Source organism: Nonomuraea diastatica (assembly GCF_004349015.1).
Classification (GTDB): Bacteria; Actinomycetota; Actinomycetes; order Streptosporangiales; family Streptosporangiaceae; genus Nonomuraea; species Nonomuraea diastatica.
Map to the genome: position 1 here is coordinate 55,889 of NZ_SMKP01000004.1, position 55,993 is coordinate 111,881.

Annotated in this window: 56 protein-coding genes and 1 pseudogene (2 of these 57 cut by a window edge); 37 read left to right on the plus strand and 20 right to left on the minus strand. The window is 71.2% G+C overall.

Annotation, left to right across the window (positions count from 1 at the left end; translation table 11 throughout):
* Window positions 1-66 carry the 5' portion of a hypothetical protein gene (locus E1294_RS02100; RefSeq protein WP_132503913.1) on the minus strand. It extends 1,053 nt beyond the left edge of the window, so the window shows 66 of its 1,119 coding nt (coding positions 1-66); it begins with the start codon at window positions 64-66; its stop codon lies beyond the left edge, outside the window.
* A complete protein-coding gene (locus E1294_RS02105; protein ID WP_165977034.1) occupies window positions 63-1,217 on the minus strand; it encodes a sensor histidine kinase in 1,155 nt (384 codons plus the stop codon). The genes E1294_RS02100 and E1294_RS02105 overlap by 4 nt, the downstream gene beginning before the upstream one ends.
* A gap of 189 nt (window positions 1,218-1,406) precedes the next feature.
* Here E1294_RS02105 and E1294_RS02110 point away from each other — a divergent pair, with 189 nt between their 5' ends.
* Together E1294_RS02110 and E1294_RS02115 are read left to right on the plus strand one after the other, a co-directional pair.
* Window positions 1,407-2,162: a PP2C family serine/threonine-protein phosphatase gene (locus E1294_RS02110; RefSeq protein WP_132503915.1), complete on the plus strand. Its 756-nt coding sequence runs from the start codon at window positions 1,407-1,409 to the stop codon at window positions 2,160-2,162.
* Between the two features lie 115 nt (window positions 2,163-2,277).
* Window positions 2,278-3,270: an endonuclease/exonuclease/phosphatase family protein gene (locus E1294_RS02115; RefSeq protein ID WP_132503916.1), complete on the plus strand. Its 993-nt coding sequence runs from the start codon at window positions 2,278-2,280 to the stop codon at window positions 3,268-3,270.
* A 93-nt stretch (window positions 3,271-3,363) separates the two neighbouring features.
* Here the strand turns inward: E1294_RS02115 and E1294_RS02120 are convergent, their stop codons facing one another.
* A complete protein-coding gene (locus E1294_RS02120) occupies window positions 3,364-3,552 on the minus strand; it encodes a hypothetical protein (protein ID WP_132503917.1) in 189 nt (62 codons plus the stop codon).
* A gap of 276 nt (window positions 3,553-3,828) precedes the next feature.
* On the opposite strand from E1294_RS02120, the gene E1294_RS02125 reads away from it, so the two are divergent.
* The 4 genes from E1294_RS02125 (at window position 3,829) to E1294_RS02140 (ending at window position 7,469) form a co-directional block, all read left to right on the plus strand.
* Window positions 3,829-4,761, plus strand: coding sequence for a helix-turn-helix domain-containing protein (locus E1294_RS02125; RefSeq protein ID WP_132503918.1), 933 nt, complete (start codon window positions 3,829-3,831; stop codon window positions 4,759-4,761).
* 321 nt (window positions 4,762-5,082) lie between these two features.
* On the plus strand, window positions 5,083-6,084 hold the full coding sequence (locus tag E1294_RS02130; RefSeq protein ID WP_132503919.1) for an ArsR/SmtB family transcription factor: 1,002 nt from the start codon (window positions 5,083-5,085) through the stop codon (window positions 6,082-6,084).
* An 18-nt stretch (window positions 6,085-6,102) separates the two neighbouring features.
* A complete protein-coding gene (locus E1294_RS02135; RefSeq protein WP_132503920.1) occupies window positions 6,103-6,381 on the plus strand; it encodes a hypothetical protein in 279 nt (92 codons plus the stop codon).
* Window positions 6,378-7,469, plus strand: a complete 1,092-nt coding sequence (locus tag E1294_RS02140) for a transglycosylase SLT domain-containing protein (RefSeq protein ID WP_132503921.1) — start codon at window positions 6,378-6,380, stop codon at window positions 7,467-7,469. The genes E1294_RS02135 and E1294_RS02140 overlap by 4 nt, the downstream gene beginning before the upstream one ends.
* Here the strand turns inward: E1294_RS02140 and eccB are convergent.
* Entirely contained in the window at window positions 7,463-8,863 is a 1,401-nt protein-coding gene (gene eccB, locus E1294_RS02145) for a type VII secretion protein EccB (protein WP_132503922.1), read from the minus strand. The two genes, E1294_RS02140 and eccB, sit on opposite strands and share 7 nt — an antisense overlap.
* A 148-nt stretch (window positions 8,864-9,011) precedes the next feature.
* On the opposite strand from eccB, the gene E1294_RS02150 reads away from it, so the two are divergent.
* From E1294_RS02150 to E1294_RS02160, 3 genes are all read left to right on the plus strand, one after another.
* Complete coding sequence (locus tag E1294_RS02150; protein ID WP_132503923.1) at window positions 9,012-9,329, plus strand: hypothetical protein; 318 nt, start codon at window positions 9,012-9,014, stop codon at window positions 9,327-9,329.
* Entirely contained in the window at window positions 9,326-9,649 is a 324-nt protein-coding gene (locus E1294_RS02155; RefSeq protein ID WP_132503924.1) for a hypothetical protein, read from the plus strand. Before E1294_RS02150 ends, E1294_RS02155 begins: the two co-directional genes overlap by 4 nt.
* Window positions 9,650-9,820: 171 nt before the next feature.
* Complete coding sequence (locus E1294_RS02160; RefSeq protein WP_132503925.1) at window positions 9,821-10,558, plus strand: hypothetical protein; 738 nt, start codon at window positions 9,821-9,823, stop codon at window positions 10,556-10,558.
* A gap of 123 nt (window positions 10,559-10,681) precedes the next feature.
* Here the strand turns inward: E1294_RS02160 and E1294_RS02165 are convergent, their stop codons facing one another.
* Complete coding sequence (locus E1294_RS02165) at window positions 10,682-11,524, minus strand: class I SAM-dependent methyltransferase (RefSeq protein WP_181958443.1); 843 nt, start codon at window positions 11,522-11,524, stop codon at window positions 10,682-10,684.
* 22 nt (window positions 11,525-11,546) lie between these two features.
* Here E1294_RS02165 and E1294_RS02170 point away from each other — a divergent pair, with 22 nt between their 5' ends.
* From E1294_RS02170 to E1294_RS02190, 5 genes are all read left to right on the plus strand, one after another.
* Entirely contained in the window at window positions 11,547-13,208 is a 1,662-nt protein-coding gene (locus E1294_RS02170; RefSeq protein ID WP_165977035.1) for a carboxylesterase/lipase family protein, read from the plus strand.
* The gene (locus E1294_RS02175; RefSeq protein WP_132503927.1) at window positions 13,205-14,437 is read left to right on the plus strand and encodes a sensor histidine kinase; all 1,233 of its coding nucleotides are present in this window, start codon (window positions 13,205-13,207) and stop codon (window positions 14,435-14,437) included. The genes E1294_RS02170 and E1294_RS02175 overlap by 4 nt, the downstream gene beginning before the upstream one ends.
* The gene (locus tag E1294_RS02180; RefSeq protein ID WP_132503928.1) at window positions 14,434-15,075 is read left to right on the plus strand and encodes a response regulator transcription factor; all 642 of its coding nucleotides are present in this window, start codon (window positions 14,434-14,436) and stop codon (window positions 15,073-15,075) included. The genes E1294_RS02175 and E1294_RS02180 overlap by 4 nt, the downstream gene beginning before the upstream one ends.
* A 100-nt stretch (window positions 15,076-15,175) precedes the next feature.
* A complete protein-coding gene (locus E1294_RS02185) occupies window positions 15,176-16,447 on the plus strand; it encodes a serine hydrolase domain-containing protein (RefSeq protein WP_246082759.1) in 1,272 nt (423 codons plus the stop codon).
* A 204-nt stretch (window positions 16,448-16,651) separates the two neighbouring features.
* Entirely contained in the window at window positions 16,652-17,071 is a 420-nt protein-coding gene (locus tag E1294_RS02190; RefSeq protein ID WP_132503929.1) for a hypothetical protein, read from the plus strand.
* A gap of 71 nt (window positions 17,072-17,142) precedes the next feature.
* Here the strand turns inward: E1294_RS02190 and E1294_RS02195 are convergent, their stop codons facing one another.
* The 3 genes from E1294_RS02195 to E1294_RS02205 are packed head-to-tail and all read right to left on the minus strand — an operon-like array spanning window position 17,143 to window position 19,525.
* Complete coding sequence (locus E1294_RS02195; protein WP_132503930.1) at window positions 17,143-17,913, minus strand: alpha/beta fold hydrolase; 771 nt, start codon at window positions 17,911-17,913, stop codon at window positions 17,143-17,145.
* Entirely contained in the window at window positions 17,910-19,196 is a 1,287-nt protein-coding gene (locus tag E1294_RS02200) for an RNA polymerase sigma factor (RefSeq protein ID WP_132503931.1), read from the minus strand. Before E1294_RS02200 ends, E1294_RS02195 begins: the two co-directional genes overlap by 4 nt.
* Window positions 19,193-19,525, minus strand: coding sequence for a YciI family protein (locus E1294_RS02205; RefSeq protein WP_132503932.1), 333 nt, complete (start codon window positions 19,523-19,525; stop codon window positions 19,193-19,195). Before E1294_RS02205 ends, E1294_RS02200 begins: the two co-directional genes overlap by 4 nt.
* 252 nt (window positions 19,526-19,777) lie before the next feature.
* Between E1294_RS02205 and E1294_RS02210 the strand changes: the two genes are divergently transcribed.
* Window positions 19,778-20,110 (plus strand): putative quinol monooxygenase, encoded by a 333-nt coding sequence (locus E1294_RS02210; protein WP_132503933.1) that lies wholly within the window; start codon window positions 19,778-19,780, stop codon window positions 20,108-20,110.
* Window position 20,111: 1 nt separating this feature from the next.
* On the opposite strand, the gene E1294_RS02215 is transcribed toward E1294_RS02210, so the two are convergent.
* The 6 genes from E1294_RS02215 to E1294_RS02240 all read right to left on the minus strand — a co-directional run bounded on the left by E1294_RS02215 (window position 20,112) and on the right by E1294_RS02240 (window position 25,787).
* Window positions 20,112-20,975, minus strand: coding sequence for an amidohydrolase family protein (locus E1294_RS02215; protein ID WP_132503934.1), 864 nt, complete (start codon window positions 20,973-20,975; stop codon window positions 20,112-20,114).
* Window positions 20,976-21,143: 168 nt separating this feature from the next.
* Entirely contained in the window at window positions 21,144-22,463 is a 1,320-nt protein-coding gene (locus E1294_RS02220; protein ID WP_132503935.1) for an MFS transporter, read from the minus strand.
* Between the two features lie 428 nt (window positions 22,464-22,891).
* Window positions 22,892-23,731 carry an SDR family NAD(P)-dependent oxidoreductase gene (locus tag E1294_RS02225; protein WP_220447508.1) on the minus strand — a complete coding sequence of 280 codons (840 nt, stop codon included), beginning with the start codon at window positions 23,729-23,731 and terminating at the stop codon, window positions 22,892-22,894.
* A gap of 126 nt (window positions 23,732-23,857) precedes the next feature.
* The gene (locus E1294_RS02230; RefSeq protein WP_132503936.1) at window positions 23,858-24,949 is read right to left on the minus strand and encodes a hypothetical protein; all 1,092 of its coding nucleotides are present in this window, start codon (window positions 24,947-24,949) and stop codon (window positions 23,858-23,860) included.
* Window positions 24,946-25,485, minus strand: a complete 540-nt coding sequence (locus E1294_RS02235) for a UGSC family (seleno)protein (RefSeq protein WP_132503937.1) — start codon at window positions 25,483-25,485, stop codon at window positions 24,946-24,948. The genes E1294_RS02230 and E1294_RS02235 overlap by 4 nt, the downstream gene beginning before the upstream one ends.
* A gap of 59 nt (window positions 25,486-25,544) precedes the next feature.
* Complete coding sequence (locus E1294_RS02240) at window positions 25,545-25,787, minus strand: hypothetical protein (protein ID WP_132503938.1); 243 nt, start codon at window positions 25,785-25,787, stop codon at window positions 25,545-25,547.
* A 302-nt stretch (window positions 25,788-26,089) separates the two neighbouring features.
* Here E1294_RS02240 and E1294_RS02245 point away from each other — a divergent pair, with 302 nt between their 5' ends.
* Window positions 26,090-26,944, plus strand: coding sequence for an IclR family transcriptional regulator (locus E1294_RS02245; protein ID WP_220447509.1), 855 nt, complete (start codon window positions 26,090-26,092; stop codon window positions 26,942-26,944).
* A gap of 79 nt (window positions 26,945-27,023) precedes the next feature.
* Here E1294_RS02245 and E1294_RS02250 read toward each other — a convergent pair whose 3' ends face one another.
* Together E1294_RS02250 and E1294_RS02255 are read right to left on the minus strand one after the other, a co-directional pair.
* Window positions 27,024-27,863, minus strand: coding sequence for an SDR family NAD(P)-dependent oxidoreductase (locus E1294_RS02250; RefSeq protein WP_220447510.1), 840 nt, complete (start codon window positions 27,861-27,863; stop codon window positions 27,024-27,026).
* An 82-nt stretch (window positions 27,864-27,945) separates the two neighbouring features.
* Window positions 27,946-29,235, minus strand: coding sequence for a phenylacetate--CoA ligase family protein (locus E1294_RS02255; RefSeq protein WP_132503939.1), 1,290 nt, complete (start codon window positions 29,233-29,235; stop codon window positions 27,946-27,948).
* 325 nt (window positions 29,236-29,560) lie between these two features.
* Here E1294_RS02255 and E1294_RS02260 point away from each other — a divergent pair, with 325 nt between their 5' ends.
* The 11 genes from E1294_RS02260 (at window position 29,561) to E1294_RS02305 (ending at window position 41,956) form a co-directional block, all read left to right on the plus strand.
* Window positions 29,561-30,676 (plus strand): zinc-dependent alcohol dehydrogenase, encoded by a 1,116-nt coding sequence (locus E1294_RS02260; RefSeq protein WP_132503940.1) that lies wholly within the window; start codon window positions 29,561-29,563, stop codon window positions 30,674-30,676.
* A gap of 128 nt (window positions 30,677-30,804) precedes the next feature.
* A complete protein-coding gene (locus tag E1294_RS02265; protein ID WP_132503941.1) occupies window positions 30,805-31,809 on the plus strand; it encodes an amidohydrolase family protein in 1,005 nt (334 codons plus the stop codon).
* 230 nt (window positions 31,810-32,039) lie between these two features.
* On the plus strand, window positions 32,040-33,062 hold the full coding sequence (locus tag E1294_RS52325) for an ABC transporter ATP-binding protein (protein ID WP_165977036.1): 1,023 nt from the start codon (window positions 32,040-32,042) through the stop codon (window positions 33,060-33,062).
* On the plus strand, window positions 33,052-34,077 hold the full coding sequence (locus tag E1294_RS52330; protein WP_165977037.1) for an ABC transporter ATP-binding protein: 1,026 nt from the start codon (window positions 33,052-33,054) through the stop codon (window positions 34,075-34,077). The genes E1294_RS52325 and E1294_RS52330 overlap by 11 nt, the downstream gene beginning before the upstream one ends.
* Window positions 34,074-35,033: an ABC transporter permease gene (locus tag E1294_RS02275; protein ID WP_132503942.1), complete on the plus strand. Its 960-nt coding sequence runs from the start codon at window positions 34,074-34,076 to the stop codon at window positions 35,031-35,033. Before E1294_RS52330 ends, E1294_RS02275 begins: the two co-directional genes overlap by 4 nt.
* Window positions 35,030-36,088 carry an ABC transporter permease gene (locus tag E1294_RS02280; protein WP_220447511.1) on the plus strand — a complete coding sequence of 353 codons (1,059 nt, stop codon included), beginning with the start codon at window positions 35,030-35,032 and terminating at the stop codon, window positions 36,086-36,088. The genes E1294_RS02275 and E1294_RS02280 overlap by 4 nt, the downstream gene beginning before the upstream one ends.
* A 135-nt stretch (window positions 36,089-36,223) precedes the next feature.
* Window positions 36,224-37,819, plus strand: a complete 1,596-nt coding sequence (locus E1294_RS02285; RefSeq protein WP_132503943.1) for an ABC transporter substrate-binding protein — start codon at window positions 36,224-36,226, stop codon at window positions 37,817-37,819.
* A gap of 219 nt (window positions 37,820-38,038) precedes the next feature.
* Window positions 38,039-39,301 carry an ROK family transcriptional regulator gene (locus tag E1294_RS02290; protein ID WP_132503944.1) on the plus strand — a complete coding sequence of 421 codons (1,263 nt, stop codon included), beginning with the start codon at window positions 38,039-38,041 and terminating at the stop codon, window positions 39,299-39,301.
* Window positions 39,302-39,335: 34 nt separating this feature from the next.
* The gene (locus E1294_RS02295; RefSeq protein WP_132503945.1) at window positions 39,336-40,145 is read left to right on the plus strand and encodes an ABC transporter permease; all 810 of its coding nucleotides are present in this window, start codon (window positions 39,336-39,338) and stop codon (window positions 40,143-40,145) included.
* Window positions 40,142-40,915, plus strand: a complete 774-nt coding sequence (locus tag E1294_RS02300) for an ABC transporter ATP-binding protein (RefSeq protein WP_132503946.1) — start codon at window positions 40,142-40,144, stop codon at window positions 40,913-40,915. The genes E1294_RS02295 and E1294_RS02300 overlap by 4 nt, the downstream gene beginning before the upstream one ends.
* Window positions 40,916-40,987: 72 nt before the next feature.
* A complete protein-coding gene (locus E1294_RS02305; RefSeq protein ID WP_132503947.1) occupies window positions 40,988-41,956 on the plus strand; it encodes an aliphatic sulfonate ABC transporter substrate-binding protein in 969 nt (322 codons plus the stop codon).
* A gap of 21 nt (window positions 41,957-41,977) precedes the next feature.
* On the opposite strand, the gene E1294_RS02310 is transcribed toward E1294_RS02305, so the two are convergent.
* Both E1294_RS02310 and E1294_RS02315 read right to left on the minus strand, forming a co-directional pair.
* A complete protein-coding gene (locus E1294_RS02310; protein WP_165977040.1) occupies window positions 41,978-42,277 on the minus strand; it encodes a zinc ribbon domain-containing protein in 300 nt (99 codons plus the stop codon).
* Window positions 42,163-42,493 (minus strand): annotated as a pseudogene (locus tag E1294_RS02315) (helix-turn-helix domain-containing protein); the annotation flags it as partial. The gene E1294_RS02310 and the pseudogene E1294_RS02315, both read right to left, overlap by 115 nt.
* Window positions 42,494-42,597: 104 nt before the next feature.
* Between E1294_RS02315 and E1294_RS02320 the strand changes: the two are divergent.
* Window positions 42,598-44,067: a sulfatase family protein gene (locus tag E1294_RS02320; RefSeq protein ID WP_132503949.1), complete on the plus strand. Its 1,470-nt coding sequence runs from the start codon at window positions 42,598-42,600 to the stop codon at window positions 44,065-44,067.
* Between the two features lie 90 nt (window positions 44,068-44,157).
* On the opposite strand, the gene E1294_RS02325 is transcribed toward E1294_RS02320, so the two are convergent.
* Complete coding sequence (locus tag E1294_RS02325) at window positions 44,158-45,024, minus strand: fumarylacetoacetate hydrolase family protein (RefSeq protein WP_132503950.1); 867 nt, start codon at window positions 45,022-45,024, stop codon at window positions 44,158-44,160.
* A 202-nt stretch (window positions 45,025-45,226) separates the two neighbouring features.
* Here E1294_RS02325 and E1294_RS02330 point away from each other — a divergent pair, with 202 nt between their 5' ends.
* Entirely contained in the window at window positions 45,227-45,901 is a 675-nt protein-coding gene (locus E1294_RS02330; RefSeq protein WP_132503951.1) for a hypothetical protein, read from the plus strand.
* Here E1294_RS02330 and E1294_RS02335 read toward each other — a convergent pair.
* The gene (locus E1294_RS02335) at window positions 45,891-47,066 is read right to left on the minus strand and encodes a L,D-transpeptidase (RefSeq protein WP_132503952.1); all 1,176 of its coding nucleotides are present in this window, start codon (window positions 47,064-47,066) and stop codon (window positions 45,891-45,893) included. The two genes, E1294_RS02330 and E1294_RS02335, sit on opposite strands and share 11 nt — an antisense overlap.
* 465 nt (window positions 47,067-47,531) lie before the next feature.
* Between E1294_RS02335 and E1294_RS02340 the strand changes: the two genes are divergently transcribed.
* The 8 genes from E1294_RS02340 to E1294_RS02375 all read left to right on the plus strand — a co-directional run.
* Complete coding sequence (locus tag E1294_RS02340; RefSeq protein ID WP_132503953.1) at window positions 47,532-47,750, plus strand: hypothetical protein; 219 nt, start codon at window positions 47,532-47,534, stop codon at window positions 47,748-47,750.
* Window positions 47,751-47,838: 88 nt separating this feature from the next.
* The gene (gene qcrB / locus E1294_RS02345) at window positions 47,839-49,410 is read left to right on the plus strand and encodes a cytochrome bc1 complex cytochrome b subunit (RefSeq protein ID WP_132503954.1); all 1,572 of its coding nucleotides are present in this window, start codon (window positions 47,839-47,841) and stop codon (window positions 49,408-49,410) included.
* 78 nt (window positions 49,411-49,488) lie between these two features.
* Window positions 49,489-50,076: a hypothetical protein gene (locus tag E1294_RS02350; protein WP_132503955.1), complete on the plus strand. Its 588-nt coding sequence runs from the start codon at window positions 49,489-49,491 to the stop codon at window positions 50,074-50,076.
* 271 nt (window positions 50,077-50,347) lie between these two features.
* Complete coding sequence (locus tag E1294_RS02355) at window positions 50,348-51,796, plus strand: PepSY-associated TM helix domain-containing protein (RefSeq protein WP_165977038.1); 1,449 nt, start codon at window positions 50,348-50,350, stop codon at window positions 51,794-51,796.
* A gap of 103 nt (window positions 51,797-51,899) precedes the next feature.
* Window positions 51,900-52,484 (plus strand): hypothetical protein, encoded by a 585-nt coding sequence (locus E1294_RS02360; RefSeq protein WP_132503957.1) that lies wholly within the window; start codon window positions 51,900-51,902, stop codon window positions 52,482-52,484.
* On the plus strand, window positions 52,481-54,376 hold the full coding sequence (locus tag E1294_RS02365) for a vWA domain-containing protein (RefSeq protein WP_132503958.1): 1,896 nt from the start codon (window positions 52,481-52,483) through the stop codon (window positions 54,374-54,376). Before E1294_RS02360 ends, E1294_RS02365 begins: the two co-directional genes overlap by 4 nt.
* A complete protein-coding gene (locus E1294_RS02370; protein ID WP_165977039.1) occupies window positions 54,373-55,668 on the plus strand; it encodes an extracellular solute-binding protein in 1,296 nt (431 codons plus the stop codon). The genes E1294_RS02365 and E1294_RS02370 overlap by 4 nt, the downstream gene beginning before the upstream one ends.
* A 77-nt stretch (window positions 55,669-55,745) precedes the next feature.
* Window positions 55,746-55,993, plus strand: the beginning of a protein-coding gene (locus E1294_RS02375; RefSeq protein ID WP_132503960.1) for an alpha/beta hydrolase. Its footprint extends 1,180 nt past the window's final position; the window shows 248 of its 1,428 coding nt (coding positions 1-248); the start codon lies at window positions 55,746-55,748; the stop codon falls past the right edge of the window.

Consider the following 55,993-nt stretch of genomic DNA (forward strand, 5'->3'; position numbering starts at 1 on the left):
CACGACGGCGCCGATCGCGGAATAGAGCGTGTAGCGGTGCGCCACCTCCTCGATGTCGCCGGTCATGGCCGCCACCACAGGCTCACCCGGGTACCGCCGGTCCCCGAGCTGATGTCGGCGCCGGCGTTCGGGAGGGAGCGCATCGTGCCGAGGATCGAGCCGCGCACGCCGAACCGGTCGGGCGGCACTTGTTCGACGTCGAAGCCGGCGCCCGCGTCGGCGACCTCCACCCTGATCTCGCCGTCGCGGCTGCTGGAGAGCAGCTCGGCCTCGCGTACGCCGGCGTGCCGGGCGATGTTCGCCAGCGCCTCGTTGACGGCGCGGGCGAACCGCTCGGCGACGTCTCCCGGCACCGTCTCCGGCGTCAGGCTCCTGCGTACCTCCAGGCTCGTGGCCTGGCCGGCCACCTCGTCGAGCAGGGCGTCGAGGGCGATGGCCGCGGTGCCCGCATCCGGCCTGTCGCGCAGCCGTTCCAGCGCCGCCAGGTCGGTCGCAGCCTGGCGGCGCAGCGTTTCCGACGGCCGGTCGTAGGTGCCCAGGCCGACCATGGTCAGCGTGTGCAGCGACGTCTCGTGGACGCTGCCGACCTGGCGGAGTTCGTCCTCGCGGCGCAGCCGCTCGACCATGAGCGTGACCTCGGCGCGCGCGCTGTCGCGCAGGAATGCGTCGGCCGAGGCGGCGCAGCGGCGCAGCAGCGTCATCAGCAGCGCGATGGCCAGGATCTGCATGAGGTGGATCGCCAGCGTGCTCACAACGCCCTGATGCGGCACCGCGAACCGGGCCCCCACCAGGTACGCCGCCGCCACGGCCAGCCCGGCGGGCACGGCGATCGCAGGCCGCCAGGCGATGCCGGCGACGATCACGCTCATGGTGACCAGCCCGGAGATCCAGCTCGCGTTCGCGGCGAGCGCGTCCACCGCCACGAGGTGGCGCTGCGCGAGGCAGAGCGTGACGGTGACGGCCACATCACCGGCCGCCAGCCAGGAAGGCAGCGGATTCCTGCGCCAGGCCACCCGCAGGAAGAGAACGGTCCAGAGCAGGTGGATCGCCAGCGCGGGCGCCAGCCACGACACCGAGACGGGCGGCACGGCGCCGAGGACCGCCGCGACGACCGCCACCAGGCCGATCACGGCCCGGGAACCGGCCCCGATGCGCGCGGCGGCCTGCTCCAGTTGCCTGGCCGCCGAGTCGTACCTCGTGGAACCGCGGTGAGACATGCGCCGCCCGCTCGCAGTGAGAGCACAAGACGGGTCTCAGATTAACGCACGCCGCAGGGGTGAGCGGGTAGATCGCGCCAGCCGTGGCGGCGAATGGGGAGATGGGTCGCATGGTCGCTTCCTCGGGTCGGCTCTGCTGCGGTCGATCACCGTCCTCCCCCGACCCTGATCCGCCGCTCCCCCTGCGGCATGACGGCTGTTCGGCCGTCATTCCCCACGGCGGCGCACTGCGCGGGCGGCGCGGAACACGCCCACACCGCGGCGGCCCTCACCCTGGCAGCGGTGGTGGCCGCCGGGCCGCAGCACGCGGGGACGCGGGAGAAGGACCTCGGCGAGTGCGCCCACGCGGCCCACCGCACGCTACGCGCCGCCGCCCTGCACCATGCCGCCGGACCCGCCACCGCCGCATCCGAGTCCACCCTGCCCGCCGGACCCGACCCTTCCGGATCCGAGGCCACCCTGCCCGCCGGACCCGCCACTGTCGCATCCGACTCTGCCGGACCCGGCTCCGGCGGCTCCGCTCTGCCCGCCTCTGGCGGGACCGGTCTGGTCAGCTCGCTGGATCTGGTCGTCCTCGACCAGGATCGGCAACCGCGCCTGCGCTACGCCCACGTCGGCGACGGCGCCATCTGGCACTGTGCGAAGGGTGAGGAGCCGCGGCCGCTCACGACGGCGAACACCTTCGGCGGCGGCCCGATGACGCGCGGGCCCGGCCTGCTGTCGACGCTCACCCCGGAGACCGGGACGCTGCCCCTGCGCTCAGGCGACCGCGTGGCCATCGTCACGGCGGGCTTGACCCGCGCCCTCGGCGCCGCCCGGCTGAAGGCGCTGCTCGCGAGCGGCTCGTCACCTGCCGCGTGCCTGGACCGCCTGTACGACGAGATGGCCGCCCTGGAACCGGAGGGCGACGCCACGGTGATCGTCGCCGACGTGGTCACCGCGTGAACCGCACGCGTCGCCATGAGAGCCGCGCGCCGTGAAAGCCGCGCGCGTCGCGCAGTATCGTTCCACAGCCGTTTAGGGTTCAACCTGTGAAGCGGTTCGGGGACAGGATGGCGAAGTGAGCGCGGCAGTCGGCGTCGAGCGGGCCACGACGGATGATGCGCCGCCGCCCAGGAAGAGACGTCGCAGGCGGTGGCTGTCCTGGACGGTCGTCACGCTGCTGGCCGTCTGGGCCGTCATCCGCGCCGGCGGCCTGGAGCAGGGCTCTTTCCTCACCCAGCTCATGACGGTGACGCCCATCGGGGCGGGGCTCGCGGCGCTGACCGCGCTGATGTCGCTGCTGCGGCGCAACCGCCCGGCCGCGCTCGCCGCCGCCGTGGTGTGCGCGGTGATGGTCTCCATCGTGGTGCCGCGCACGGTCGCCGCCGAGCAGCCTCCGGCGCAGGGCGCGCCGCTGCGGGTGCTGGCGATCAACCTGTTCACCCGGGCCGACGCCGAGACCGTGGTCGACCTGGTGCGCGAGCACGACGTCGACGTGTTCAGCGCCCTGGAGCTCAGCCATGACCAGGTGGAGCGGCTGGACGCGGCGGGGCTCACGCGGCTCCTGCCGCACCGCGTGCTGCAGCCCTCCTTCGGCGCCACCGGCAGCGGCATCTTCTCCAAACATCCGGTGAAGGAGCTGACGGGCCTGTTCACCCCGGTCGGGCACAACATGCCCGCCGCGACCGTGACGCTGCCGGGCGGGGGGACGGTCGAGTTCGTGGCCGTGCATCCCAACCCGCCGCTCGGCCGCAAGACGGAGGAGTGGAACGCCGCCCTGCGCGCCTTTCCCCCGGCCACCTCCTCGACGGTCCGGGTGCTGGCCGGCGACTTCAACGCCAGTCTCGACCACCGCGCCATGCGCGACCTGCTCGACCGCGGCTATGTGGACGCCGCCGGCCAGGTGGGCAAGGGTCTGGTGCCGACCTGGCCGAGCTTCAGGAAGTTCCCGCCCATCATCTCCATCGACCACATCCTGGCCGACCGGCGGGTGAGCGTGCGCCGGGTGGAGATCTTCGACGTGCCGGGCACCGACCACCGCGGCGTCTTCGCCGACCTGCGCCTGCCCTGAGCGCCGGCCGGGCCCCCACGCCCGTCCTGGCGCGGGGCCGCACGACGGGGCGCCCGCTCGCCGGCGGGCGAGCGGGCGCCGTTGGTGCTGCGGTCAGGCCACGTTCTCTTCCCGCGCCCGCTCAAGGGTTTCGAGGTCGAACGCACCCGACTTGACGGCCGCGGTGAAGGACTCCCAGTCGCGGCGGGGCACTTCCAGCACCGTGTCCGGGTGGTCGACGTGGATGACCTCCACGTGATCGTTGATCCGCTTCGCCGCGACGCGGCCGGCGTCGTACGTCATCTGCAACACTCCTTTCCCTAGCCTGCGGAGGTTCCGCCCCGGCCATCCGTTCGCAGGAGGACCGGGGCGGCTGCGGGGAAGCCTTGCATCCGAGTGGTCGCGCCGGCCACCGCCGCCGGGCCGGGCCTGGATGGGAAATCCCCCACGCGGGCTTCGATCTTTGGGCCTCGGTGCAAAGATGCCCTCCCGCCCGAGCCGGCGTCCGCGGGCGGTCACTCGCGTGCGGGTCCCTCCTCGACCGCTCGCGCCGCGCTTGATCCGCATAGGCTTGCCGGTATGCCGTTGGCCGAGCCATGGGACGAAAACCGCGTCAGAGACGGCGACCCCTTGTGCAAGTCCGCGCTCGAGGTGCGCGACACCAGCGCGCAGTTCGGGGCCGTGACCGTGGCGAGGAAGAGCTTCGAGCCGCTGCGCCTGTGGCGGGCGGCGGAGCACCCCGAGCAACCCGAGCTGGAGGAGACCTGCCAGCTGCTGGTGCCCCTGGCCGGGTCGCTGCAGGTCATCTGGGCCGATGGCCACGCGACGTCGGGGGTCGGCGACCTGCTGGTGCACGACATGACGCGCGTCCTGGCCGCGCGTTTCCGCGCGCCGAAGCGGGGCCAGCGGTTCGAGGCCGCCATGGTCTCCGTGCCCCGGTCTCTGGTCTCCCTGCCCAAGCACCAGGTGGACGCGATGCTGGGCAGCAGCATGCCGGCCACCGACGGCATCGGTGCCCTGCTGGCGAGCTTCATCGCCGGCCTGGCGGAAAACCCGGGCGCCTACCGGCCCGCCGACGGCCCGCGGCTCGGCATGGTGGTGCTCGACCTGGTCTCCGCGCTCCTCGCGCACGCCATTGAGACCAGCCCTGTCATCCCGCCCTCCAACGGTGAGGCGCTCATCCTGCGTGTCCAGGCGTTCATCCAGGAGCACCTGCGCGACCACGGCCTGGGCCCTCGCGCGCTGGCCGTCGAGCACCACATCTCCACCAGCTACCTGCACCGGCTCTTCCAGAAGCAGGGCAGCACGGTCGGCGGCTACATCAGGGCGCAGCGGCTCGACCGCGCCCGGCGTGACCTCGCCGATCCCGCGCTGCGAGAGGTGCCGATCCACAGCATCGCGGCCAAGTGGGGTTTCTCGCACGCCGCCGACTTCAGCCGGGCCTTCCGCCGGACCTACGGAGTGTCGCCCCGGGACTTCCGGCGTGAGGCGCTCCACACGGCTCCGCGCTGACGGGGCTCCCGTCCAGGAGATCGGCTCAGGAGAGCGATGCGGCGGCACGTCCCGGCCTGGGAGCGGCTTGTTCCCTGCTGGTCAGGCGGCTGCGAGGACTTTTTAAGCGAGAAGTTAGCGGAGGAGCGTACGGTAACGAACCCCATAGCGACACGAGACCACACAGAGGACATGTCATGCAGCTGACCCCAAAACACACGGACAATCACGCCACCATCCGGAGTGTTCGCATCACCTAGGCCGGATCATCCTATCTATGGATGTTTCCACCTTCGTTGAAGCATTGCTCCAGTGATGACTGCGCTGTCTACAGTCCGGCCCGTGGGGGCTCACGTGATCCGCACCGAGGCGTGGAGCGAGCTGCGGTTCAGCTCCACGCCACAGATCTCGATCTCCATCTCGCCGCACCTGACCGTCCTTGCCATGATCGCCGACGCCCTCGCGGGCCGCCGTCGCGGCCTGCCCGAACTCTGGCGGAGGACGATCAGCGCGCACGTCCGCCCGTACGGGCACGAGGCCGTACGCCCGCTGGCCGCGCCAGGCCGCACGGTCGCGCCCGACAGTCTCGTGGCGAGATCCCCGATCGACGGGGACGTCACCGTGCAGAGCCAGCTCAGCGCGCTCCAGGACACCGCGCCGGACGCCCTGATCAGGGACATGGAGCAGACGTTCGGGCCGGGGGCGCCGCCCGCGCACTGGCGCGCGGCCGCCGAACAGCCGCGCCGCTGGCTGCACGGCTACGCCGCCGCCCTGGCCGACGTCTGGCACACTGCGGAACCCCTGTGGGAGCGGGCCCGCCCGCTGCTGGACAGGGAGATCGAGCGTGTGGGCGTGGCGGCCGTACGTGGCCGCCCCGAGCTGCTGTTCGGCTCGCTCAGCGACCGCATCGTCAGCACCGAGCGCGGCCTGCTCATCTCCGACCCGGAAGCCACCGGGTACGACCTGGGCGACCGCAGGATCGTCCTGGTGCCGATGCTGGCCGGCAAGGACTCCGTGATCGTCAGCCTGGACGACCCCGAGGCGGTGTGGATCGCCTATCCGGTCCGCGGCGCAGACTCGCTGTGGCGCCAACCGGTCAGGCCGTCGGTGGACGAGTTGTCCGCGCTCGTCGGTCCTATCCGGGCCGACCTGCTCTGCGCGCTCGACCAGCCCATGACCATGTCCATGCTGGCGACGGGCATGAAGATCGCCCCGAGCGGCCTCACGTACCACTGCGACCGGCTGCGCGCCGGGCGGTTGATCACGCGGGAGCGTCGCGGGCGTGAGATGTGGATCGCCCGCACCCGCCGGGCGGAGGAACTGCTGGAGCTCTTCCGGCGCTGAGAGGGAGGGAGAGCGGGCGTGGTGCTCAAGTTCCACCGCGGCGCGCTGGAGACGTGCGCGGCCGCGGCCAGGTCGGCGTCCGGGGCTTTCGGCGGCCTGGCGGGCCAGGCGCCGGACTCCGCGGCCTTCGGTGACGTGTCCGGGTCCGCTGCCATGGCCACGGCGGCCGACGACCTGCTACGGGTCGCCGAGCAGGCGGCCAAGACTCAGGGCCGCCGCCTGGAGGCGGTCGAGCGTGCCCTCGACGCCGTCGAGCGGACGATTGTCGCCACTGACGATGCCGCGGTCCAGCGGTGAGCGCGTTCGACGAGGTCAGGGCAGCGCCGGGCGGCGGCGAGCTGGCCGACCTGGCGGCCCGGGTGGCCGGCGCGCCGGAGGCGATCACCGCGGCGGCGAACGTGTGGCGCACCGCCGCGGGAACCGGCGGGCAGCACACCGGTGCGCTGCGCACCGCGGTCTCCGACGTGGACCAGGCCTGGCAGGGGGCCGGCGCCGACGCGTTCGCCGGTTACATGGGCAAGCTCACGGGTTGCGGGGACCGGTTCCAGCAGGCGTTGCAGGACTGCGCGAGCCACCTCGACGCGGCCGCGAGCACGCTGAGCGCCGCCGAGAGGCAGGCGCTGGAGATCTGCCAGGCGTACGCCTCCGCCGCCCAGGAGCTGCGCGGCCGTACGCCCGGGCTCACCGAGGGGCAGGTCACGCAGAGCATGCAGCCCGCGCTCGGCGAGGCCCGCTCGGCGCTGCGGAAGCTGGTCGCCGACACCGGCAGGGCGCTCACCGACACCGCGGCGAAGCTCCAGAGCGCGCTCGGCACGATCCCGGACGTCGCCAAGGAGCTGCCGGAGCCGGACGCGCAGCCCTTCGCACCCACGCCGGGCAGGAGGCTCGGCTGGTCGCCGGCGGAGGCGGAGTCACGCGCGACCGCGCTGGCCGCGTCGGCGCCGTCAAGCTCGTCAGGCGGCTCAGGCGGCTTCGGCGGGTACGGCTCCAGCGGCCCGCCACCGCCCGGAGGCGGGCCGGCCCCTCAAGGCCAGGTCGCCGGCTGGATCAACCAGGCGATCGCCATTCTCAGGGTGCACGGCTACTCCCTGGACAAGATGAACCCGAACGACATCTGGATGATCATCAAGCATGAGTCAGGCGGGAACCCGCACGCCATCAACAACTGGGACTCCAACGCGGCGAAGGGCACGCCGTCCAAGGGCCTGATGCAGACCATCGACCCGACGTTCGAATCCCACAAGCTGCCAGGACACGGCAACATCTACGACCCGGTCGACAACATCATCGCGGGCGTGCGTTACGCCATCGACCGCTACGGCTCGGTCTCGAACGTGCCCGGCGTAATCGGTATGAAGACCGGCGGCGGCTACCGCGGTTACTGATCCTGCTCGATCGCGGGCTTGGCCGCCCGCGCGGGGTCGAGCACGGGGCCCTCGGGGATGAGCTGGAGCACGTTCGCCGGCACGGGGGTGGCCTGGCTCGCGTCGTAGCCGAGCTTGCCCAGCACGTCGGCGCCCGGCACGGCGTAGCGGCGGCCGTCGGCGGTGACCAGGTAGTAGGACTGGACCGCCTTGAGCTGGCCGTCGCCGGGCAGGACGCCGGCCAGCACGGCCTTGCCGGGCGGCAGGCGTACGAGGTCGGTGGCGTCGCCGTGCGGCTCGGGCAGTGTGGCGCCGGTGGTGAGGCGGGCGCGGGTGGATCCCGTGCCCGTGTCGGCGTAGACGACGCACAGCGGGCTGGCCGGGTCGTAGGCGGTCATGCGCGGCATGACCGGAGGCAGGCCGTCGGCGGGGATCGCGGTCCGCGAGCGGCGCGCGGCGTTGGCGGTGGCCGCGTCGATGGCGATCTCCTTCACCGCGCCGCCGCCGTAGGCCTGCCTGCTCTCGGGGTCGCTGAGCAGGAGCGTGGCCTGGCCCTGGGTGACGGGGGCGAGGCCGTCGGCCAGCATGACGTACCAGCGGGCCTCGCCGCCGGCCACGCCGTCCGCGCGGAACACCTGACCCACGGCGGCGGCCTTGCCTCCGGGCCCGGTGACCGCACTGCCGCGGCCGCTGATGGCGGGCGCGGCCAGGTCGGGCCCCTCCGGCAGAGCGTTGAGCCAGGCGACCGGCACCGGGGCGGGCGCGGTGGAGGTGAGCCCGCGGGCGATGCCGCCCGCCACGCGCATGCGGGTGCCGCGCCAGATGGCCCACTGCCGGCCGCCCACGTCGACGAGGAGCGCGTCACCCTCCGCGACCGGCGTGCCGCCGGCCTTGCGGCCGGCGACCAGCGTCACGTACGGCCGGCGCCCGGTCGGCTCGGCGCGCTCCTGCACGCAGGCCGCCCAGGGGCCCTTGGCCAGGTTGGCGGGGCTGGGCAGCGAGTCCGGGGCGCCGGGGATGCCGATGGGCGCGCCGCGCTCGTACTCGGCCAGGGCCTCCCGCGCCACGACCCGCTCCTTGACCTGCCCCGAGGCGAGCACGAGGCGGGCGGAGGCGTAGTTGGCGACGGGGATGAGCCTGCGCTGGTCGTGGTTGTAGACGTATCTGGCGCCCGTCTCGCGCTCGATGACGAGCGTGCCCGGCTCCTCGATCGACTTCGTGCCGCCGGGGCGCAGCAGGCCGTACACGGCGAACCCGACGCACAGCAGGACCGCCACCATGATCCCGGCCAGGAACCCGATGTTCTGCCGGCGCAGCGGCCACTCGGGCTGGTTGGGCTGGGCGCGCAGCAGGGCCAGCCCGATGCGCTGGATGGTGAGGCGGTACGCCTGGTAAAGGTCGCGCTGGCTGTGCACTAACGCCCCTTGCTTCCCATTAGTCCTTACTAACCCAATTTATCGAGATAAAAGATGCGAAGCCGCACGGTATCGCAAAAGCGAACAATGCCGGACCATTCCATGACGCCCCCGCCCCGTCCGCCGACGGCGTCACAGGATAATGATCGTGAACCAGCACACCATCTTCATCACTTCCGACGCGATCGGCGAAGTCCGGCGCGACATCAGGGAGGACCTGCTGCCGCTCTTCGCGGAGATCCGCCAGATCCTCGAAGAGAACAGGTCGCTGGACTTCCCCGGCTGGGGGGCGCTGGGCGAAGGGACGGTCGGCGCGCTCTACCGGTCGCTCGTCGACACGTTCGTCCGTGACGCCGACGCGGCGCTCGGCGTGATCAGGACGTGGGAGGGCGAGCACCTGCGCTTCGCCGAGCGCAACTGGCGGACTGCCGAGGAGCTCGCCGTCCGGCGGGTGAGCCGGCCGTGACCTCCAGGCGCAGAGTCGCCGGCCTGGCCAGGGACGGCTCCCCGCTGCGCCCTTCGCCGAAGATCCCGCCCGACCCCGAGACCGTGGCGCGCGACCGCCGACTGCCCCATCGTCCCGGCGGTCACCGCGACCGTGCCACCCACCAGCGCCTGCTTGGCCGGCGACATCCCCACCAGCTTCTGCGCCACCTTGCCCAGCACGCCCTTGCCGCCCTCGGCCACCGTCCTGGCCCTGGCCGCAAGCGTCCCGGCCTGGTGGTCGCCTCGGCGCGTTCGCGGCTCTCACCCGCTTCGTTCTTCGCGCGCAGCGTCCACGTGTAGGACTGGCCGTTCCTGAGCCCGGTGACCTCGGCGCATCCCCGAGATCCCCCATCGGCGGGGAGGCGCAGGAGCCGCGAGCTGAGAACCCCGCAATCCCACGGAACGGGCTTGACTGTTAGCCGTTTCTTGAAGTGGAACGTCGCGTCAGCGATCGTCGCTAGCCTCGGGTGAATGTTCTCCGCTATCAGGAAGTCCGCGGTGGCCGTACTGGCACTCGCCTTGGTGTTCGTCGCCGGCGCCGCACCCGCGAACGCCGCCGGTCTGGGCACCTACGGCGATTTCTCCCGCATGTTCGACAAGAGCGCCGGGCAGTTCTGGTCAGGCTCGTGGCGCAACCAGTGGGCGTGGGAGCCGAAGGGCGGCAACGTCTCGCACATCAGGTGGGGCGACCCGGCGAAGTGGCCGCCGGCCAACTACGAGAAGTTCGAGCGCGCCGGCGACTGGGTGAAGCTCGACGGCTACGGCAACAACGAGGGCATGCTCAAGCAGCGCGTCACCAAGGAGCAGATCGGCGACGTCACCTGCAAGAACATGAAGCCGTTGTTGTCGCTCGACGGCAAGCAGCACTATGTGAAGTGGACCATCCAGCCGGAGGCGTACTGCCTCGAGGCCTGGGGGAAGATCCTCATCCCCGGCGGCACCGACGTGGACTTCTACCACAAGCAGGTGTGGTTCCCGCCGTCCGGGCCCACCTGCGCCAACACGTACTTCAAGGGCCGGACCTGCATCAAGCAGTTCGAGATCTGGAAGGACAACAACCGGGGCAACGGCGATGTCGGCGGGCCCCTGGAACTGCGGCACAAGCGGGACAACGTCTTCGCCAAGGGCATGGGCCCGGCGTTCATCATCCACAACTACTTCCCGAACGACGGCTGGCAGGCCGAGCTGCGCCAGGCCTGGACCTACTGATCACATGCGGTCGTCCCGGCTCCCCTCACCGCCTCGCCCCCGCGATCAAGGGAATCCGAGGACGGGCCCGGTGCAGGACGCGAGAGCATCGGTGACCGTGTGGGCCCGGTCGGCGGGGAGCGGTCAGCCTGGGTGGCGGGCGACCAGCGCGAAACGGCGGGCGGTCGCCCGCAGCGGGCGGCCGTGCTCCATGTCCCCGTGCAGGGCGCGCAGCCTGTCGCCGTAGCGGTCCACGCCGAAGCCGGGCACCTGCCACGCGACGATCCGCAGGAACAACACGAGCGCGCCCACGTCGCCGATCGTGACCGGGTAGCCGGCCTCCTGCCGCCAGGTGACGTCGAGCCCCGCGGCGGTGGCGAGGTTCCAGTGCGCGTCCTCGTGCGGGGGCGCGCCCAGCGCGGCATTGATCTCCTCCAGGTCTCGGCCCCCGACCTGCTGGGTGACGAACGTGCCTCCGGGGGCCAGCAGGCGGCGGACCTCGCGCGGGTCGTACGCCTCGTGCCGGTTGACGATCAGTGCGAACGCCCCGCTGGGGAGCGGCAGCGCCCCCTGCCCGCCGGCCGCCACCACCTCGACGCCCAGCGGCTCCAGGCGGCGGGCGACCGGCACGTTCGGCGGGTGGCCTTCGGTCGCCACCGTGCGCGGGGGCAGCGGAGCCAGCGACGCCAGCAGCTCGCCGCCTCCCGTGCCCAGGTCGAGCAGCGATGCCGTGCCGGGCAGCCGCTCGCGCACCATGCCCTCGTAGTCCCACGGCAGGTCGCCCGCCATCGTCATGCGGCCCCTGAACACGGCGAAGTCCCAGCCCTCGAACGGCGTGGCCAGCGCCTCCCGGATCAGCTCGTCGTACCCCGCACCGTGATCATGCCCGTTCGACGTTTCGGCCGGCAACCTGTCAACCCATGGGTGGCCGGTCGCAACCTCGGGCCGTACCGGCGGGCCGGGCGGCGTTCCTAACGTGCGGGTCATGCACATGAGAAGAGGACACGCGGTGATCTCAGGGGCTGTGGTGCTCCTGCTCGTCCAGGGCTGCGGCACGCCGGGGCCGAGCACCTCGCGGAGCGCCGGCGCGTTGCCGGCGCAGAGCGCCACGCGGAGCACGCAGGACACACGAGGCGCCGGCGCGGCCGGTCCGGAGGTGACGCTCGACAGCGGGAGAATTCGAGGGGTCTATGACGGGAATGTAGCGAGATATCGCGGGATCCCATACGCCCAGCCGCCGACCGGCGGCCTGCGCTGGCAACCGCCTCGACCCGTCGCCCGGTGGCAGGGCGTCCGCGACGCGACGACGTCCGGCCCCGCCTGCCCTCAGGCGAGCGACAATCCCAAGGAGAGCAGCGAGGAGGAGGACTGCCTCACCCTCGACGTCACCGTCCCCAAGAAGGCGCGCACCGAGAAGGCGGGCGGCGAACCGCGGCCGGTGCTGGTCTGGCTGCACGGCGGCGGCTTCACCGCGGGCCGCGGCGCCGACTACGACCCGCGCCGCCTGGCCGTCCAAGGCGACGTCGTCGTGGTCACCGTGGAGTTCAGGATCGGCGTGCTCGGCTACCTCGCGCTGCCCGGGATGTCCGGTGGGGGCACGTTCGGGCTGCAGGACCAGCGGGCCGCTCTGCGCTGGGTACGGCGGAACGCGGCGGCGTTCGGCGGCGACGCGGGCAACGTGACGTTGTTCGGCGAGTCGGGCGGCGGCATCGCCACGTGCGGCCAGCTCACCGCCCCCGGCGGCAAGGGCCTGTTCCACAAGGCGATCATCCAGAGCGGCTCGTGCGGCACGGCCCTCCTGCCGAACGCGACCGGACCTGGCACGCCGAGGTATCCCTTCTGGCGCCCGCTGGAGGAGACGTACGCCGCCACGCGGTCGGCGGCGCGGAAGATGGGCTGCCCGGCGGGGAAGGACGCTGCGAAGACGCTCGCCTGCCTGCGCGGCAAACCGGTCAAGAAACTGCTGGAACTCACCGGGATGTTCACGGCCGCGTCGTACGGCGGCCCCGCGCTGCCCGTCTCCCCCGAGCGGGCGCTGCGTAAGGGGGACTTCGCCCGCGTGCCCGTGCTCACCGGGCACACCGGCAAGGAGGCCCTGGTGTTCGCCGGCGTGCTGAGCCTGCTGGGCGAGCCGGTCACCGACGAGAACCTTCCCGCCCTCCTCCGTCAGGGCTTCGGCCGCAGGGCGGAGGAGATCGCCCGCCGCTACCCCAGGGACGAGTACGCCACCCCGATCGAGGCGTGGGCCGCCCCCAACACCGACGCCATGTTCGCCTGCCCCCACGCGCGGGACGGCGACGCCCTGGCCCGCCGGACGAAGGTGTTCGCCTACGTCTTCGGCGACGACACCGCGCCGGCGTTCGTCCCGTCGTTGCCCGGGTTCCCGGCCGGGGCCGGGCACGCCTCGGAGCTGGCGTACCTGTTCGACGTGCGGGACAAGCCGATCAGCCTGGACGGCGAGCCCGTGCCGCTCACCCGGACCCAGCGGTCCGTGGCCCAGGATATGGTGGCCGCCTGGACAGCGTTCGCGCGGACCGGCACGCCGTCCTCCAGCGGCCGGGCCTGGCCGCGCTGGACACCCGGGAAGCGGGTCGCGCACCTGATCACTGAGCAGCCGGGGAGCACCGCCACGAGGCCCGCGCCCCGGTGCGCCCACCTCGACCGACCATGACCGGCACCACGTCACGTCCGAGCGACGCCAGGAGGGCCCAGGCTTTCCTGGTCGTCGTCATGACGGCGTTCGCTCTGCTCGACCTGGCCATCCACCACAGCGTCCAGCGCACCAGCGGCCCGCTCGGCCCGGCCGCGGGGCTGGTGCTGAGCCTGCTCGCCGACGCCTGCCTGCCGTTCCTCGTGCGCTTCCCCAGAGCGGTCGCCGTGGTCGCCTGCGCGGCCACGGCGCTGGCGGCGGTGGGCGACACGCTGGCCCCCGGCTCCTTCACGCCGCTGAATCCGGTGACACCGGTGACCGCGCCGCTGTGCACGCCGGTGATCGTGTGGTTCGTCGTCCACGGGCTGCCGCGCCGGCAGGCGGTGGCGTACGTCGCGGTCCTGGCGCTGGGCGCGACCCGGTTGTGGACACCCGAATGGGAGACCGCCTACGCCGGGGTCGTCGCCACGGTCCTGCCGGGCGTGCTCGGCCTGTACGCACGCGCCCGCCGCGAGCTGGTGCGGTCGTTGCGCGAGCGGGCGGAGAGCACCGAGCGCGAGCGGCGGCTGCTCGCCGAACGGGCCAGGGCGGCGGAGCGGCAGCGGCTGGCCGGCGAGATGCACGACATCGTCACCCACCACGTCACCGAGATCGTCCTGGCGGCGGGGGCGCTGAAGATGTCGGCGGCCGACCACGGGGTCCAGGCGGCGGCCGAGCATATCCGCGACGCGGGCTCGCGTACGTTGACGGAGTTGCGCGACCTGATCGGCATCCTGCGCCGCGGCCACGCGCACGAGCCGGACGAGCCCTCGCGCGTCACGCTCGACCCGTCCGGCCTGGACACCCTCGCCGGTTCCGCCACCGCGACGGGAAACCCGGTCACCCTGCGGGTCACCGGCACGCCGGAGGCGGTGACCCCGGCGATCGCCAGGGGCGCGTACCGCGTGGTACAGGAGGCGCTCACCAACGCCAGGAAGCACGCGCCCGGCGCGGCCGTCGAGGTCGGGCTCGTCCATGAACGCGGCACGCTGACCGTCACGGTGGCCAACGCCGCTCCCCCCGCGGCACCCGCGCCCGGCGGGTCCGGGCTCGCGGCGAGCGGCTCCGGGCTGGGTCTCGACGGGCTACGGCGGCGGATCATCCTGCTCGGCGGCCATTTCGCGGCGGCCCCGGCATCCGATGGCGGCTTCCGGGTCTCGGCCACCCTGCCCGCGTCCGTGCCCACAGACGACTCCCTGGACGTCACATGATCAGAGTGCTCGTGGCCGACGACGATCCGATGGTCCGCCACCACCTCCGCACCATCCTCACCTCGAAAGGCGAGGTCGAGGTGGTGGCGGAGGCCGAGGACGGCGCGGAGGCGGTGGAGGCCGTGCTGCGCACGGCGCCCGACGTCGTGCTGATGGACATCAGGATGCCCGGCGTGGACGGCATCACCGCCACGGCCGAGATCGCCGGGCTGCGCACGCCCCCGGCCGTCGTCGCCCTCACGACGTTCGACTCCGACGCCCACGTGCTGCGCGCCCTCCAGGCCGGGGCCAGCGGTTTCCTGGTGAAGTCGACCCCGCCGGAAGACCTGCTCGACCTGGTCAAGGTCGCGGCTCAGGGCACCACCGTGTTGTCGCCCTCCGCCGCCCGCCACCTCGTGTCCCGCACGGCGCCGGTGGCCGGCGCCGTGCGGGAGAAGCTGGCCACGCTGAGCGACCGCGAGCGCGAGGTCCTCGCCTGCCTAGGCGAGGGCCTCACCAACGGCGAGATCGCGGCCCGCCTGTTCCTGTCCGACTCCACGGTCAAGAGCTACATCTCGCGCCTGCTGGGCAAGCTCGACCTCGCCAACCGCACCCAGGCGGGCCTGCTCGCCCACCAGGCCGGCCTGCCCGGCCCGTGAGCCGAAGCCGACATCCTGTCGTCGAAATGACGTGTGTCATATCGAGGCGGTGACTCTGCGGACTGCCGGCGACCCGTCCGGATCGATCAGGATAATGGCCATGATCTCCCCTCGAATGCGACACACCAGGCGGCTGGCCACCGCAGCCGCGCTGCTCACCACGGCGACCCTCATGGCGGCTCCGGGCACGGCGGCGGCCGCTCAGGATCCCGCGCTCGACCGGCAGGCGCTGCAGCAGTCGCTGGACGCCGCGCACAAGGCGGGGATGTACGGCATGCTCTCGACGGTACGCGACGGGAGCCAGACGTGGCAGGGCGCCACCGGGGTCGCCGACGTGACCACCGAGCGGCCGATGAAGCCGAGGATGACGCACCGGGTCGGCAGCATCTCCAAGACCTTCGCGTCCGTGGCCGTCCTGCAGCAGGTGGCGCGCGGCACCATCGAGCTGGACGCCCCCATCGGCCGCTACCTGCCCGGCCTCGTCCCCGGCGAGCGCGGCGAGCGAGTCACCGTGCGGATGTTGCTCAACCACACCAGCCACATCGCCGACTACGTCGGTCCGGCGTTCCCGTCGCTGCTGGAGGGAAAGACCAGCAGCCTGGACGAACACCGTTTCCGCACGATCAAGCCGGCGGAGCTGGTGAAGCTGGGCCTGGAGGCGACCCCGACGGGTGAGCCCGGCGCGACGCCGGGCTCCTACTCCAACACCAACTACGTGATCATCGGGCTGCTGCTGGAGAAGGTCACCGGCGAGGACGCCGAGCGCCACATCACGCGCAACGTGATCCGCAAGGCGGGCCTGCGGCACACGTCCTACCCGCGCACGCCACGCATCCCCGGGCCCCACTCGAAGGCGTACGAGTCGTGGTACGGGCTGATCGACCCGCCGCGCGACTACAGCGTCTATGACATGTCCTGGGCGAGCACGGCCGGGGCCGTGGTGTCCACGATGGACGACCTCAACCGGTTCTACCGGGAGTTGCTGCGCGGGCGGCTGATCGGCGCGGAGCAACTGACCGAGATGCAGAAGACGGTGCCCGTGAGCGTGGGCGGCGGATACCTGATCTACGGCCTCGGCCTCTACGCCGCGGACCTGCCCTGCGGCCGCTTCTGGGGGCACGACGGAGCCGTCTTCGGCATGGGCGCCCAGTCGCTGTCCAGCCCGGACGGCAACCGCCAGATCTCGTTCGGCATGAACCTCATGAAGTACCAGCGCGTCGGCGATGACGGCGCGCTGGAGCCGAGCGAGATCGACACCGCGATGGGGAACCACCTGCTCCTGGCGCTGTGCGGGAAGGGCGGCGCGACCGCGAAGTCGGGGGAGGAGCCGTTCGTGCCGCTCCCGACGGGCCGGATGACCGTCAAGCGCTGACCGTATCGCCTGGCCGGCCGGGCGGGAGCCGGGGCCGGCAGGTCGCTGCGTTCCGCCCCTCCGGCCAGGCCCACGCAGGGTGCTTCATGTGTGTATTTGTCCACACACGCTTCATGTGTGGATTTGTCCACAGATGGTCGCGGCGAGTCTCCGTAATGTCCCTGGTGCCGGGAACGACCGGCACACCGACACGGGGAGGAACCCATGCGTAAGGCCCTTGCGATCGCGACTCTGGCCGGCTCGATGGCCGTGACCGGCGTCGCTCTCACCCCCGCCGCCCAGGCGGCCACGCAGTCCGCCGCGACGACCACTGCCGCCGCGTCCTACACCGGCGTCAGCTGGGGCAAGTTCTTCTCCAGCGACCGCAAGGCGTACACGTTCGGGAAGACCTGGAAGAAGCACGGCAAGGTCTACACGAAGTGGTACGGCGTCGACAAGCACGGCGGCAAGAAGGCCTGGGTCTGGTTCGAGGTCTACCAGAACGGCCGCTGGAAGAGGTTCAACAAGGCGTGGGACGGCAAGGTCGTCGGCAGCTGGAGCGGGCGGGGCGTCAAGAAGGCCTACACGTTCACCTGCTGGGCGGGCAAGTTCGACAACTGCGGCCGCAAGTACCGCATCTCCTAGACACCACCACAACCCGATCACCGAGGCCCGGCGGCCACCCGCCGGGCCTCGACCATGTCAGGAGAGGCATGTCAGGAGAGGAAGGACCGGAGGTGCGGGGCCAGCACCTCCCACGAGACGTTGTGGTCCTGCCCCTGCAGCACCGTGTGCCGGGGGGACGGCAGGAGGTCCATCAACGCCTCGGCCGCGGCCAGGCTCCACGCGCCGGTCTCGGAACCGGTCAGGATCAGAGTGGGCGCCTTGACGTCGGCCAGCTCGGCCGGCGGGCGGCCGTCGCCCATGATGGCGGCGTCGTAGGCGAGGGTCGGGGCGATCGCCTCCATCGACGCCCACATGGGCGCCTGCCGCATCTGGTCGATCATGCCCGGCGGCATGCCCACGGAGCTCAGGAAGAGCGCCATGGCGTCGCCGCGACGGCCGTCGGCCAGGCAGGCGGCCAGTTCGGCGGCGTACACGCGGGCCCTCCCGGGCGCACCTGCGTCGAGCTGGAACGGCGGCTCCCACAGGGCGAGCCGGGTGATCGGCACCCCCTCGGCCGCCGCGCGCAGCGCCAGCACCGCGCCGGAGGAGTTGCCGAACACGGCCGCTGAGCCGCCCGCCGCGGCGATCACCGCGGCCAGGTCCTCGATCTCGCGCCGCACGTCGTACGGCGAGGTGTCGCCGCTGTCGCCCCGCCCCCGCCGGTCATAGCTGACGACCGTGTGCCCGTCCGCCAGCAGCTCGGCCAGCGGCGCGTGGACGCCCCTGGCGCAGGAGGCGCCGCTCACCAGGACGACCGGGCTGCCCGAGCCCAGCCGGTCGAGAACGATCTCGGTTCCGTCGGCGGAACGTGTGAAGGTCATGGTCGATACCCTTTCCCGTGGTCCGTTTCGCCCTTCCCACGAACGGCGAGCGCCCCGGCGGACACCTCGCCGGGAGAAATCTCGGCGAGACGCCGGGCGAGGTAGCGGCGTTCCGGCTCGGTCGGGGCCAGCGGCAGGGCCTCGCGGTAGGCGGCTGCCGCCTCGGCACGGCGTCCCTGGCGGCGCAGGAGGTCGGCGCGGGCGGCGGGCAGCAGGTGGTAGCCGCTCAGCTCGGGCGCGAGCGCCTCGACGAGGGCCAGCCCGCGCGCCGGCTCGCCCATCCCCACGGCGACCGCCCGGTTCAGCCGGACGACCGGGGACGGCACGAGCGCCTCCAGCCGTCCGTAGAGCGTCGCGATCTCGGCCCACGGCGTGCGGTCGAAGGAGCCGGCGGTCGCGTGGCAGGCGGCGATCGCGGCCTGGATCTGATACGGCCCCGCACGGCCCTGGCGCAGCACGTGGTCCAGCATGGTGACCGCCTCGCCGATCCGCTCGTGTTGCCACAGGGAGCGGTCCTGCTCGTCGAGCGGCACCAGTTCGCCCGCGTCGAGCCGGGCCGGGCGCCGGGCGTCGTGCAGCACCATCAGCGCCAGCAGGCCGGCCGCCTCCGGCTCGCCGGGCAGCAGCGAGACGAGCATCCGCCCCAGCCTGATCGCCTCGTCGGACAGGCTCCGCCGGATCAGGTCGTCACCGGCGGCGGCCGCGTACCCCTCGTTGAACAGCAGGTAGAGCACGCCCAGCACCGTGGTGAGCCGGCCGGGCAGCTCCGCCGCGCCCGGCACCTGGAAGGGGATGCCCGAGTCGCGGATCCTGGTCTTGGCCCGGGTGAGCCGCTTGGACATCGTGGCCTCGGGGACCAGGAAGGCGCGGGCGATCTCGGCGGTGGTCAGCCCGGCCAGGGTGCGCAGCGTCAGCGCCACCCGCGACTCGAACGGCAGCGCGGGGTGGCAACTGGTGAACATGAGCCGCAGCCGGTCGTCGCCGAACCCCCCTTCGCCGTCCCCCGGCCGCGCGGGCCCGGCCACCGCCAGCTCGCGCAGCTTGGCCGCGCCCACGGCTGCCCTGCGGAGCCGGTCGACCGCCCGGTTGCGGGCGGTGGTGGTGAGCCAGGCGCCGGGCGCGGGCGGCACACCATCGGCCGGCCACCGCTGGAGCGCCTGGGTGAAGGCGTCTTGAGCGCACTCTTCCGCCAGATCCCAATCGCCGGTCATCCGGATCAGCGTCGCAGTGATCTGCCCCCATTCCTCCCGGAACAGCGCGTCGACCGTCTCCAGGACGTTCACGGCAGCAGCGCCCGCACCTCGATCGTGCCGTGCCGCGCGACGGGATGAGCCATGGCCGCTTCGAGCGCCTGCTCCCTGGTGGCGCACTCGATCAGGCTGAACCCGGCCACGACCTCCTTGGTCTCGGCGAACGGGCCGTCGCCGAGCAGGACCTCGCCGTCACGCGCCCGGACCGTCATGGCCTCCGCCGGCGCCTCCAGGCCGCCGGTCTGCACCAGACGGTCCCCCTGCGCCTCGGCCCACGCCTTGCAGTCGGGCAGGAAGTCCGGATCGGCCAGCATGGCCTCGTGGGCCTGCTGATCTCCGCAGATGAGCAACAGGAACTTCATGCTCCGAGCCTAGGCCCCGCGCTCGCCGTGGAAACGGCCGTTGGCCTCGACGAGCGGGTGCAGCGGGCTCCACGCCCGCGTTCGACCACCCTGCGGTGATAGGCGAGCACCATGTCGTCGCGCTCTCCCACCGTGACGTTCACCACGGGGTCAGGGGTGGGCGATGAAGCGGCCGAAGCGGCCCTGGTGATAGAGGAGCGGACGGCTCGGTAGGCTCGGGCCCGTGGCCCAGCCGACCGATGGAGCACTCCGATGATCTTCATTGCCGCCAAGTTCCGCGTCCTGCCCGAACACGCCGACCGCTGGCCGGAGATCACCGCGGAGTTCACCGAGGCGACCCGCGCCGAGCCCGGCTGCCTGTGGTTCGACTGGTCACGCAGCATCGACGACCCCACCGAATATGTGCTGGTCGAGGCGTTCCGCGACGACCAGGCCGGCGCGGCGCACGTGGGCTCGGCCCACTTCCGGCAGGCCCAGCAGACGCTGCCGCCCCACCTCGCCGAGACCCCGCGCATCGTCAACACCACCGTCCCGCAGGACGACTGGTCCGAGCTCGGCGAGATGGCCGTGCCCTCCCGCGGCTGACTCAGCCGCGCAGCCCCAGCAGGCGGGCGGCGTTGTCCTTCAGAATCCCGGGACGGACCTCCGGCTTGATGTCGAGCTTGTCGAAGTCGGCCAGCCAGCGGTCCGGCGTGATCACCGGATAGTCGGAGCCGAAGAGCACCTTGTCCTTCAGCAGCGAATTGGCGTAACGCACCAGCTGCGGCGGGAAATACTTCGGCGACCACCCCGACAGGTCGATGTAGACGTACGGTTTGTGGGTCGCGACCGCGAGGGCCTCGTCCTGCCACGGGAACGACGGGTGCGCCAGCACGATCCGCAGCTCGGGGAAGTCGACCGCCACGTCGTCGAGCAGCATGGGGTTGGAATACTTCAGCCTGATCCCGCCGCCGCCAGGGACGCCCGCGCCGATGCCGGTCTGGCCCGTGTGGAACAACGCCGGCACGCCGAGCTCCTCGATGGCCTCGTACAACGGGTAGGCCATGTGGTCGTCGGGCGCGAAACGTTGCACGCTCGGGTGAAACTTGAAGCCGCGCACGCCGTACCGCTCGACGAGGCGGCGGGCCTCGCGCGCGCCCGCCCGGCCCCGCCACGGGTCGATGCTGGCGAACGGGATCAGCACGTCGGCGTGCTCGGCGCAGCTCTCGGCCACCTCCTCGTTCGCGATGGGCGGATGCCCGGTGGCGTGCTCGGCGTCCACCGTGAACACCACCGCCGCGATCCGCCGCTCCCGGTAGTAGGCGGCCATCTCCGGGATGGTCGGCCGGGGGTGCGCCTTGAAGTATTTCGCCGAGGCGTCGAACAACTCGGGGCTCAGCGACCCGTGCCCGTCCTTGGAGACCTCGGCGTGGGTGTGCACGTCAATCGCGACCAGGTCGTCGACGTTCATCCCACCTGGCATTGAACTGGGCATTGAACTGGGCATCGGAGCTGGCACGTGTCCGGCCTCCTGCTTCTCGCCGCGGCGGCGCGCCGCGGATCCGCACCGGGCACGAATGTACGCCGCGCGGGTCGAGGCCCGGCGCCCCTCGCTCCCGCGCGGCAGATTGTGCACTGTTCAGCGCTCGGGCGCCACGGCCGGGGCCGCGACCTGCTCGGGCTCCCGCGTCGCGGGGGTCCACCGGATGCCGATCACAGCCACCAGGCTCACCGCGCCCAGCACGGTCAGGAAGACGGCGACCGGCGTGGACGAGCCGTAGGCGGCGAACAGCGCGGGGAAGGCCGGGGTGACGGCGCCGGCGACGGTGCCGCCGGCCGCGTACGCGATGGAGATGCCGCTGTAACGGACCTTGAGGTCGAACATCTCGCTGAACAGGCCGCCCTGCGCGCCGGCCATGATGCCCTGCACCACCGCGGCCACCAGGAACGCGATCAGTGCCGGAACGGTTTCGCCGGTGTTGACCATCGCGAACATCGGGACCGGCCACACCACCGCGGTGATCGCGCCGATGATGTAGAGCCGCTTGGCGCCGAAGCGGTCGGACAACATCGCGGACACGATGATCGCGATGATCCACACCGAGGTCGAGGCCAGGATCAGCGTGAGCAGCGTGTTGCGCTCGAAGCCGGCCACCTGCGTCCCGTAGGTGAGCATGTACACGGTGACCGCGTAACCCACCGCGGGCGGCGCGATCGCGGCCAGGCCGCCCAGGATGAGGTTGCGCGGATGCCGGCGCAGCAGCTCGGCGAAGGGGACCTTGATGATGGTCCGTTCCTGCTTCGCCTTGGCGAACTCCGGCGGCTCCGACAGGCGGAGCCGCACCACGAAGCCGACGATGACCAGCACCGCGCTCAGCAGGAACGGGATGCGCCAGCCGTAGGAGAAGAACGCCTCGTCGTCCATGCCGGAGACGGCCAGGAACGCCAGGTTGGAGGTCAGCACGCCGATCGGGACCCCGAACTGGGCGAAGCTGCCGTAGACGGCGCGACGCCCGGGTGCGGCGTTCTCGGTGGAGATGAGCAGCGCGCCGCCCCACTCGCCGGACACGCCGAAGCTCTGGATGAGACGGAGGGAGACCAGCAGCAGCGGCGCTCCGATGCCGATGGCCGCGTACGTGGGAAGCACCCCGATGAGGAAGGTGGACCCGCCGGTCAGGATCAGCGTGAGGACGAGCATCGACTTGCGGCCGATCCTGTCGCCGAAGTGACCGATGACCGCGGCACCCAGCGGCCTGACCAGAAATCCGGCGGCGAACGCCGACAACGACGCGAGCGTGGCGGCCTCGGGCGACGCGTCCGGGAAGAACAACCGGGGGAACACGAGCGCGGCGGCGGTGCCGAAGATGAAGTAGTCATACCACTCGATCGACGTGCCGATGAAGCTGGCGGCGAAGAGCCCTTTGATCGATGGAGGCTTGGACGTGCCGTGGTGGGTCATCGGATACCTCCGAGGAAACCCTCGGTTTCAGGCGAGGGAGGAATCGGATCCCCTGCGGAGCAGGGTAGGGACCGTCCGATCGCCACCGAGGCGATCGGACCCGCCATGTGCGCCTGCGCTGTCTCTGCTCTCGCCTTCGATTCGGTTACCGAGCGTGGAAGGTCTACCGCCGGGCCGGCGGGATGTGAAGCCTGTGGAGGCCACGTAAGACCGGTCACTGTCGCTCCTTGGAATGATGGTGGGGGCTGTCGCCGGTGAAGCAGGAAGGTCCAGCTCGCGAGAGCCGGAATCCCCCTCGGTTCACCAGGGGGTGGAGGTCAAGGGCGGCACTCCTCAGTGGGGTGGGATGTCGGCGGTTTGCGGAGTTGTAGGGACCGTAATTCGCCCGGCGCCGTAGATCGTGGGTCATCTGCGGCACCTGGACTACGTCATCTGTCGCGGTCGCGGCCGTCCGGGGCCGCGACGGGCGGCGGCCGGCGGGGCGGCCCGCCGTCGACGTCGAGGATGTGCCCGGAGATCCACCGGGCCCGGTCGCTGAGCAGGAAGAGCGCGGCTTGGGCGACGTCCCAGGCGGTGCCCTCGGTCATGAGCGCGGTGCTCTCGCGCCGCGCCGCCCGCGCCTCCTCGGGCATGTTGGCGGCGGCGAACGACCCCCAGATCATGCCGACCCGCACGCCGTTGACCCGGATGCCCTGCGGCACCAGCGTGGCCGCCGCGCCCTCGGTCAGGTTCTCCAGCCCCGCCTTGGCCAGGGAGTAGACCATCCCGGGCCCGCGCGCCCGCACGGTCACCGAGGAGATGTTCACGATCGACCCGCCGCGCGGCAGCACGGGGACGGCGTGCCGGGTGACCTGCCAGGCCGAGGTGAGGTTGACCGCCATCAGCTCGGCGAACCGGTCAGGGGTGACCTCGAACAGCCCGGCGGGGTCGCCCGAGGCGACGTTGTTCACCACGGCGTCGAGCCCGCCGAGGCGACCGGCCGCCTGGGCGACGGCGGCGGCGCAGGACCGGTCGGAGGTCACGTCCGCGACCACGGGGACCGCCTCGCCGCCGTCCTCGCCGATCAGCTTCACGGTACGGCCGGCGGCCGCCGCGTCCCGGTCGAGCACCGCGACGCGCGCGCCGTGCGCGGCGAGCACCCGGGCGATGGCGTAGCCGACGCCGGGCAGCGCGCCGTTCTGCCCCGCCCCGGTGACCAGGGCGGCGCGGCCGGCCATCCTCCGAGCACCGGCGCCGGCGAACGGATCGGCCAGCGGATCATCTGGCATGAGCTTCTCCCTGTCGCACGGCCCCGGAACGGAGACCCTCAGCCGGGCTCGCACCCCTTCGTCACGCACCCGGGCCACGCTCTCCACAAGGCCGGAACCGCGCTCTTCACCCGTCCGGGACGTGCTTCACGTGGCCGGGGCCGATGCGCCGTCGCGTGGCGGCTCGACCCTGGCCGAGATGCCGGACCAGTTGGAGAACACCCGGACCACCATGGAGATCCCGGCGTTGCGGGCCCCCGCCACGACGATCGGCAGGTTCTTGGGCGCTCCGTCGGCGAAGTACCGGTGGAACGCACCGGGATCGCCGTCGTCGCTCTGGCGCCGGACGTTCCCGTGCACGTGGTTCTTGCCGGCCCTGGCCAGGTCGGCCTCGGACCGCCCGCACCGCTCGATCAGCCAGTCGCGCACGTCGGCCTTGCTCATTCCGGCAGCGGCCAGCATCTGCGCGTGCTCGGGGCAGAACACCACGCCCGCGCTGGCGTGACGGAAGATCCAGCTACCGATTCGCGAGATCGTGTCGGCGAAGTCGCCGAGCAGCGCCTCGGGGTCGTCGGTGTGCCGGTTGTCGACGAACTCGCTGGTCCTGAGCAGGGTCGTGGAGACGGCGTCGACGCCGGCGGCCACCCCGCCGTCCACCGAGAGCGGCTCCCACGGGCTCTCCTCCTCGTTCTCGGCGATGCACATCGCCCACCGCCCCGGGATGCCCTGGGTCGCCTGCTCCAGCACGTGCGGCACCACGCCGAGCGCGTTGCGGACGATCAGCCCGATCGACCTGGCCACGGTGGCGTTGGCACGGAAGCCGGGGCCGAACACGCCGCCGGTGGCGTTGAAGCCCAGACGCCGGCGTACCGGGCCGTTGACCACGATCAGCGGGGCGGGACCGCTGGTGCTCTGCCAGCCGCCGCCCACGGTGGAGCGTTCGGCCATCAGCGCGTCCCAGGCGGCCAGCACCACCGGGAAGTATTCGGGCCGGCAGCCCGCCATGACCGCGTTGATGGCGGCCAGCTCGACCGAGACCTCCCGCTTGAGGTGGTCGAGCCGGCCGACGACCTCGTCGGCGGGCCGGGACGTGGTGGCGAGGAACTCGTCGACCAGCTCGCGCGTCGCCGGCACGACGGGCAGGCCGTCGCTCCAGCCCTGGTCGTACATGTACTCGATGGACTGGTGCGCGCCGTCCAGGGCGTCGGTGACCTGCCCGTCGAGGGTGCCGCCGGTCATCGGGCCAACTCGCAGACCCGGTTCGCGACGTCGGCGACCAGTTCCGTGGCGCGCTCGGCGACCTGCTCCGCGTTCAGCACGGCCACCGGATGCGGCGTCAGCAGGAGCTCGAAGCTCTCGTCGCCGTGCACGCCGGCCATCGCCCGCGCCGTCACCTCGAAGGCGTCGCTGACGATCACCGCGGCGGGGATGCCCGCCCGCTCGAACGCGATGCCGTCGGCCGCGGCCGACGCGCTGCACGAACCGCAGTCGCCCACGCCGGTGATCACCACGTCGCTGACCGCGGCGATCTCCTTGAGCATCGGCTCGTCCACCGGGAAGGCGACATGCGGCTTGGTGCGCTGGATCGTCACCACCGCGCCGTACCGGTCACGGAGCAGGTCGCCGAGCTCGGTCAGCAGTTGCGCGGCGTTCCGCTTGGTATTGTTCAACAATCCGACGCGGGCGCCGGCCAGGCTGGGCACCCGTCTGGCGGCCACCGCCACGTTCGTGGGTCGTACGGACAGGCCGGTCGGGTCCAGGATTCGGTCGAACATCCCTCAAACACCTCTTCTCATCAGCTCTGGGTCTCGCCACCCGCTCGGCTCGTGGCCCCTCATGTGCGGTTCGCCGGAGCGACGTCGCTGGGGTAGGACAGCCGGATGCCGTCGGGCCCCACGCCGAGGATCGGCGCCAGCATGCTCACCATCATGTTCTTGGGGACCAGGCAGTCGGGGCAGCTGCCGGCTCCGGCGGTGATCCGCACGTCGAAGGCGGAGCCGGCCTCCTCGACGCTCAACTGGTAGCCGTCGACGGCCAGGGTGGACCGGATCTGCTCCAGGCGTGTTTCGTCGCGCATCTTCGCCTCACTCGTGATCGGGGCCGCGGATACGTCCGGCGGAGTGACCGGGTGCGACTACGACCCTGCTCAGAGCAATGTAGACCGTGTCATTCCAGAAGAAATCTCGACTTTCGTGACGCGGAAGGGCTAGTCGCATTTCGTCCGTATGCCCTGATGACCCTCCGCAAGGGAAGCCCTCTTTCCGTCCAGCGGAAGGGATTTTCGACCATTTTGGGCTACTATCGAAAGGCTGTCCGTTTATGTAGCCTGGTTAACGCCCCGTAACCTAGGCCAAGAAACACGGACAGGCAGGTGAATTGGTGACTGTCCTGGCAGACAAGTCTCTCGAACCCCATCGCCTGACATCGGCCCAGCGCGTGCTCTCCATCCTCGGCGTCTTCGACACCGAAAACCTGGCGCTGTCACTCAGCGACATCAGCCGCAGAACCGGCCTCACGCTCAGCACGACCCATCGACTGCTCAACGAACTACGCCGCTGGGGCGCGCTGTCCCGGCACAGCGACGGAAAGTACAGCATCGGCCTGCGCATCCTGGAGCTCGGCACCCTGGCGCCGCAGGGCGGCCAGCTGCGCGAGATCGCGCTGCCGTACCTGCACGACCTGCAGCACGCCACCCGTGGCAACATCCACCTCGGCGTGCCGGAAGGACACGACGTCATCTACGTCGAGTCGCTGCGCGCCCGCGACACCGTCCCGGTGCCGAGCAGGCTGGGCGGGCGCTGGCCCATGCACGCGACGGGCACCGGGCTGGTGCTGCTCGCCCACGCCTCCCAGGAGTTCCAGGAGGAGGTGCTCGCCTCCAAGCTGCGCCGCTACACCGACCGCACGCTCACCGACCCCGACGCGCTGCGGCACTTCCTGGCCGAGGTCCGCAAGTCGGGCGTCGCCATCGTGCAGAGCCAGCTCACCTACGACGCGATGGCCGTCGCGGTGCCCATCCGGGGCCCCCGCGACCGCGTCGTGGCCGCGGTCGGCATCACCGTGCCACTCGGCTCGCCGTCCCCCCACTCCCTGGTGCCCGTGCTCGCCGCGACCTCCCGCAGCATCTCCCGCGCCCTCGGAGCGCCCTCGGCCGTCACCGACGCCGGGGGGCCGCGCCAGACCGCGCACTGGCAGGTGCGCGAGGTCAAGTACTCCAACTCCGCGGGACGCTGAGAGCCCGCGCCCACAGGACACACGAACGCGCCGGGAACGGCCCGCTCCCCTGATGCGGGCCGTTCCCGTGCGCGGCCGGTCACTCCCCCATCGGGACGGAGGTGATCGGCTCGACCGAGTAGCGGTGCGGGGGACCGCCCTCGACCGGCAGGATGTGCCCGGAGATCCACCGGGCCCGGTCGCTCAGCAGGAACAGCGCGGCGTGCGCGATGTCCCAGGAGGTGCCCTCGGTCTTCAGCGAGGTCCCCTCGCGGCGCTGCTCGCGCATCTCCTGGGTCATGGGGCCCTTCGCGGCGAAGGCCCCGTAGATCGCGCCGACCGCGATGCAGTTGACGCGGATGCCCTGCGGCCCGAGCGTGGTCGCCGCCCCCTCGGTCATGTTCTCCAGGCCGGCCTTGGCCACGCAGTAGATCAGGCCGGGCCCGCGCCTGCGCACCCCGACGGACGAGATGTTCACGATCGAGCTGCCGCGCGGCAGCACCGGGACGGCGTGCCGGGTGATCGACCACGCGGACTTGAGGTTGATGTCCATCAGCCGGTCGTAGTGCTCGGGGGTGGTGTCGAACAGCCCGCTCCGGTCGCCGGCCGCGACGTTGTTGACCACCGTGTCGAGCTCGCCCAGGTGGCCGACCACCTCCGCCACGGCCCCGGCGCAGGCCCGGTCGTCGGTCACGTCGGCGACCACGGAGATCGCCTCACCGCCCTCCTCCGCGATCAGCTTCACCGTGCGCTCGGCGGCCTCCTCGTTCCTGTCGAGCACCGCGATGCGGGCGCCGTGCCTGGCCAGCACCCGGCAGATGGCGTACCCGACACCCGGGTAGGAGGTGTTCTGGCCGCCCCCGGTGACGAGCGCGGTGCGCCCGGTCATCCACTGGGATCCCGCGTCGGCGAAGGGGTCGATCATCGGGTCGTCTGACATTGCTGCTCCTATCCTGGTGTGCCTGACCGGCCCGGCGGGGATGGCCTGGCCGTGCGCCCGCGACTGCCGGAGGGGTGGGCCGTCAGCCGGAGACCCGGGTCAGGCGGGACTTCATCTCGGTGCGCTCCAGCGAGCCGGGCGGGACGAGGACGACCGTGGCCCGCACCGTCAGCCGGGACCGGATCAGCTCCTCGATCTCCTGCCGCAGTCGCTCCTGATCACCCGGATCCTCGCCGAGCTCGACGTCGACCCGAAGCGGCGGCTCCACCCGCGGTCCGGGGCCGGGCAGGACGACCTGCACCACGCCGTTCGTCCGGGGATGCAGGGTCTGCGCCAGATCGCGGATCGCCGTGGGGAACACGTTCACCCCCAGCACGATCAGCATGTCGTCGGTACGGCCCACGCACCGGATGAGCGGCGCGCCGTCGTCGGCGAGCCCGGCCACCAGCACCCGGTCCCGGGTGCGGAACCGGACGAGCGGGCAGCACTCGCGGTCCACCGAGGTGTAGACGAGCTCGCCCGTGGCGCCCGGCTCGGGGTCGATCGGCTCGCCGGTGTCCGGGTCGATGAGCTCCACCACCACGTGCCGGCCGCCGGTGAACCGCATGCCGCCGGCGCCCGGAGGCTCGCCGAACAACACCGGCGCCATGTCCGCGTTGCCCAAACCCTCGGTGACCCGCGCGCCCCACTCCCGCTCCATGCGCTGCTGGAACGCGGGCTCGCCGCCCCCGGGCTCGCCCCCCACGAAGATCTTGGTGATGCCGAACTCCTTGGGGTCGCGTCCCAGCTTGCGCACGTACTCGGCCAGGTAGCGCACGTAGGAGGGGGTGGCGTGCAGCGCGGTGACGCCCAGGGACTCCAGCGCCTGCACCGCCTTGTCCGACGCCCCGGTGCCGATCGGGACCATCGTGCAGCCGATGTGCTCCAGCGCGTCCCTGATCGGCAGCCCGCCCACGAACAACGTCAGCCCCGAGCCGTGCAGCACGACGTCCTCGCGCCGCGCGCCCATGGTCATGAACGCCCGCGCCACCATCTCGGTCCACGCCTCGGCGTCACGCCGGGTCACCCCCACCCAGCTCGGCTTGCCGGTGGTACCGGTGGAGGCGTGGACGCGGATCACGTCGACCATGTCCACGCCCGCGTGCCGGCCGAGCGGGGGCGAGTCCGCCTGGGAGTCGCGCAGGAGTTGCTTGTCCGTGAAGGGCAGCTTGCGCAGATCGTCGAGGGAGACCAGCGCCGACGGATCGACCCCGTGCCCGGCGAACAGGTCGGCGTAGAACGGAGAGCGCGCGGGCAGCCCGGCGAGCTGCGCGCGGAGCATCGCGGTGACGGTCTCTCGGTCCTCTGCCGCGACGAAGCCGGGTTTGATCACTGATTGTCCTTCCGGGGAGTGGGAGTGCCGGTGCTCGGATCTGGCGGCGGAGGCACTCACGGGTGGCCCCCGCCACGAAGCCGTGGCGAAGCGGCCGCGGCGCAGGAGTCGTAGTCGAGGCGATGCCTCTGAGAGATGGTCAGCGGTGCTTCACTATGCCCAGCGGGCCGGCTGACAGGCCACCTGACTTTCGCGTCGCGGAAAGCAAATGCGCGGCCGTGAACAGCGGGCATGATTGGCTTCCGTGACGTGAAATCCTCGTCGCGTTCCCCTGCCGTCGCCGACATCCTGACAGCGAAACCCACCAGGAGAGAGGCCCCTTTCGATGGCAGACACGGTACGCGCGGCAGTGCAGGTCGCCCCGAACAAGATCGAGGTGCGTGAGTTCCCCCGTCCGAAGATCGGCCCGGACGACGGCCTGCTACGCGTGGAGGCCAACGGCATCTGCGGCAGCGACGTCGAGATCTACAGGGGACATCTCGGGTCGATGGACCAGGACAATCCGAAGCCGTTCGTGCCCGGGCACGAGCCGATGGGCATCGTCGAGGAGGTCGGCGAACTGGCCGCCGAGCGCTGGGGCGTCAAGCCCGGCGACCGGGTGGCCGTCGAGATCATCATCCCGTGCCGCTCCTGCCGCAGGTGCCTGACCGGGCGCTACCAGTCGTGCCCCAACCGCAGGCCGGGCCACGGAGTCGCGTCGCTCGACGTGGCGCCGTCGTTGTGGGGCGGGTTCGCCGAGTACATGTACCTGTCTCCCCACACGATCCTGCACCCCATCGACCCGACCCTTCCTGCCGAGGTGGCCGCGATGTTCAACCCGCTGGGCGCGGGCGTGCGCTGGGCCTGCCACCTGGGCGGCGTGGGGCTGGGCGACACCCTGCTGGTGCTCGGCGCCGGGCAGCGCGGCCTTTCCGCGGTCATCGCAGCGCGGTCGGCCGGCGCCGGCACCATCATCGTCACCGGCCTGGAGGCGGACGCCCACAAGCTGGCCCTGGCCCGGGAGTTCGGCGCCGACCACACGATCGTCGTCGACGGCGAGCGGGCCGAGGACACCGTGGAGCGGGTCCGCGAGATCACCGGCGGCGAGATGGCGGACGTCGTGCTGGAGCTCACCCCGATGGCCGCGGGGCCGGTCACGGACGCGCTGCTGTCGGCGCGGCACGGCGGCCGGGTGGTGCTGGCCGGGCTCAAGGGCCGCCGCGAGATCCCGCTGCGCACCGACCTGATCATCAACCGGGCGCTGACCGTGGTCGGCGCGTTCGGCGTGGACAACCGCGCCTACCGCGAGGCGATCGGCATCATCGAGTCGCGCCGCCACCCCCTGGAGAAGATGCACACCCACTCCTTCGGGCTGGACGACACCGTCCTCGCGATCGAGACCCTCGGCGGCGACGTGCCGGGCGAGACCGCCGTACACGTCTCGGTCCACCCCCATTCCTGACCCCGCCGCGCACGTCCCGGCCCGGCCCGGCTCCTGACCGCCGCACACCCACCGGCCCGGCTCCAGACCCGCCACACACCCACCGGCACGCCCAGGCTCCTGAGGCCGCCCCGACTTTGAGGTTCGCCATGCTTGTCGACGCCCACGCCCACCTGCTCCCCCGCGACTACCCGCCCGACGCCCCCGGCTGTTTCCCGCGCATGGAGCCGATCGACGGCGACACCGCGCGCCTGCTCGTGTTCGGCGCCACCCGGTTCCGCGCCCGTGAGGTGTTCTTCGACGCCGAACGCCGGATCGAGGCGATGGACACCTCCGGCGTGACCGCCGAGGTGCTCACGCCCATGCCGCCGCTGCTCCGCTACGACCTGCCGCCCGCCGACGGGCTGTCGCTGGCCCGGCACGTCAACGAGTACACCGCCACGCTGTGCGCCGCCGGCCCCGGGCGGCTCCTCGGCTTCGGCATCGTGCCGATGCAGGACCAGGACGCCGCCGCCACCGAGCTCAAGGCGGTACGCGAGGCGGGCCTGCTCGGCGTGGAGATCGCCTCCAACATCCTGGGCGCCTCCATCGGCGACGAACGTTTCCTGCCGTTCTTCGCCGAGGCAGAACGGCTCGACCTGCCGATCTTCGTGCACGCCATGCCCGCCCCGACCGACCGGCTGCCCCGCTCGGCCATGGGCACGTACGTCGTGGGCCTGGAGGGCACGCTGGCCGCCGCGTCGCTGATCACCGGCGGCACCGCCGCGGCCTGCCCGGACCTGCGCGTCTCCTTCAGCCACGCCGCGGGCGGCTTCCCGCTCATGGTCCCCCGCGCGCAGTACTTCTGGGGCGGCACCTGGAACGAGGAGCCGCCGATCCCCGAACGGGCGATCGCGCACACCGAGGGCCCGTCGCCGCTCGACCACGCCCGCCGCTTCTACTACGACTCGATGGTCTTCGACCGGCGCGCCCTGCGCTATCTCATCGACCTGCTCGGCCACGACCGCCTGCTCGTCGGCTCCGACTATCCGGCCATGGAGCGCGAGGACCCGGCCGGCCGTACGCTGCGCTCCCTCGACCTGCCCGAGGCCGTCCTGGCCGACATCACCTGGCACAACGCCTACCGCTTCCTGGGCATCGATCCGCCCCGATGAGCCCGGGGCCGCGGCGATCCGCGCTGGTCACAACAACCGTGTCACGGGCGCGGTGAAATCTTTTCGCAGGGCGAAAGGGTTGTGGCGGGCCGATTTCGACCAGCGCATAGTGGCGTGACAAGAGTCACACCCGATGAGGTCGCGGCGATCCGCCGCGCGCCGCCGGATCCTTTCTGACCACGCGGGCCGCCCTCCCTAGCAACCTCCCCGATGACGAAGGAGCGACGACGGTGCCGTCCCCACCGCTGCTCGAAGTGAATGATCTATATGTCCGTTTCCCCACCCCTGCCGGACCGGTGAACGCCGTCGCCGGTGTGTCGTTCACGGTCTCGGCCGGTGAGACGGTCGCGGTGGTCGGTGAGTCGGGTTCCGGCAAGAGCGTGTCGTCGCTCGCGCTGCTGGGACTGCTCGGCTCGGGCAACATCTCGGCAGGCTCGGTGCTGCTGCGGGACGAGGAGCTCGTAGGAGCCGCACCGGAGCGGCTGCGGCAACTGCGCGGCTCCGAGCTCGCCATGATCTTCCAGAACCCGATGAGCTCGCTGGACCCGCTGTTCACGATCGGTGACCAGCTGATCGAGGCGTTGCGCGCGCACCGGCCCATGACGCGCAGGGCCGCCAGGGTGCGCGCCGTGGAGTTGCTGCGGGAGGTCGGGCTGCCGGATCCGGACAGGCGCGTACGTGCCTATCCGCACGAGTTGTCCGGCGGCCAGCAGCAGCGGGTCATGGTGGCGATCGCCCTGACGGGCGAGCCGGCGCTGCTCATCGCCGACGAGCCCACCACGGCGCTGGACGTGACCGTCGAGGCGCAGATCCTGGAGCTGCTGCGCACGATGCAGCGCGAGCACGGCACGGCGCTGCTGCTCATCACCCACGACATGGCGGTGGTGGCGGAGATGGCCGACCGCGTCGTGGTGATGTACGCCGGGCGGGTGGTGGAGCAGGGCCCGGTGGCGGAGGTGCTGCGCTCGCCGCGCAATCCGTACACGCGGGCCCTGATCGACTCGATCCCGACCCCGTCCACCCCGCGCGACCAGCCCATGCCGGCCATCGCGGGAAGCGTGCCGACTCCGGCGGAGGCGCCCTCAGGCTGCCGGTTCCACCCGCGCTGCCCGTCGGCGCTGGATCGCTGCTCGGAGGCGGAACCGCCGCTGTACGAGCTGCAGCCGGGCCGGGCCAGCCGGTGCTGGCTGCACGAGGACGCGCTGCGGGCATCCCCCGCGCCGGCCACCGGCGAGGTGCGCCATGTCGCCTGAGGTGATGACGTCGATGTCGCCTGACACGATGACGTCGGAGGCGCCGCTGTTCGAGGCGCGTGACCTGGTCAAGCGGTTCCGGTCGCGGCGCAGCGTGGTGCAGGCGGTCAACGGCGTCTCGCTGCGGATCCCGCGCGGCCGCACGGTGGGGCTGGTGGGAGAGTCCGGTTCGGGCAAGTCGACGGTCGCCCGGCTGGCCCTGCGGCTGCTCGACCCCACCTCGGGCCAGGTGACCTTCGACGGCGTCGACCTGCTGCGGGCCTCGCGGGGCCAGATGCAGGCGCTCCGGCGGCGGATGCAGATCGTCTTCCAGGACCCGCTCGGCTCGCTGAACCCCCGCATGCGGGTGCTCGACGCGGTCGGCGAGCCGCTCGCCGTGCATCGCATCGCCAAGGGCTCCGCACGGGTGGACCGGGTGGTGGAGTTGCTGGAGCGGGTCGGGCTGCGCTCGGGCGACCTGTACAGGTTCTCCCACCAGTTCTCCGGCGGGCAGGCGCAGCGCATCGGCATCGCCAGGGCGCTGGCCACCGACCCCGACCTGATCGTCTGCGACGAGGCCGTCTCGGCGCTCGACGTCTCGGTGCAGGCCCAGGTGCTGAACCTGCTCAAGCGGCTGCAGTCCGAGCTCGGGCTGTCCTACCTGTTCATCGCGCACGATCTCAACGTCGTGCGGTACATGGCCGACGAGGTCTGCGTCATGTACCTGGGGGAGATCGTGGAGCGCGGCGACGGTGACACGTTGTTCGCCGATCCCCGCCACCCGTACACCGAGATGCTGGTCTCCGCCGTACCCGAGTTCGCGCCGGACCGGGCCGACGGCCGGGCGCGCCGCTCGGTGCCGCGCGGCGAGCCCGCCAGCCCGAGCAGTCCCCCGCCGGGGTGCCGGTTCCATCCGCGTTGCCCGAAGGCGATGGAGCGATGCCGGGAGGAGGCGCCCGTCCTGCACAGCGTGGCGGACAGCCGGGCCGTGGCCTGTCACCTGTTCCACGCCGGGCAGGAGGCGAGCGCACGATGATCGGCTACACGCTGCGCAGGCTGGGGTACGGCGTGGTGGTCATGGGCCTGGTCACGATCTTCGTGTTCGTGATCATGCGGCTGGTGCCCGGCGACGCGGTCAGCCTGCAGTTGCAGGACACCGGCGTGAGCAAGGAGGCGGCCGACGTGCTGCGCGCCGAGTTCGGCCTGGACGACCCGGTGTGGGTGCAGTTGTGGGAGTGGCTCGCCGGCGCCGTACAGGGGGACCTGGGCGCCTCGTTCTACAACAAGGAGCCGGTCATCGACCTGTTCCTGGCTCGGGTCCCGGTGACCGTGCAGCTCGGCCTGCTGGCGATGCTGGTCGGCACGGCGCTCGGCCTCACGGTCGGCATCATCGCCGCGATCACCCGCGGCTCGGTCACGGACAGCGCGCTGCGGGTGTTCGCGGTGGCGTTCCTGTCGGTCCCGAACTTCGTGATCGCCCTGCTGCTGCTGACCGCGTTCGCGCTCTGGTTCGCCTGGTCTCCACCGCTGGTGTACGCCGAGCCGACCGAGGACTTCGTCAGCTGGGCCCAGCAGATGGCGATCCCGGTGTTCGCGCTGGGCACCGGCGGGATGGCCGCGGTGGCCCGGCTGACCCGCTCGTCGATGCTGGAGTCGCTGGGGTCGGACTACATCCGCACGGTGCGCGCCAAGGGCGTGCGGGAGCGCACCGTGGTGCTCAAACACTCGCTGCGGAACTCGACGATCGCGGTGCTCACCCTGCTCGGCCTGGAGCTGGCCACCGTGCTCGGCGGAACAGTGATCATCGAGCGGATGTTCGGGCTCCCCGGCACCGGACAGCTCATCTACCAGGCGGTGCTCGACCGTGACTATCCGGTGGTGGTGGCCTGCACGATCTTCTACGCGGGCCTGTTCGTCATCACGATCATCCTGATCGACCTGCTGTACGCGCTGGTCGATCCGCGGATCCGGACCGGGAAGGCACTGTCGTGACCGAGAAGCAGACGTTGACCGAGACGCGGCCGGTCCCCCCGGCGCCCCGGCCGCCCCGCGGGGCCGCGCTCCGGCGCGCGCTTAAGGCGCTGCGCGTCTTCATGCGCTCCCAGCCGCTGGGCGCCGCCGCGTTACTGCTGATCTGCGCCTTCGTGCTGGTGGCACTGCTCGCACCGTGGATCGCTCCGTACGATCCGCTGGAGCAGTTCCGCAGGGACATCCTGGACCCGCCCTCGGGGAAATACCTGTTCGGCACCGACGACCTGGGCAGGGACGTGCTGAGCCGGACGATTCACGGCGCCCGGACGTCGCTGATCGTCGGCGTCACGACCACCGGCGTCAGCCTGGTGCTCGGCACCATGATCGGCGTGATCTCGGGCTATTTCGGCCGAGGGCTGGATCTGGTCGTGCAGCGGGTGATGGACGCGGTGCAGGCCGTCCCCGGAATCGTCCTGCTGCTGTTCATCGCGGTGATCCTGGGCCCGTCGGTGTGTAACACGATCATCGCGCTGACCGTGGTGATCACCCCGTCGTTCAACCGCATCGCCCGCGCCGAGACGCTGCGGGTCCGCCAGGAACCGTACGTCGAGGCCGCCAGGGCGACCGGGGCGCACGCGCCGCGCATCCTGGCCCTGCACGTGCTGCCCAACATGCTGGCCTCGGTGCTGACCCTGGGCAGCCTCATCTTCGCCGGCGTGATCATCGCGGAGTCGGCGCTGAGCTTCCTCGGCATCGGCGCGCCGCCTCCCACCCCGTCCTGGGGGCTGATGCTCTCCGAAGGGGTGCGCTACGTGGAACGCGCCCCGTGGCTGATCATCGTGCCCTCCGTCGCCCTGTCGATCGCCGTGTTCAGCTTCAACCTGCTCGGCGACGCCCTGCGCGACCATCTCGACCCCCGCCTGCACCGGTCGGCCGCCGACCGGGTCACCGGACTCTGGTGGGGGCGCCGCATGCTGTCCCGGTTGGCCCCGAGCCTGGCCCGTGCCACCGAGCAGAACCTTTCCACCGACGTGACGACCGGTGGAACCCCCCGTCCCTCGGAGCCACCGCGCTGAGGCGCGCTGATCAAGTGGAGGCAGGACCATGAAACAAGCAGGGAAAGGACGGTGCGCCTTGGCAGGCGAGGCGGACCTCCCCATAGGCACCGGATCGGCTCGCGCGGTGACCGCCCGTTCTCTCCGGAGGCCGGCGTGATACGTCGTACGCGCCTGGGCGCGGCAGCACTCACCGCGGCCTTGCTCCTCTCGGCCTGCGGCGGCGGTGGCGGCATCGACGGCGACGAGGGTGGCAACGCGGCCCCGGCCGGTGACCCCAAGCCGGGCGGCTCTCTGGTGCTCCAGCTCCCCACGGAGATCGATGAGGGACTCAACCCGATGACCACCAGCGACCCGTCCACGATGGGCCTCATCTCGGGCACCGTCTACGAGAAGCTGGTGGACTTCAAGACCGGGCCGGACGTCAAGTCGCTGGAGATCATGCCCGACCTGGCCGAGTCGTGGAAGATCTCCAAGGACGGCACGACCTACACCTTCAAGCTCCGCAAGGACGTGCGCTGGCACAACATCCCCCCGGTGAACGGGCGCCCGTTCACCTCCGACGACGTGGTGGCCACCTTCGAGGCGCTGCAGAAGACGACCGAGGTCCACAAGTGGATGATCGAACCGGTCAAGACCATCGAGGCGCCGGACGACCACACCGTCGTGTTCAAGCTGAAGCACGCCTACAGCCCGCTGCTGGACTATCTCGCCTACCACTTCAACATGATCTTGCCCAGGGAGGGTCTCGAGGGCAAGTTCGACATGCAGAAGCAGGCAATCGGCACCGGCCCGTTCATGCTGGACAAGCACACCCCGAACGTCGAGTGGGTGTTCAAGAAGAACCCGGACTACTACATCAAGGGCAAACCGTACCTGGACGAGATCCGGCGCCCGATCATGAGTGACATCGCCGCCGTCACCGCGGCGCTGCGCAGCGGACGCCTCGACGTCGGCACCACCAGCGACGTGAACGTGGCCAAGAGCCTCGACGGCAAGGGCTTCACCGTCAACGAGACCCCCGGCGCCCCGGTCAGCATCTTCATCAATCCCGAGAAGGAGCCGTTCGACGACCCGAAGGTCCGGCAGGCCTTCATGGAGGCCATCGACTGGGACGGCATGGGCCAGAACATCCGGGGCCGTTACAACCTGACCTCGCTGGTCCGGCCGGACATCTCCACCGCCGCGCTGGCCAAGGACGAGGTGCTGAAGCTGAGGCCGTACAGTCCTGAGAACGCCAAGAAGCTGCTGGCGCAGGCCGGGCTGCCCAACGGGTTCAGCACCAAGCTCATGGTGCAGCGCGTGGACGACGAGGACGTCCGCGAGGCGCAGTGGATGCAGGACGACCTCGCCAAGGTCGGCATCAAGATGGAACTGGAGATGGTCGACCCGAGCACGGGCATCGACAGGCGCCGCAACCACGACTTCGCGGTGGCCAAGGCACTGCGCGGCGTGCACCTGCCCGACCAGGTGTGGCGGGACTTCGAGCCCGACTCGCTGGAGAACTACACGCAGATCGACGACAAGGAGCTGTACAAGCTCCTGGACCGGTCGCGCACCGAGCTCGACGACCAGAAGCGCAACGAGATCTACAAGCAGATGCAGACCCGGATGGAGACGGTGATCCGTCAGGTCTACTACCCGATCCAGAAGTTCGACTACTCGATCTACAGCGAGCGGGTGCGGGATCTGTACGACAGCCCGATCTACCAGGGCAAGCGGCTCGCGGAGGTGTGGCTGAGCGATTCGTAACGCCGGCACGCCACGCCTGGCGGCGGCCACCGGGAGCCTCCCCCGGCGGTCGCCGCCCCTTGCGTTCACGCGGCGCCAAGGCCGTTACGTGAACGTTATAGAGTGCCCTAGGGGCTGGTCGTGTCCGCGCTTTCGCAGGTCAGCGCGACGGGCCCCGCGGCAGAACGGTTTTTTCCGGGTTATTGACGAAAAAGACGATGACTAGGCAGACTCTGCCGTATGTCACAACCCCGTGGCCCCCTGTCACAGCTCCGGCGCGGGCACGAGGAGCTCGTGCTCGGGCTGCTGCGTAAGCACGGCCCGCTCAGCCGCGCCGAACTCGGCAGGCGCTGCGGGCTGTCCCGCACCACCCTGTACGACATCCTCGCCGAGCTCGTGGCCGGCGGCGCGGTCGTCACCGCGAGCGAGCGGGAGACGCCGCGCGGACGCGGCAGGCCCGCCGAGACCCTGACCCTCAACCCGGACGCCGGCCAGGCGATCGGCATCGACTTCGCCCGGCGCGGGTTGCACGTGGCCGCCATCAACCTGGCGCACGAGATCGTCGGCTCGGCCAGCGAGCCGCACGACGCCGACCTGCCGTGGGAGCAGCGGGTCGAGCTGGCCGGCCGGCTCGTCGGCTCGCTCACCGGCGGCACCCTCAGCACCCTCAGCCTGGGAGCGCTCAGCGCGATCGGCGTCGGCGTGGTCGGCCCGGTCGGCAGCCCCGAGGAAAGCGGCCCGGGCGGCGGCCCCGAGGGAGACGGCGCCGGAGAAGACGGCGCCGAGGCCGCGCGCCCCAGCGCGCCGGATGGGCCGCATCCGGCGCAGGTGCTGCTGCGCGAGCGGTTCGGCGTGCCGGTGCTGCTGGACAACAACACCAGGCTCGCCGCGCTGGGCGAGGCGATCTGGGGCGCCGCGGCCGGCGTACGGGACGTGCTGTACCTGCGCCTGTCCCACGGCGTCGGCGGTGGGTTGGTCGTCGGCGGGTCGCTGCACCGCGGCGCGTACGGCCTGTCCGGCGAGTTCGGCCACATCACCGTCGACCAGGACGGCGCCCGCTGCGACTGCGGCGGCACCGGCTGCCTGGAGACCATCGCCTCGATCAGGGCCGTCCTCGAGGCCTACCGCGCCGCCGGCGGGCTCGCCGGCGACGTGCCCGAGCTGGTCAAGGCGGCCCGGGCGGGCGACGCGGCGGCGCTGGCCGTGCTGGACGGCGTGGGCGCCGGCATCGGCGGTGTGCTCGCCGCCCTGTGCAACGCGATCGGTCCCAGCGTGATCGTGGTCGGCGGCGAGCTGGCGGAGACCGGGACCGCGCTGATGGACCCGATCGAGCGGGCGCTGCGCGCCCACGTCATGCCGGTCTCCCGGCACCGGGTGAGCCTGCGTCGCGCCACCCTCGGCGAGGTCGCCGGCGCCCTCGGCGGCATCGCCCTGGTATTGCACGAGTCTCCGCTGCTCTCTCGCTATCCGGCCGGCCCGGATCTCGCGGAGGACCCCAGATGACCCCTCACGACACGAGACCGGCGAAGGAGAACTCATGACCCAGCTCACCGCGCTGGGCAAGTCGCCGGCGGCCCCGGCCGCACGGCGCGGCCCCAGACGCCCGCGGCGCGCCATCGCACTCAACCTGATCGCGGTCGTCATCGGCCTGCTCGTCTGGACGCTGCTGGCGACGATCGGCGTGCAGGGCCTGCCCAACCCCCTGCAGGTGGCGGCCAAGGCGGGCGAGCTGATCGCCGACGGCACGCTGCTGGACGACGCGCTGGCCAGCCTGCGCAGGGTGCTGCTGGGCTTCCTGCTCGGCACCCTGCTGGCCGTCCCGATCGGCTTCCTCATGGGCTGGTACGCCACCGCGCGCGGCCTGCTGGAGCCGTACGTGCAGTTCTTCCGCACCATCCCGCCGCTGGCGATCATTCCGCTGGCGATCGTGCTCATGGGCATCGGCGAGGTGCCGAAGATCTTCGTGATCTTCCTGGCGTCGTTCCTGTCCAGCGTCGTGGCGACTTTCCAGGGCGTGGTGGACGTGGACAGGACGCTGATCAGCGCGGCCCGCGTGCTCGGCGCCTCCGACCGGACCATCTTCCTCAAGGTCGTGGTGCCGGCCTCCACGCCGTTCATCCTGGTCGGCATGCGGGTCGGTCTCGGCTCGGCCTGGGGCACGCTGGTCGCCGCCGAGCTGATCGCGGCCCAGGAGGGCCTCGGGTTCCGCATGCAGCAGGCCCAGCTCTACTACGACCTGTCCACGATCTTCGTGGGCCTGATCGCGATCGGCCTGCTGGGCCTGCTGATGGACCGGCTGCTGCTGCTGGCCGAGCGGCGCCTCACCGACTGGCAGGAGCGCAGATGAACACCAAGATCTCCTTCACCGACGTGGTCAAGACCTACCCGATCAAGGACGGCACGTTCACCGCGCTCGACCGGGTGTCGCTGGACATCGCCGACCGCGAGTTCGTCACGGTCGTGGGCCCGTCGGGCTGCGGCAAGAGCACGCTGATGAGCATGGCCGCCGGGCTTGTCGAGCCGACCTCGGGCGAGGTGCTCGTGGACGGCGTGCCGGTCGCCGGCCCCGGGCCCGACCGGGGGGTGATCTTCCAGCAGTACGCGCTGTTCCCGTGGTTGACGGTGCGCAAGAACGTCGAGTTCGGGCTGAAGCTGACCGACCTCCCGGCCGACGAGCGACGGCGGCGGGCCGAGCGGGCGATCGAGCTGGTCGGGTTGTCCGACTTCGCCGACGCGCTGCCCAAGACGCTGTCCGGTGGCATGAAGCAGCGCTGCGCGATCGCCCGCGCGTACGCGGTGAACCCGCAGGTGCTGCTCATGGACGAGCCGTTCGGCGCGCTCGACGCGCTGACCAGGGTGCAGCTGCAGGACCAGCTGCTGGACACCTGGAGCCAGGAGCAGCGCACGGTCATGTTCATCACCCACGACGTGGACGAGGCCGTCTACCTGGCCAGGAGGGTCATCGTCATGGCCGCCAGGCCGGGCCGCATCCAGCAGATCATCGACGTGGAGCTGCCGTACCCCAGAACGGAGGAGATGCGGCTGTCGCCCGAGTTCGGACGGATCCGCAACGAGGTCTGGCACGCCGTCTACCACCAGGCCCAGGCCGCGGCCTGACCCCACCGCCGGGGACCCGCACGTACCCGCGGCCCCGGCCCGCAGTCACCTCCCGGAAAGGACTGATCCGCCATGCGTTCTCTTCGCCGCGCCCTGACGGCCGCCTCGGCGGTGAGCCTGATGACACTGTCCGTGACCGCCTGCACCGAGGACGGCTCCACGGTCAGGTTCGGCTACATCAGCGACTACAACGGCGCGAGCCTGCTCGCCATCGCCGACAAGCAGGGCCTGTGGGACAAGCAGGGCCTCGCCCCCGACATCAAGGTCTTCACCAACGGGCCGCTCCAGATCCAGGCGCTGGGCTCCGGCGACCTCGACTTCGGCTACATCGGCCCGGGGGCCATGTGGCTGCCCGCCACCGGCAAGGCCAAGGTCGTCGCGATCAACACGCTCGCGTACGCCGACCGCGTCATCGGGCGGCCGGGCGTCAAGACCATGCAGGACCTCAAGGGCAAGAAGGTCGGCGTTCCCGAGGGAACGTCCGGCGACATGGTGCTCAACCTGGCGCTCCGGAAGGCGGGCATGACCGCCAAGGACATCCAGAAGATCCCCATGGACCCGGCGACGGTCGTCTCGGCGTTCTCGGCCGGGCAGATCGACGGCGCCGGGATCTGGTATCCGCTGATCGACACGATCAAGCAGAAGGTGCCGGGCACGGTGGAGCTGGCCAGCACCAAGGAGTTCCCGGACAGTTCGTTCCCGACCGCGTTCGTCGGCGGCACCGGCGTGGACCGGGAGCTCACCCGCAAGGTGATCAAAGTGTTGCAGGAGGCCAACGACTGGCGGGCCGCGCATCCCGAGGAGTCGATCACCGAGGCGGCCGCGCTGCTCAAGCTCGACGTGGCCAAGGTCAAGGCCGACGCGGCGAACGTGCAGGTCATGAGTACCGCCGATCTGGTCGCCAAGACCAAGGACGGCACGGTCGCCACGTGGCTGAACAGCCTGGGCGACTTCTTCGTCAGCACCGGCCAGGTGAAGTCTCGCCCCGACCCCGCGACCTACTACACCGGCGACCTCTACACGGAGGCCTACACCAATTGACTTCTTCCCCCCTCCTAAGGACTAAGGGAGGGGGATTCCAGCCCTCACGGGTTGGGCTTCCTGCTTCATCGCCGACTGCGGAAGGGAGGACCCTTGCTGTCTTGCACCAGCTCCACAGGCATCGCCCGAGTTGTCTCGGGTTACGGCTCGACCAGCCGCAAGGATGTTCTTCGCCGCGTTGACGTCCCGGTCGTGCCGGGTGCGGCAGCCCGGACACGTCCATGCCCGGGTGGAAAGCGCGGGTATTTGGCCCGACCGGCGAAGAAGTTGGCGAACGCGGCGTTCTGGTGGCGCAGCGTCTGCTGCAGCGGCACCGACGATACCTCCGGCAGGAACGCCAGGTCCTCGGTTCGCTTCCACTCGGTCAGCGCGGCGTCGGTCTCCTTGCAGGAGGTCGGCCGACCTTCGGCGTGGTACGTGCGGGTGCCGCTCGGCGAGGGTCTTGTTCCACACCAGGCGCACGCAGCCGAACGTGCGGGCAAAGATGTCCGTCTGCTCGGGGTCCGGGTATGCCCGGCACTTGTACGCCGTCCTCACACAGATCATCTTTCAGAAAGGGTTGCCATGTGTAAGAAGATTCGGGCCGTTTTCGCGTTTCCTTCCCGCTCCGAAGGGCGGGGCCTCCACGCTGTAGGTGTCAGGTGAACCTGCTGTTCCTGATGACCGACCAGCACCGCGTCGACACCCTGGGCTGCTATGGCAACCCGCATGTGGCCACGCCCAACCTGGACAGGCTCGCCGCGACCGGCACGCGGTTCGATCGGTTCTACACGCCGACGGCCATCTGCACGCCGGCGCGGGCGAGCCTGCTCACCGGGCAGGCGCCCTTCCGGCACCGGCTGCTGGCGAACTACGAGCGCAACGTCGGCTACCTGGAAAACCTGCGGGAGGACGCGTTCACCTTCCCGGAAGCGCTGAAGGAGCGCGGCTACCAGCTCGGGCTGATCGGCAAGTGGCACGGCGGCACCAGCCGCAACGCCGCCTCCTACGGCTTCGACGGGCCCGACCTGCCCGGCTGGCACAACCCGGTCGACCACCCCGACTACCTGGCGTACCTGGAGGAGCGGGGATTGCCGCCGTACCGGATCTCGGACCTGATCCGGGGCACCACGCCCAACGGCAACCAGGGCAACCTGCTGGCGGCGCGGCTGCACCAGCCGGTGGAGGCGACGTTCGAGCACTACCTGGCCACCAGGGCGATCGAGCACATGGAGCGCTACGCCGCGGACGGGCGGCCGTTCTTCCTGGCCACGCACTTTTTCGGGCCGCACCTGCCGTACCTGCTGCCGGACGAGTACTTCGACATGTACGACCCGAGCCTGGTGGAGCTGCCGCCGTCGATCGCGGAGACGTTCGAGGGCAAGCCGCCGGTGCAGCGCAACTACAGCGCGCACTGGACGTTCGACACGATCCCCATCGAGGTCACCAGGAAGCTGATCGCGGTCTACTGGGGTTATGTCACGCTGATCGACCAGCAGATCGGCCGGATCCTCGACCGGATGGACGAGCTGGGGCTCACCGGCGAGACCACGGTGTTCTTCACCGCCGACCACGGCGAGTTCACCGGGGCGCACCGGCTGCACGACAAGGGCCCCGCGATGTACGAGGACATCTACCGCATCCCCGGCATCGTTCGCATTCCCGGCGAGCAGCCGCAGGTCCGGGACGAGTTCGTCACGCTCACCGACTGCACCGCGACGATCCTGGAGCTGGCCGGGTGCGACACGAAGCCGGCCGTGGACAGCCGCAGCCTGGCGCCGATCGTCCGCGGCGAGCACCCGGAATGGCCGGGCGAGCTGCTCGCCGAGTTCCACGGCCACCACTTCCCCTACCCGCAGCGGATGATCCGCGACGACCGCTACAAGCTGATCGTCAACCCGGAGTCGGTCAACGAGCTGTACGACCTGCACGCCGACCCGCACGAGCTGAGCAACCGGTACACCCATCAGGAGCTGGCCCCGGTCCGCCGCCGCATGATGCGCCGCCTGTACGACCTGCTGCGCGAGCGCGGCGACAACTTCTACCACTGGATGACCCCGATGTACGACATCGGCGCCCTCGACTACGACCCCACGCTGAGCTCCTTCGAGAAGGAGAACACCGCCGGATGAGGTGCTCCTCCCCCGGCACATCGCCCCGGTCATCGGCCAGGCCGATGCGCCGGCGGCGTGTGCCGCCGGCGTGGGACGGCGCACGAGGGCTCAGCGCATGGCGTCCAGGCCCCTGACCACGCTGGTCGTCAGCGTGCCGACCTCGGAGACGGCGATGGTCACCGTGTCGCCGTCCCGCAGTGTGAACGGCAGGTCGGGGACCAGGCAGGTGCCGGTCGCCAGCACCGCGCCGTCGGGGAAGACGTCGGCGCGGAACAGGTAGGCCGCCAGGTCGTCGAGGCGCCGGTTGAGCTGCGAGGTGTTCGCCTTGCCGTCCCACACCGTCTCTCCGCCCCTGGTGATGGAGAGCGTGATGTCCAGCGTGTACGGGTCGGAGACCTCCCACGCGGGCCTGATCGCCGGGCCCACCGCGCACGCGCCCAGGTAGATCTTCGCCTGCGGCAGGTAGAGCGGGTTGACGCCCTCGATGGTGCGCGAGCTCACGTCGTCGACCACCGTGTAGCCGACGATCTCCCCTGAGGCGTTGAGCACCAGCCCGAGCTCGGGCTCCGGCACGTCGATCTCCGAGTCGGCGCGCGCCGAGATGCGCCCGCCGTCCCCGGAGACCTTCCACGCCGCGGACTTGAAGAAGAGCTCGGGTCTTTCCGCGTCGTAGACCAGCTCGTACACGTCGGCGGCCCGCTCGCTCTCGACGACCCTGGCCTCGCGCGAGCGCCGGTAGGTCACGCCGGCGGCCCACACCTCCATCCGGCCGTCCACCGGAGGCAGGAGCCGTACGCCCGCCGAGGCGTGGCGGGGACCGTCGGCGCCCTCGCACCGCGCGCGGAACTCGCCGGACGGGAGCCCCAGCAGCTCGCCGACGGTGGTGATCCCGGACAGCTCCACCACCTGTTCACCGTCGTCGATCCCGACCGCGTCCGCGCCGGTCAGAGGGCTGGTGAACCGTACGATCTGCATGCCTGCTCCTAGCTCGATCAAACGAGGGGCCAAAATGTCATCCGATGAATTGTCCCCTATCCAGTCAAGTGAGGGGATTTGTCTGCCCGGTTCCTGGGCTCGACGGCAGCGCCGGGCGGACACCCTGCAAAAGGCCGCACTCACCGCAGTTGACCAGGTACTCTGCGTGACGCCAGACCGTACGGATCGATGGCGGTGACCAGTGACGCAGGACGGTGCGCTCGGCGCGCGGGAGGAGCCCGGGGCGCGGGGCCGGGTGTTCAAGGCGGCCGTGAGCGTGCTCTTCCCGGCCGTGACGGGTCTGGCGGGCAACCTGGCCACCGGCAACCTGCGCACTCCCTGGTTGTGGGGCGCGCTCGCGACCGTGCTGGCCGTGCACGCCGGCCTGCTGCTCGCCGGGCCGTCGCGGTGGTTCCGCGGGCCCCTGCGGGTGGCGGCCGCGTCGCTGGTCGCCGTCGTCGTGACCGGCTGCCTGGTCCTCGCGCCCGTGTCACCCGGCGAGCCGCCCGCGTGCGCGGAGGCCGATCCTCGTACGGACATCAGGCCGCCGGTCGAGGACCCGGACCTCGGGGTGACCTGGGAGAGAGGCTTCGCCTGCGAGAACGCCGGAGGAACGGTGCACGCCGGGCCGGGCGCGGCGACCACGAAGGTCGGGCGGCTGGACCGGGAGGGCCCTGACGTCTTTCTGTGCGTGGCCAAGGTGGGGGCCGGACATTGGTACCGCACCGTGGCCGACGAGCCGTGGGCGAACCGCGGGTGGGGGTACATCTCCCAGGCTCACGTCAGGGCCCGGCATCCCGTCCCCGGCATTCCCCCTTGCCCGGATCAGACCGCTGCGCCACCCCCGGCTCGCTCCCGCGCGGAGGTCAGCCGTTGACCGAGGCACCGAGGGCGCTGCCGGCCAGCCAGTCCTCCCACGATTTCGCCCACGGCGTCGGCCCGTTGCCGAACCGCAGCTTCCTCGACGTGCCGGTGACCTCGATGATGTCGCCCCGCTGGGTGAACTCGTAGAACCAGCGGGCGTTCTCCGGGCTGGCGTTCACGCAGCCGTGGCTGACGTTGCGGCTGCCCTGCGCGCCGGTCGACCAGGGCGCGGCGTGGAAGAACGTGCCGCTGTAGGTCATCCGGACGTTCCACTTGGTGCGGATCCGGTACTCCCCCGGTTCGCCGACGGTGGCCGAGTCCATGACGATCTCCGGCGCCTTCTCCTGGGCGATCATGACGCCCGAGTAGCTGTCGTCGCCCGGCTTGCCCAGGCTGACCGGCATGGTCTTGACGACGTCGCCGTTCCTCCGCACGACCGCCTTGTGGGCCCCGGCGCTGACCTTGGTGATGTGCTCGGCGCCGACGGTGAAGGTCAGCCTGCGGTCCCTGGCGCCCCACAGGCCGTCACCGGCCCGTACGCCCGCCAGATGCGCCACGACCGTCACCTGCTCCCCCACCGGCCAGTACGCGCGCGGCCTGAACTGCACCTCACGGTCGCTCACCCAGCTCCACGCCCCCTCGACCGGCTGGGACATCCGCACCTCCAGCGACCGCTCGATCGCGGCCCTGTGCTCCTTGCCCGTCACCGGCCGGGACAACAGCAGCTGCACGGGCATCCCGACCCCGACCGTCTCGCCGTCCAGGGGTGAGATGCCGCTCTTCAGCACGCGCTCCGGTTCGAGGGTGGTGAACGTCGCCTTGCCGGTGACGGGCCTGCCGTCGGTGCCCGTGGCCCGGGCGCTGACCGTGTACCTGGTCGAGGGACGCAACGACCACCGGGGCCGCCACGTGCCGTCGGCGCCCACGGAGCCCCGCACCTCGCGTCCCTTGGCGTCGGCGACGGTCAGCGCGGCGACCTCGCCGCCGGTGACCTTGACGCTGACGCCGGTGTCCGGGGGGACCTTCTCCGCGCCGTTCGCAGGGGTGATCGACAACTTGGCCGCCGGTGCCTGCCGACCGTCCGGTGCCTGATCGCCGCCCGCCGTGCACCCGGCGGTCAGGAGCATCGCCGCCGTGAGGGTGCCGGCGACGGTCCTGCTGGTCCGGCCGTTCCGCATCGCTGATGCCTCCCGTGCCTGACGGATAGGGGTTCTGGTTGCCAGGCGGCCTACCTGCCCAGAACGAGCGGGACCCATGCGGCCCGGACCCGTCGTGGCGCTCCGGCGGCTCACCCGTCCGGGCGCGGTGGACACCACCGGGCCCGGACGGGTGATGATCTTGCAACCGCGTCCGGCCACCGAGGATCATCGATCGGGTGGACTACTACCTGATCGCCGCCACGGCGGGCGACCCGTCACCGGCGGCGATCCTCGTCGAGCAGTTCGTCCTCTGCGACGACTACACCGCCGCCGGCATCGACACGGCCGCGTGGCGACCCTCGGCCGGGTCCTGGGCGGGCGCCGCGCGGCTCAGCCTCGACCTGCGCTCCGACGCCGGGTTGCGGACGAGGGTGACGGCGGTGGACTGGCGCGCTGGCGAGCGCGCGCACGGCGCTGCGGCTCGAGCCGACCGGCGACCCGCGCGTGGCCGGCGCCGCCTCGGCCGACGCCGACGGCCACGGCTTCTCCTGGGAGCTGCGCCGGATCGGGACGGGCATCGCCTGGTGCGTGGACGTGACCGTGCGGCTGGGCGCGGCCCCCACCACGGAGCTCGCCACGGCGCTCGGCGCGCTGCTGCACCACCACCGGCAGGCGATCCGCGCGCTGGGGCTGATCCCCGTCACGATCGAACGCCTCGCCTGAGAGCAATTCGCCCGCCAGGTGTCACATTCTCCGCAGCTGTCCCGTCTTGATAGGTGACGAGCCATCCAAGACATAGGCGGGGTTGACGATGAAGGGCAGCTCACTGGCCGGAGCACTCGACGACCGGCTCGGCGGGGCCGGCTTTCTGAAGAAGGCGATGCGGAAGATCTTCCCCGACCACTGGACGTTCCTGCTCGGGGAGATCGCCCTCTACGCGTTCGTGGTCGTGCTGCTCACCGGCGTCTTCCTCACGTTCTTCTTCAAGCCGAGCATGCAGGAGGTGATCTACGACGGTTCGTACGTGCCGCTGCAGGGTGTCGCGATGAGCGAGGCGTACGCCTCCACCCTGGAGATCAGCTTCGAGGTGCGCGGCGGCCTGCTGATGCGGCAGATGCACCATTGGGGCACGCTGGTCTTCCTCGCCGCCATCGTCGCCCACATGCTGCGCAACTTCTTCACCGGCGCCTTCCGCAAGCCACGCGACCTGAACTGGCTGATCGGTGTGGCCCTGTTCGGCCTGGTGATGCTGAACGGGCTGTTCGGTTACTCGCTGCCCGACGACCTGCTGTCGGGTGCGGGTCTGCGCATCCTGCACGGGGTCACGATCTCGGTGCCGCTGGTGGGCACGTACCTGGCGATGTTCCTGTTCGGCGGGGAGTTCCCCGGGGATGACATCGTCTCCCGGCTGTACAGCATCCACGTGCTGCTGATCCCCGCGCTGCTGCTCCTGCTCATCCCGCTGCACGCGGTGGTGCTGACCTGGCGGCAGACGCACACGCAGTTCAGGGCGAAGGGGCTGAGCGACCGGGTGGTGCGCGGCGCGCCGTTCTTCCCCGCGTTCCTGGCGAAGACGACGGTGTTCTTCCTGTGGGTGCTGGCGGTGATCGCGCTGCTGGCGACGCTGTTCCAGATCAACCCCATCTGGTTGTACGGCCCGTACCTGCCGAGCACGATCAGCGCGGGCTCGCAGCCCGACTGGTACATGGGCTTCCTGGAGGGCGCGCTGCGGATCATGCCGCCGTGGGAGTTCGCCGTCTTCGGGCACACGGTGACCATGAGCGTGCTGATCCCGGCCCTGGGGGCGCCGGGCCTGCTGTTCACGGTGCTGGCGCTCTACCCGTTCCTGGAACGGTGGATCACCCGTGACAACGCCATACACCATCTCCTCGACCGGCCGAGGGACGTGCCCGTACGCGCCGGCCTCGGCGTCGCCGGGATCGTCTACTACGGAGTGCTCTGGCTGGCCGGCGGCAACGACCTGATCGCCTCGACCTTCCACATCTCGCTGAACGCCACCACGTGGATCTTCCGCGTCGCGATCATCGCCGGGCCCGTGCTGGGCTACGTGATCGCCCGGAGGATCGCCCTGGGGCTGCTGGCGCGCGACCGGCACACCGTCGCCCACGGCGTGGAGACCGGGGTCATCGTGCGCGGCCACGACGGCGCGTACAGCGAGATCGAGCGGCCGGTCACCGAGGAGGAGGCCGCGGTGCTCGTCCCCGCCGCACTGCCCGCCCTGCCGCCTCCAGGGAACGACTCCGGGAACGGCACGGGCAACGGCACTGGCAACGGCTCCAGGAAGGGGCCGGGCAACGGCGACGTGCCGCCGCCCGCCGGGCGCAGGTTCCGCGACGCCCTCCAGCGTTCCTGGAACCGCTGACCGCAGGAAACCCACCGGCCGTTCGCTGAACCGCTGCCGGGCAGCCACCGTATCTCCCCGTGTGAGCGGTGATCGCGGTTGAACGCCGAGCAGAAGGGTAGCGGCACCGGCAGCAGGGACACCGCGCGGGCCGGCCGGGCCGGCCTGCGCGGGCTGCGGGCGGCGGTGTTCGCGGTCGTCTGCGTGTACGCCGCACTGGGCATGCACGTGCTGGCCGGAGGCCCGGACACCCGCCTGGGAACCGTCGTCGCCGCGACTCTGGCGACGGGTGCGGGCGCGTTCGTTCTCGCCCGCCGTCAGCGCTCCCTGGGCACGCTGCTCGCCGCCTCCTTCGCCGCGCAGTACGGAATGCACCAGCTGTTCGGCTCCGGCGGCGCCGCCTTCTCCAGCCATCATGGGAGCGGGCTCCACGCCGGGGCCGGGATGGTGCTGGCGCACGTGCTGGTCGCGACGGTGTCGGCGTGGTGGCTGCGGCGCGGCGATTCGGCGCTGCTCACGTTGCTACGCCTGCTGGCCTGCTCGCTGCGCGACCTCTGGCACCGGCTGACCACCCGCCTCGCGCCGCCCCGCACGCCACGCCAGGGGCTCGTCCTCGCGGCTCCGGACGGTGTCGCCGCCGCACACGTGCTGGCCTGGACGGTGTGCCGGCGGGGGCCGCCTCGGTAACGGCCGCTCGCCCAGGAACCCCGCACCGCCGGAACGTTCCGCCTCCCCACCTGCGCACCAGGCCGGGCGTACACCGGGACGTTCACGCTGTGTCCTCGGGCGTCCGCTGTTCATCCGTGAGGCTCGGGCGCCCACGCTGATGGCCGCGCCCACCCGCGGGCGGCGTGGATCGCCGTCCCGCCGTCCGGTGGCGCGACCGGCCCGTCGTGGCCACCCCCTGCTTTTCGCGCGCCCGCCTCCCCGCGTGCCCGCACTCCGGAACGGAGCCCCCATGACCTCTGTCCAAGCGCGGCCGGAGACCGCCCGGCCCGCCGCCGCACCGTCTTCCGCCTCCACCCAGCGGTACCGGGTCGTCTGGCGCTGGCACTTCTACGCCGGCCTGTTCGTCGCGCCCGTCCTGCTGGTCCTCGCCGTCACGGGCTCGATCTACCTGTTCAAGGAGCCGTTCGAGGCGTGGCGCTACCAGGACGTACGCACGCTCGCCGAACCCGTCACCGCGCCGCGCCCCTTGTCCGAGCAGATCGCGGCCGCCCAGAGCGCACGCCCCGGCACGCCCGTCATGTCCGTCATCCCGCCTACGTCCCCCGGCCGCACCACCCGCGTCATCCTCCAGGGCCCCGAGCCGGGCCCGTTCGCCGAGGGCATCTCGGTGTACGTCGATCCCGGCACCGCCGAGGTCGTGGGCCAGATCGACGACTCGGCCACGTTCATGCGCGTCGTACGCACCATCCACGGGGAGCTGATGTCCGGCACGGCCGGCGACCGGGTCGTGGAGATCGCCGCGTGCTGGGCGCTGATTCTCGTCGCCACCGGCACCTACCTGTGGTGGAGCGGCCGGCGTACCCGCGGGAGGTCCGCCCGGTCGGGCCGCGGCCGGCTGCGCCGCCTGCACCTCATGACCGGCGTCGGCGGGGGCGCGGTGGTGGTGTTCCTCGTCCTGTCCGGGCTGCCGTGGTCGGGCGTGTGGGGCGACGGCCTGAAGCGCATCCAGGACAGCACGGGCTCCACGTCTCCGAGCGCGGACGACTACCCGAACACCTCCGCCCCTCCCCTGTCGGGGGACCTGTCCGACCACCCGGACGCGAAGGTGCCCTGGGCCGCCGAACGCCTTCCCGTACCGCCGTCCGGCGACGAGCACGCCGGGCACGGGAGCCCGGCCGGCGTGCTGCAGCCCGGCGCCCTGCCCGTCGAAGCCGCCCTGGCCGCCGCCAAGCCCCGGATCAGGCAGTGCGCGGCCGCCGAGTGCGACGTCAAGGTGCTGCTCCCCGACGGGCCGCGCGGTGTCTACACGATCGTGACCGACCACCGCCGCGACCCGTCGGCCGCGCAGACCCTGCACGTCGACCAGTACAGCGGCCGCGTGCTCGTCTCGTACGGCTGGGCCGAGTACGGCGTCATGGCCAAGGCCGTCGAGCAGGGCATCGCGCTGCACGAGGGCCGCAGGTACGGCACCGCCAACCTGATCGTCATGCTCGGCGCCTGCCTGGCCCTGATCACGCTGGTGGTCACCGGGGCGTGGATGTGGTGGAAGCGCCGCCCGCGCGGCCGGGCCGGCGCCCCCGCCCGCGCCACGGACCGGCGCACGGCGTACGGCGTGATGGCCATCATGGCGCTGCTCGGCCTGCTGTTCCCGCTGGCGGGGATCACGATGGCGGCGGTGCTGCTGCTGGACTGGCTGGTGCTGCGCCGGATCCCGGCGGCCGCACGCGTATTCGGCTGATCGCTTGCCGATAAATCACCACAAGGGGCAGACCGAAACGGCAACACCTGCTGAATGGGGAGTTTTGTGAGCATTTGAGTGACGAATCAGCCAGGCTTTCCTTATGGTGGGGAAACACGGGTCGCGCATTCGGCGCTTCTTCACGTCCGTCGCGCTGGGATTGCTCCTCTCCTCGGGCGTGTACGGCGCGCTCGTCGCGATCTTCGGGCTGACGTGGGCGGATCTGGTCACGCCACGCGCCATCCTCCTCGCCCTCGGCTCGATCGTCGCCGTGAGCGTGCTGACGTCGATCGCCACACGGATCAAGCTGCTCCGCGTGCACGCCGACCTACTCCGTGACGGGATGTTCCTGCCGAGAGCGGAACGGGTCCACGAGTGGTCGTACTTCAACGTTCACGAACAGGACGTAAAGGACCCATCCGGAAATAGACCCTACTTCAGGAGAAATAGTGATGAAGAGCTGAGAGAAGCCGTCAGAGAGGCCCGCTTCATTCTCGTGGACGGGCCTCCGAAGGCGGGAAAGTCGTTCGCCGCCGCGAAAGCCGTCCAGGCGGTGTGGCCGGGAAAGAAGCTCCTCATCCCCGCGAAGCCGAACTCCCCTGCGGAACTGCTCAACGGCGGGCTGCCGCTCCGGAACACGGTGTTGTGGCTCGACGGGTTCCATCGTCACCTGGACCACGAGACATGACCCCGGCCGTCTTCGAGCGCCTGGCCGACATCACGAGCCTCATCATCGTGGCGACGATCAGCACGGAAGAGCTCGACACGCGGATCGCCTCCGACCGGGAGAAGGTCGAGCGCATCGTCGGAAGGACGCGGCGCGTGACGCTCCCTCCCCACGACGAGGACCGGGCAGGGGGCCATGACCTCGCTGCGGACCCGGCACGGACCGGGCGAGGGCGGCACGAAAGACCCCGCCTGAGCCGGCGTCGCACCGTCACGCTGTTCGTCCTGGCCGTGGCCATCCTGGTCGGCGTGCCCGTGGTCATCTTCTGGCGGTCGTCCGGCTGCTTTCCCGTCGTCCAGCTCAACGTTCTCACGACACCTGAGAAGCAGGCCCTCGTCGAGGATCGTGCCCGGGCCTTCGAACGGGAGCTGATGAAGACCGGACAGTGCGCCGTGACGATCCAGGTGTCCACGGCCCGCTCCGCCCACACCGCGATCGACCTGCTGAGTAACGGGTGGGGCGACGAGGCGTTGCTCACTGCGCCGCGGCCTCACGTGTGGTTGCCCGGCTCCGCCCTGGACCTCGAGCAGGCCAAGCGCCTGACAGAGCAGCGGGATCTGCTGGAATTCACCCCGGAATCGCTCGGGTCGATCGCGCGTTCCCGCCTGGTGCTGGCCGTTCCGCCGTCGTACCAGGAGTGGACCGGCCGCAGCTCGTTCACCTGGCCTGAGGTGTCGAACGCCGTGGCACGCGGCGAGTTGCTCCTGGCCCGATCAGGGCCGCGTTCATCCAGCAGCGGCCTGGCGGCCACGATGGCGCTGTACCGGCACGCACCCGGCGGCACCGGCGACGTCCACCACAGGATCGAGCAGAATCTGGAGTCGCCCGATCACGAAGGGTCCTACGACCTCATGTGCGCGGTGCGGCATTCGTTCCCGCCCCCGGCTCAGCCGTTCGCCGTGCTGACCACGGACAAGGTGGTCGAGGACTACAACGCGGGACGGCCGCTGCGCGCCGACTGCCCGAAGCGCACGACCCCTGAGGGGGAGCGTCTGCACATGCTCGTCCCCGCCGAGCAGCCGGTCCTCCTCGACCATCCGTACGTGCTCATCGGCGCCCTGACGCCGCGCAGGGACGAGGCCGCGCGGGCCCTCCACACATATCTGCGGAGCCCGGCCAGCGAGTCCGCGCTGAAGAAGCACCATTTCGCCCCACCCGGCAAGGACGACGGGGCCGGCACGCCGCCCGGGGGCGTCGAAGAGGTGCTCGGCATATGGGAAAGAGCCCGGAAACCCACCAGGCTGCTCGTCGCCCTCGACGTCTCCGGTGACATGCGCGACGGCCTGCGCGGGTCCCCCATGAACAACCGCCTCGCCGCGGCCGCGGCGGAGGTGTACACCGCGGTCGGCGGCATGGGACCGCGCGACCAGGTCGGGTTGTGGACGTTCGCTGACCGGCCAGGAGACATCGATCACGAGGAGCTGATGGAGATCGGCGAGACCACAAAGGACGAGACGTTGCCGGCACGCTTGCAGGAGCGGCTGAACGCGCTCAAGCCGGAGAGCCATCCCGGAGCGGACCCGCGTGACGTGGTTCACGACGCGATCGACCGGCTGCGGGAGACGAGCGACGACGAGGGCGAGGACGAGGCGATCGATGCCGTGCTTCTCATCACCTCGGGTGATGAGTCCCCTGACCGCATCCCCGCGGATTTGCGGCCTCCCGTCTCCACCCCGGTCTTCGTCGTGGCGCTGGGCCTCAACGGATGCGCCGAGCGGACCAGCCTGCGGCGGATAGCCGAACAGACCCGCGGCCAGTGTTATGACGTGCCCGGCGCGGAGGCCATGGAACGCGCCTTCGACGGGCTTGCCGTCTCGCTCTGGGGCGGCGGCACCTCCGGGGAGACCTCGTGAAGCCCTGGCCGTGGCTGATCGCCCTCGTGACGCTGCTCACCATCACCCGCCTCATCACGGTTTCCCGCCTGAACGACGACCCGTTCGCCGGCGACGTGGACGACGGTCGCGGGCTGGTCTTCGCCGACGGCAGGGACACCAGCAAGGACGCATGGCTCGACCAACTGGTGAAGGAGTGGAACAACACGCACTCCGCGTCCCATGAGGTCAGGTTCGTCCAGTTGCCGACCACCACGGACGAGCACCGCGCGCAGTTGGTCGCGCACGCGCAGGACCCTCTCCTCGCGGAGGAGGACGACGCGGCGAAGCGCCGCTCCGAGTGCTACGACGTGGTGACCCTGGACCTGATCTGGACGCACGAATTCGCGGCGTCCGGCTACATCGTCCCCCTGGAGGAAAGCAAGTTCCCCACCGACGCGATCCTGGACAGGGCCCTCGACAGCGCCCGCTTCGACGGCGAGCTCTGGGCCGTGCCGATGCGGACCGACGCGGCCCTGCTCTATTACCGTACGGACCTGCTCCGCCAGGAAGGGCTCTCACCTCCCACCTCGTGGGAGCAACTGCGGACCCAGGCGAAACAGCTCGCCACCAAGTACGGGCTCCACGGATACGTGGGACAGTTCGACAAGTACGAGGGCTTCACCGCCGGCGTCGTCGAAGCGATCCACGGGGCGGCCGGCGACATCCCGCCCGACGCGGACGGCGTCGAGCTGTTCGGCTCGGACGCCGCCGAGCGCGGGATGCGCCGGATCATCGACGGATTCGCCGAACAGTGGATCCCGCACAAGGCGGCCCGCTTCCGCGAGGAGGAGGCCCGCCAGGACTTCCAGGACGGGAAAGCGGTGTTCATGCACAACTGGCCCTACGCCTACCAGGTCATGCGGCACGACCAGAAGTCGAGGGTCAAGGACGCGTTCGACGTGGCGCCGCTGCCCGTTCCCAGCGTGCTGGGCGGGTGGAATCTCGCCGTATCGGAATGCTCCGTGAACCGCCGGCTCGCCTACGAGTTCATCAACTTCCTTCTGCGCGAGAAGACCCAGGAGTCGATGTTCAGGAAGGCCGGGTTCGCCCCCGCGCTCGAATCCCTCTACACGAAGCAGGAACTGCTTGACGAGTTCCCCTACCTCTCGGTGCTGAAGCGCGGCCTCGACGCCGCGGTCAACCGCCCGGCGAGCCCGTCCTACGTGCAGGTCACCAGAGCGATCCAGATGAATCTGCACCCGACGCTCATCAACGCCCCCGGCTCGCTCCCATCGAGCCTCGCCGCATTGCTCCGCGAGATCGACCCGTAGCCGGTAGTCCTGGCACTACCTCGAGAACGGGCCGCTACACGATCGAGATCCGGCGGCGCGGCGGCCAGCCTGGAGGCATGCATCTGACAGCCACCAGCCTCCTCCTGCTCGGCTCGCTCGCCGTCGTTCCCTCCTCCCAGGCTCTCGAGTGGGGGACGTGCCCGGGCGACGAGCGACCCCAGGACATGGAGTGCGCCTCCATCCGGGTTCCGCTCGACTGGAAGAAGCCGGAGGGCCGCTCACTGACGCTGCGGATCGCCCGGCTGCCCGCGACCGGCAGCAGCTCGGGGACGGTCTTCAGCATCCCCGGCGGGCCCGGCGGATC

What these genes read in the sequence shown, in the direction of transcription:
- E1294_RS02190 (WP_132503929.1), top strand. Translation starts at nt 16,652, where the DNA reads ATGCGTAAGGCCCTTGCGATCGCGACTCTGGCCGGCTCGATGGCCGTG.
- E1294_RS02120 (WP_132503917.1), bottom strand. Translation starts at nt 3,552, where the DNA reads ATGACGTACGACGCCGGCCGCGTCGCGGCGAAGCGGATCAACGATCAC.
- E1294_RS02125 (WP_132503918.1), top strand. Translation starts at nt 3,829, where the DNA reads ATGCCGTTGGCCGAGCCATGGGACGAAAACCGCGTCAGAGACGGCGAC.
- E1294_RS02260 (WP_132503940.1), top strand. Translation starts at nt 29,561, where the DNA reads ATGGCAGACACGGTACGCGCGGCAGTGCAGGTCGCCCCGAACAAGATC.
- E1294_RS02360 (WP_132503957.1), top strand. Translation starts at nt 51,900, where the DNA reads ATGGTGGGGAAACACGGGTCGCGCATTCGGCGCTTCTTCACGTCCGTC.
- E1294_RS02250 (WP_220447510.1), bottom strand. Translation starts at nt 27,863, where the DNA reads ATGTCAGACGACCCGATGATCGACCCCTTCGCCGACGCGGGATCCCAG.
- E1294_RS02355 (WP_165977038.1), top strand. Translation starts at nt 50,348, where the DNA reads ATGACCTCTGTCCAAGCGCGGCCGGAGACCGCCCGGCCCGCCGCCGCA.
- E1294_RS02110 (WP_132503915.1), top strand. Translation starts at nt 1,407, where the DNA reads ATGACGGCTGTTCGGCCGTCATTCCCCACGGCGGCGCACTGCGCGGGC.
- E1294_RS02215 (WP_132503934.1), bottom strand. Translation starts at nt 20,975, where the DNA reads ATGAACGTCGACGACCTGGTCGCGATTGACGTGCACACCCACGCCGAG.
- E1294_RS02180 (WP_132503928.1), top strand. Translation starts at nt 14,434, where the DNA reads ATGATCAGAGTGCTCGTGGCCGACGACGATCCGATGGTCCGCCACCAC.
- E1294_RS02185 (WP_246082759.1), top strand. Translation starts at nt 15,176, where the DNA reads ATGATCTCCCCTCGAATGCGACACACCAGGCGGCTGGCCACCGCAGCC.
- E1294_RS02210 (WP_132503933.1), top strand. Translation starts at nt 19,778, where the DNA reads ATGATCTTCATTGCCGCCAAGTTCCGCGTCCTGCCCGAACACGCCGAC.
- E1294_RS02160 (WP_132503925.1), top strand. Translation starts at nt 9,821, where the DNA reads ATGTTCTCCGCTATCAGGAAGTCCGCGGTGGCCGTACTGGCACTCGCC.
- E1294_RS02205 (WP_132503932.1), bottom strand. Translation starts at nt 19,525, where the DNA reads ATGAAGTTCCTGTTGCTCATCTGCGGAGATCAGCAGGCCCACGAGGCC.
- qcrB (WP_132503954.1), top strand. Translation starts at nt 47,839, where the DNA reads ATGAAGGGCAGCTCACTGGCCGGAGCACTCGACGACCGGCTCGGCGGG.
- E1294_RS02105 (WP_165977034.1), bottom strand. Translation starts at nt 1,217, where the DNA reads ATGTCTCACCGCGGTTCCACGAGGTACGACTCGGCGGCCAGGCAACTG.
- E1294_RS02290 (WP_132503944.1), top strand. Translation starts at nt 38,039, where the DNA reads ATGTCACAACCCCGTGGCCCCCTGTCACAGCTCCGGCGCGGGCACGAG.
- E1294_RS02240 (WP_132503938.1), bottom strand. Translation starts at nt 25,787, where the DNA reads ATGCGCGACGAAACACGCCTGGAGCAGATCCGGTCCACCCTGGCCGTC.
- E1294_RS02335 (WP_132503952.1), bottom strand. Translation starts at nt 47,066, where the DNA reads ATGCGGAACGGCCGGACCAGCAGGACCGTCGCCGGCACCCTCACGGCG.
- E1294_RS02305 (WP_132503947.1), top strand. Translation starts at nt 40,988, where the DNA reads ATGCGTTCTCTTCGCCGCGCCCTGACGGCCGCCTCGGCGGTGAGCCTG.
- E1294_RS02195 (WP_132503930.1), bottom strand. Translation starts at nt 17,913, where the DNA reads ATGACCTTCACACGTTCCGCCGACGGAACCGAGATCGTTCTCGACCGG.
- E1294_RS02295 (WP_132503945.1), top strand. Translation starts at nt 39,336, where the DNA reads ATGACCCAGCTCACCGCGCTGGGCAAGTCGCCGGCGGCCCCGGCCGCA.
- E1294_RS02220 (WP_132503935.1), bottom strand. Translation starts at nt 22,463, where the DNA reads ATGACCCACCACGGCACGTCCAAGCCTCCATCGATCAAAGGGCTCTTC.
- E1294_RS02365 (WP_132503958.1), top strand. Translation starts at nt 52,481, where the DNA reads ATGACCCCGGCCGTCTTCGAGCGCCTGGCCGACATCACGAGCCTCATC.
- E1294_RS02300 (WP_132503946.1), top strand. Translation starts at nt 40,142, where the DNA reads ATGAACACCAAGATCTCCTTCACCGACGTGGTCAAGACCTACCCGATC.
- E1294_RS02165 (WP_181958443.1), bottom strand. Translation starts at nt 11,524, where the DNA reads ATGACCCGCACGTTAGGAACGCCGCCCGGCCCGCCGGTACGGCCCGAG.
- E1294_RS02230 (WP_132503936.1), bottom strand. Translation starts at nt 24,949, where the DNA reads ATGACCGGCGGCACCCTCGACGGGCAGGTCACCGACGCCCTGGACGGC.
- E1294_RS02325 (WP_132503950.1), bottom strand. Translation starts at nt 45,024, where the DNA reads ATGCAGATCGTACGGTTCACCAGCCCTCTGACCGGCGCGGACGCGGTC.
- E1294_RS02275 (WP_132503942.1), top strand. Translation starts at nt 34,074, where the DNA reads ATGATCGGCTACACGCTGCGCAGGCTGGGGTACGGCGTGGTGGTCATG.
- E1294_RS02265 (WP_132503941.1), top strand. Translation starts at nt 30,805, where the DNA reads ATGCTTGTCGACGCCCACGCCCACCTGCTCCCCCGCGACTACCCGCCC.
- E1294_RS02225 (WP_220447508.1), bottom strand. Translation starts at nt 23,731, where the DNA reads ATGCCAGATGATCCGCTGGCCGATCCGTTCGCCGGCGCCGGTGCTCGG.
- E1294_RS02175 (WP_132503927.1), top strand. Translation starts at nt 13,205, where the DNA reads ATGACCGGCACCACGTCACGTCCGAGCGACGCCAGGAGGGCCCAGGCT.
- E1294_RS02235 (WP_132503937.1), bottom strand. Translation starts at nt 25,485, where the DNA reads ATGTTCGACCGAATCCTGGACCCGACCGGCCTGTCCGTACGACCCACG.
- E1294_RS52330 (WP_165977037.1), top strand. Translation starts at nt 33,052, where the DNA reads ATGTCGCCTGAGGTGATGACGTCGATGTCGCCTGACACGATGACGTCG.